We start from the raw sequence: 56,694 nt of genomic DNA, 5'->3' as shown, positions 1-56,694 counted from the left end.
GCGATGTCCGGGCGGCGGGCTAGAAATGGTCCATGGCATTCAGCTTCCATGGAATCGACGACAAGGGCGTGGGCCCCGCCGTCAACGGATTGATTCGAGCGACCGGCAGTTGGGAGGCCGGCTCGCTCGCGGGCCTCGCGCGGATCGGCGATTATCTGGCCGGCACCTGGGACCCGCCGGCCGGACAGGACGGACCCGACCGGGTCGGTTACGGCGAATGGGCCACGCTGATCGGCCGGATCGGTGCGGTCGCCCTGCGCGCGGCGGCACCGTCGACACGACCGGAGCGCCGTGAGCGCCTGCTCGCCCTTCTGGATGTCTGGTCGCGGACCGTGTTCATCGACGCCGACGCGCGGCTGCGCACCGGAATCGTGTCGGAGCCGATCGGGGAGCGGCGCGCGATACGGGACGAACACGGGGCCACGATCGTGCTGTTCTCCCTGAAGCAGGGCATCGTCCGCGTGCTCGAATTCCGTACCGGGGACGTCGAGGCGCCCGGACTGGGGGCGATGATGGACGTCGTCGAGCCGCAGCGCGCCGATTGGGGCAGTGCGCGTCAGATCCGGGAACTGGTCGATCTGGTACGCACCCGCGGCCCGATGCCGTGGGATCCCGAGGCGGTCGCCCTGCTCGTCGACGCCACCGGGATGTCCCGCGCCGCAGCCGCCTTGCTGCTGGCCGGCAATCCCGGCGCGCGCATGTCCGGCGAGCCGTTCCTGGACCCCGAGGAGCGACGCGTCCTGGGTCTCGGGGCCGCCGAAGTCAAGGCCGGGCACGCGGAGTTGCTGCCGCTGACCGACGAGGAACGGCTCGACCTGTTCGCCGACGCCCTGCCGCCGGACCCGGCGGACCTGTGGACGGCGGCCGGTCCGCGCCGCGTCGCGACCCACATCGCCGCCGCGTGGCGGGCTCGGCGCGGTCACCACGTTCCGGTCCCCGAGACCTCGCGCGCGCTGATCGCCTCGCTGGATCCGCGACGACCGGCCGCCGAAGTGTGCACGGTTTTCGCCCACCCCACCGGCGATCCGCTGATCGCCGAGGATCTGGACACCTGGCTGCGCGCCTCCGAGTGGGGCATCAAGTTGGTCGCCGGCTCCGCCGCCGGCGACCCGCCCCACCGTATGGAGCGCCTGTTGCACGATGTGGCCACGCTCGTGCCGACCGTGTATGCCGAACTCCCCGCCGGCGACCCGCTCCGGGAGGGTCTGCCGGATCTGATCGAGGGACTGCGCGCCCGCCTGACCCACCCCGGGCTGCTGCTGGACGCCGCCCACGTCCATTCAGAGGTCACCGTCGACGACCTGCGCGAGCGTTTCGGCCCGCACCCCTACCCGGGCCCGGAGCCGCTGACCGCGCCGGCGTTCGACGATGGACTGACCGTGGCGGTCGGCGCCCCGCCCCCGTCGTTCTACGGTCGACACAAGCACTCCCCCTGCCTGTACTTCCGTCCCGCCCTGCTCGACGTCGACGCCGAGCAGACGAAGCGGCTCGCCGACGAACGGGGCTACTACGGAAGGGGGATCATCGAGCACGTCCGCCGGATCCGCGGTGCCTACCTCACCCACGTGGTCGAGCGGGTGCGTTCCGGCGCGCTGCCCGTCGGCGCGTACGAGTCGAACCCCGCCGCGAGTGTGCCGGAACTGGTCGATCGGGTCGCCGAATCGCTGACCGTGCCGCCGGACGCGGCCGCCCTGTACCTGCAACTGCTCGCAATCGAGGCGCCGACCGACCGCGGCGTACGCACCTGGAACGGCTGGACCCCGACCCGCCACCGCAAGGCCGCGGCGTCGCTTGTCGACGCGGGCCTCGCGGTCGCCGACAAGCGACCCCGCGCCGGTCGAGGCATCTTCCTGCCGGGCCCGTGGGCGAGCGCGACCAAGCCGTTCCAGCCCATGGAGACGTGGAAGGCGACCTTCCTCGGCATCCGCCTCGTCCCCAACAGCCTCACGATCTACTACCGCCCGACCCTGGGCCGGACCCTCCCCGAACTGTTCGCCGCCGCCTGGGACCTCGTCGAACGGGGCGAGGGCCCCGCCAGGGCGTGCGCGGAGTCGTGATCGATCCTGTTCGCGAACCGGCCCCGGTCATGCGTCGACACCCGGTCGTTCGTCCGTACTCCAGTCATTCGACGGAATCCGTCACCGCACGCGGCGCCTAACGTCGAAACCCGGATCACCCCCAAGCACTCGGGAGCATCGATGTCGCGCCTTCCCTCGAATACGGACGTCCTGATCGTCGGCGCGGGGCCGGTGGGACTGGCCCTCGCCACGAAGTTGGCCGCCGCCGGGATCGACACCGTCCTGGTGGACCAGGCGGCGGAGGGCGCCAACACCTCGCGCGCCGCGGTCGTACACGCGCGAACACTCGAAGTCCTGCGGGACATCGACGCGAGCGGCGAACTCGTCGAACGCGGCCTGCCCGTCTCCCGGTTCAGTGTCAACGACCGCGACCGGCCGTTGCTCACCGTCGGCTTCGACGACCTCCCCACCGACTACCCCTTCACGCTGCTGATCCCGCAGAACGTCACCGAGGAGGTGTTGCTCGGGCGGCTGCACGCGGCCGGCGGGCGGGTCCTGCGGCCGTACCGCGTGGCCGGGTTGACCCAGGATCCCGACGGGGTCACCGCGACGATGGACGACGGAACGGTCGTCCGCGCCGCGTACGCGGTCGGTGCGGACGGCATGCACAGCACCGTGCGCGAGCACAGCGGGATCGCCTTCACCGGAGACAGCTACCCCGAGTCCTTCGTGCTGGCGGACGTTCGGCTGGAGTGGCCGCTCGACGACGACGAACTCCGGCTCTTCTTCGCCCCGGAGGGGGTCGCGGTGGTGGCGCCGCTGCCCGGTGGCCGCCACCGCGTCGTGGCCACCGTCGAGGACGCGCCCGCGCGGCCGACCGCGGCCGACGTGCAACACCTGCTGGACAGCCGGGGCCCTCGGGCGCGGCCGGTGAAGGTGCTGGAGGTGGTGTGGAGTTCGCGCTTTCGGGTGCACCACCGACTCGCCGACCGCTACCGGGCCGGGCGGGTGCTGCTCGCGGGGGACGCGGCGCACGTGCACAGCCCGGCCGGCGGCCAGGGCATGAACACCGGCATCCAGGACGCGCTCGTCCTCGGCGACCGGCTCGCCGGCACACTGCGGACCGGACACGACGAGCTGGACGAGTACGAGCGCGAACGCCGCCCGGTGGCCGAGCAGGTCGTCGCCTTCACCCACCGCATGACCAAGGTCGCCACCGCCTCCTCCGGCCCACTCCGAGGCGTCCGCAACACGGTGCTCCGCAGCCTGGATCGGCTCCCCGCGGTCCACCACAACCTGGCCATGAACCTGTCCGAACTCGCCACCGCGCCCACCGGCGGCGGCGCGTCGGGGGCTGACCAACCGGAGTCCCGGGGTGGGCGGTTCACGCCGACCGTCCATTCCGGGATGCCACACCGCGTGGGCGAACGGTGATTCCCGGGGCTCCGGTTCAAGGCAGGTTGCCCTGCCTGCCGGCACCCGCGCGTCCGCGATGTGCCGCCTCGTGCTCGAAGCGTTGCCTTGGGCACGAGGCCGGGCCGGCTCATGGGTGCGCAGTGCGAACGCCGAAGGGCTGTATGGCCGCGTCGTGGCGATCCGTCCGGATAAGATCCCATACGCTCGCTGCGTGGCGAGAATGGTGGACGCGCTGAAGCGGGTGCTGATCGGTCGGGCCCTGCCGAGCGAGGGACTACAGGAGACCCTCCTGTCCAAACGCGTGGCATTGCCGATCTTCGCCTCGGACCCGCTGTCGTCGGTGGCGTATGCGACGCAGGAGATCCTCCTGGTGTTGACCCTGGGCGGGGTCGCATACCTGTATCTGACGAAGTGGGTGGCGCTGGCGGTGGTGACGCTGATGGCGGTGGTGGTGCTGTCCTACCGCCAGGTCGTGCACGCCTACCCCTCCGGCGGCGGTTCCTACGAGGTGGTTTCCACCAACCTGGGCCCCTCCGCCGGCCTGGTGGTGGCGGCGTCGCTGATGGTGGACTACGTGATGACGGTCGCCGTCTCGGTCGCCTCCGGCGTGGACAACATCATCTCCGCCGTGCCGGCCGCGAACGAGTACCGCACCGGGATGGCGGTGGGATGCGTCGCGCTGCTGGCGGCGGTGAACCTGCGCGGGCTCCGCGAGTCGGGCCGCGCGTTCGCCGCCCCCACGTACCTGTTCGTCGCCGGCGTGCTGATCATGTGCGCAACCGGCCTGTTCCGGTGGGCCGTCGGGGACGCCCCGGTCGCGGAGTCCGCCGCCTACGGCATCACACCCGAACCGGGCGAGGAGCACCTCGCCGGACTGGCCCTGCTGATGCTCGGATTACGCGCCTTCTCCAGCGGCTGCACCGCCCTCACCGGTGTCGAGGCCATCTCCAACGGTGTACCGGCGTTCCGCAAGCCCAAGTCCCGCAACGCCGCCACCACCATGACCGCGATGGGCCTGATCGCGGTGGTGATGTTCTCCGGCATCACCGCGTTGGCGCTGATCTCCGACGTCCACATCACCGAGGACACCTGCCGGCTGACCGGGATGAGCGGCGACTGCCACACCACACCGCAGCGCACCGTCATCGCCCAGCTCGCCGCGGCGATTTTCGGCGGGGACCACAGCATCGGGTTCTTCTACATCCAGGCCGCCACCGCCCTGGTGTTGATCCTGGCCGCCAACACCGCCTTCAACGGCTTCCCACTGCTCGCCTCGATCCTGGCCCAGCGCCGCTACCTGCCCCGCCAACTCCACACGCGAGGCGACCGCCTCGCGTTCTCCAACGGCATCATCGCCCTCGCGCTGGTCGCGGCCGGCCTGCTCTGGGCCTACCAGGCGTCCGTCACCAGCCTGATCCACCTCTACATCCTGGGCGTCTTCACCTCGTTCACCCTGTCCCAGACCGGCATGGTGCGGCACTGGAACCGCGAACTGCGCGAGGAGACCGATCCCGCACTGCGCCGCCGCCACCACGTCGCGCGCGCGATCAACGGATTCGGCTCGGTGGTCACCGGGATCGTCCTGGTCATCGTGCTGATCACCAAGTTCACCGAGGGCGCCTATCTCGCGGTGGTCGCCGCCGTCGTGTTGTGGCTGATGATGCGCGGGATCCACCGGCACTACGACAGCGCCGCCGAGGAACTGGCCGTCGCCGACCCGGCCGAGGAAAGCCTCCTGCCCTCGCGGGTGCACGCGATCGTCCTGGTGTCCAAGGTCCACAAACCCACCATGCGCGCGCTCGCCTACGCCCGGGCGTTTCGACCGGACAGCCTGGAGGCGCTGACCGTCGTCGTGGACCGCGAGGAAGCCGACGAGCTGCGCGCGCAGTGGGACGAGTCGGGCATCGAGGTGCCCCTGACGATGCTGGATTCGCCGTATCGCGAACTCACCCGCCCGATCGTGGAGCACGTGCGCCACATGCGCCGCGCCGGCCCTCGCGAGCTGGTCAGCGTCTTCATTCCCGAATACGTCGTGGGGCACTGGTGGGAGAACCTCTTGCACAACCAGTCCGCGCTGTGGCTCAAGAACCGCCTGCTGTTCATCCCGGGCGTGATGGTCATCAGCGTGCCCTGGCAGCTCAAGTCCTCCGAGCACGCCCGGCATCCCATCGCGCGTGCCCCCGGTGCCGCGCGCCGAGGCGAACCCGGCCCCATCCCGAAGGCGGCCTCCGGCCACACCGACAAGGGCGTGGCCGGACGGCATTGAACCGGGCCGGCCATCGGCCGAACTCACCCGGTGGCGGGTGGGAACGCGGGCGGAACGTCGGGAAGGAATTCGAAGCCCGGGCCCAGGCCCAGACCCGGCAGACGCAGCACTCGCAACGGGAAGCCGCGACAGACCAGCCGTAGCCGCCCACCCCGGGCCACGGCGCGGCTCCGGGCCCGGGCGAGCACGTCGATGCCGCGGGCGTCGATGAACGTCACCGCCCGCAGGTCGACCACCACGTCCGGGACATCGACCGCGGTGAGGAAGTCGAGGCGCCGGGCGATCTCGGGAACGGTCGTGATGTCGACCTCGCCCCGCACCACCGCCAACGACGACTGCCCACGCGCGCGCATGCTGATCGAAGCGCCACCGGGGGGCACGGGTGCCAACACGACCTCTACCTCCGACCACGTCGTCGCTCCGCACGGTGACGGGCGGCGACGATCCGACCGGGCGCGATCAGCGTCGATCGCGGCTCACGGACCTATTTCGTTGCCGGCGTGGCGACCGCACAAGGCCATACAGAGTTGGTTCGGCCCTTCGTACGAACGCAGCGGCAACGTGGCCAGGGCTTGTACGATCTCGGACGAGACGCCGTGGCTCAGGGCATGCCTGACCAGATCGCGCGGGTGCGCCGGGAAGCTCACCCCTTGTAGCGCACATTGCAGGGCAACAGGTTCGGGAACGATCACCTGGGTTTCGTCGACGCGAGTCATGACACCTCCTCGACGTCCTGGACGTGTGACGTCCACTCGCTTCGCGACACACCACCATCACGAGGCACGCGGCACCACACGCGGATCACGCTGGTCCCGGGCTCGTCCCGTCGCGACGAAGCGCGCCGCCGGGGGAGTCCCTCGCCTGGACGTCTTTCCTCGCGGAGACTCCTACCCCACACTCAGGATACGCCGGGACCGGCAGATTGACGGGACGCGATCTCATCTCATCGCACGAGCGGACACGCCGCCCGCGCGCCGTCGCCGCAGGTGATGTCCGTGACCACTCCGCTCAGGGCGCTGTCCGTGTCCACAGGTGGCGAGGCGCGATCCATGTGCCGTCCCCCAGGGCCGTAGGGGCTCTCATGCCGCCGGGCGCAGGTTCTCCACGGCTGCGACAGCGTCGGAGAGCAGGTCGGACGGGCAGCCCCAGTAGTCGTAGATTCCGCCGCGGCTGCGATTGCTGCCACAGACCACGAACACGCCGGTGCCCAGCGAACGCTTGAGGTGCGTGGCCAGCCACCCGACGAAGCCACTGTTGTCCACGCCCGACGGGAAATGGAAAGAGAAGACACCGAAACGCTCGACATCCACATCTTCATCCGTAGCCGGGACAAGCGCGCTCCACGACTCGGCGTCTCGCACCACGGCCAGAGTCGGGAGGGCCAGCGCCGGCGGGTCGGACAACGGGGTCTCCCGGAAGCACCAGACACCCTCGTGCACGACCAGGTCCGTAGCCGCGAGGACACGTCGAAGACGCTCGTCGGTCCGGTCCGGCGTCTCCCTGCTCACATCCACCATGGATGCACCTTAGTGCCGCGCCCGGCACTAGATTCCGGGGCGATGGCGACCGTCCGTGCCCCGACGACACCGGCGACGTTCGCCGGAAGTGGCTTCTTCCGGCCGCTGACGCCGCGTGCCTCGCGGATCAGAGGCGAAGGGCCGCGTCGAGCTGGTGGCGGAGCGCGTCCAGCCGACTGCGGCCAGGGACGAAAACCGGCATCTGCCGTACAACCTCGCGAACTGCCGTCGGGGCGTGCTCGATCGCCCATCGGATCTCTTCGTCACCGACGCCGGTGTCGTTGCCCGCCGCGAGCTCACGAGCGAGCGCCACGTACATGGCCGGCCCAAGGGCGTGTTTCGCCTGGTGAGGGGTGGCCAATGGGTGGATGTAAGGGGTCGCCGCCGCGTAGCCCGCGGCGCGAGCGGCGGCGGTGGCAGCCGGATCGCCGACGTCGCGTGCGGCTGCGAGAGCCGCGAAGGCGAGGGAGCGCAGTTGCGCCGTCCGCTTCCCCCCGCGCGTGAACGCCCGTATGCCCTCGATTGCCTCGCGAGGGCGGGTGTCAGGGGGGGCCTTCGCCTCGAACAGCGGCAGCACCCGCTCTGCGCAATCGGCAGCCCACAGTCCGAGAAATCGGCGGTCCTCTTCGCTTATGGTCACGTCGTTCACCCGCCTATTCTGCCGGGTCTGCTGCTTCCTGTCGCTGCCGCCGAAGCGGTCACTCGCGCGGCCGAGGAACACATGCGATGCCGGTTGTCCGGCCGAACCGCGGCGTGGGACAACGGAAATCGATCGCCGTGTGGCGCGCAGGTGTACCCAAGGCGCGGCCCTCGATCGACTCTCCGCACCGCGCCCATGGGAAGCTCACGCACGCCGGGACAAGTCAAAACACCAGGACCAGAAGGGACCACCTCATGCCGATCCAGGGCGTGCTCTTCGACGTGGACGACACCCTGTTCGACTACTCGACCTCGGAAGAGGTCGGCGTGTTCGCCCACCTGCGGGCGGAAGGGCTGCTCGATCGGTTTCCCGACTCGGCCACGGCGCTCGCACTCTGGCGGGAGATCATGGAGACCCAGTACGCCCGCTTCCTCAATGGCGAACTCACCTTCATCGGGCAGCAGCGCGAGCGTACTCGGCAATTCCTCTCCCACATCGGGCAGGACGCGCACGCCGACCTGTCGGACCACGAAGCCTCCGCCTGGTTCGCCGGATACGAGGCTCACCGCAAGGGCGCCTGGGCGGCATTCTCCGACGCCGAACCCGTCCTCAGGAAACTCGCGCCCGACTACCGCCTCGGGGTCGTCTCCAACTCGTCCACCGACCACCAGCGCCGTAAGCTCGACGCCATCGGTCTCCTGCCCTACTTCGGTGACACCCTCGTCTGCTCCGACGAGCACGGCGCGGCCAAGCCCGCGCCGAGCATCTTCCTCGCCGGCTGCACATCGCTCGGCCTCCAACCGTACGAAGTGGCCTACGTCGGAGACAAGTACGCACTCGACGCGGTGGGGGCCCACGAAGCGGGGCTGCACGCGTACTGGCTCGACCGGGCGAACACCAGCTCCGGCAAGGCCATCAGCAACGGTATCCACGCCATCCACTCCCTCGACGAACTCCCGGTCGCCCTCACCGGCTGAGCCCCACCGTCGACTTGCGTCCGGGGGCAGATCGCCGACTCGCCCCCGGATGTCGATCCCCGACCCCTCGGCGAGACCTCCCGCGAACCCGGGATCGCCGCTACGTCCGCGGCGCGCCCGTGCTGGTGCGGATCACCAGTTCCGGGTGCAGGAGGTGGCGGGCCGCCTTGGTGCGTTCGCCGCGGAGGCGTTGGAGGAGGGTTTCCGTGGCCAGGCGACCCATTTCTTCCCTCGGCTGGTTGATCGTGGTCAGGCCGATGTGCCGCAGCCCGGCCAGGTGGGTGTTGTCGTAGCCGATGACGGAGACGTCCTGGGGGACCCGTACGCCGGCCTCCGACAGTTCGCCGATGATGCCCACCGCGTTGAAGTCGTTGGCCGCGACGATGGCCGTGGGGAGTTCGTCGCCGCCCAGGAGGGCGCGGGCGGCCTTGGCACCTCCGGTGTCCGTGTACTCGCTCGGCACGACGCGCATGTGGCGCGTCAACGCCAGGCGTTTCATGGCCTGTTCGTAGCCGCGGCGGCGGACCAGGGACTGCGAGCCGGCGCCGCCGTCCACGTGCACGATGTGGCGGTGTCCCAGCGCGGCCAAGTGCTCGACGGCCAGGGCCGATCCGGTGGCGCCGTCGTCGTTGACCGTGTCCACGTGGCCGGCCCGGACGCTCCTGGCGACCAGCACGGTGGGCACCTGGGAGGCGGCCTCCTCGATCGCGGAGGTCTCGACGACCGGACCGAGCAGGAGGAGGCCGGCGGGCCGGAACTGGAGCAGGCGTTCCACGCTGCGCCGCTCGTGGGCCGGCCGCCGTCCGCCGGTGCCCAGGATGATGTCCATGTCGTTGTCGTTGGCGGCGGCCTCGACGCCGTCGACGACCTCGGCGAAGTAGGGGTTGTGCAGATCGGAGATCATCACGCCCAGCGTGCTGCTGCTGCCGGTGGCCAGGGTGCGGGCGTTGAGGTTGGGGCGGTAGCCCAACTCTCGGGCGGCGGCGAGGACGGCCTGCCGGCGGGTCTCGCTGACCTTGGGCGAGCCGCGCATCACCAGCGACACGAGTGAGCGGGAGACCCCGGCGCGCGCGGCGACGTCCTCGAGGGTGGGACCGGACACTGATGCTCCCCTTTTCTCCCGATGCGGCGCTGCCGGTCGACCGTTCGACCGGGTCATTCGACCGGGCCGTTCGACGATTCGACGAACCGGCGACTCCGGGGTTCCGGCGTCCTCCGATTCGGTGAATCCGACGACGCGACGAGCTCGCGACCCGCACAACCGCGACCTCGCACCACCACGGCACCCCGACGCCGCAGCGCCGTGATTCCACGCGACCGGACCCCCGCGACACCGCAACACGATGACCGGCACCGTAAAACGAAGATTACACGCTTGGAGCGCTCCAATGAATGGAGCGCTCCAAGCGGAACGACTCGATCGCCCCGAAGGATGACTGTAGGGCCCACCGATCCGCGTGTCGGCAGCGTTAAGCGAACGTTACGAGTGACCCTTGACACGCTCGGACGGTGAGTATCAGTCTTGGGGCGTTCTCGGGTTGGAGCGCTCCAAAATTTGGAGCGCTCCACACAACGCTCCTCAAGCATTCCACTTGCCCAATCCCACTCGCCCACTGGAGAAATGAGTCTCATGCGTATCGGAGTCGCAGGCGTGGGGCGGATCGGCGCGATGCACGCGCGCAACCTCACGAACCTGGAGACGGTCGACGGACTCGTCCTGTTCGACCCGCAACCGGGACGGGCGGACGCTCTCGCGAAGGAGATCGGCGCCCAAGCGGTCGGTGACCTGGACACCCTGCTCCGCGAGGTCGACGGGGTCGTGGTGGCGACCCCCACCGACACCCACCCGGAGATGCTGCGGCGGACCGTGGCCGCGGGCGTACCGACACTGTGCGAGAAGCCCATCGCCTCGGACATCGCGCGGATGATCGACCTGATCGCGGACGTGGAGGCGAGCGGGGTGCCCGTGCTCGTGGGGTTCCAGCGGCGATTCGACCCGGCCGTAGTCGAGCTGAAGCGTCGCCTGGACGCCGGCGAGATGGGCACGCCCTATCTGGTGCGGGCGATCGGCCAGGACGCCGCCCCGCCCGACTTCGGCTACCTGCCCGCGTCCGGCGGCATCTTCCGCGACCTGCTCATTCACGACCTGGACGCCGTGCCGTGGTTGATCGGCGAGCCGGTCGTCGACGTGTTCGCCAGCGGATCGGTCCTGGTCGACGAGGCGTTCGCCAAGGCGGACGACGTCGACAACGCGGTCGCGGTCCTGCGTTTCGCGGGCGGCGCGCACGCGGTGCTCACCGGCGGGCGGCACGACCCGGCGGGATACGACCACCGCATCGAGGTGCTGGGCTCGTCGCAGTCCCTTGCGGTGGGTCTCGATCCGCGCACGCCGTTGACCTCGCTCGAACCGGACGGTCCGCAGGCGGGCCCCGACGCCTACCCCGGCTTCCCGGAGCGCTTCGCCCTCGCGTACGGCAACGAGATGCGCGTGTTCGTCGAGGTGATCGCCGGTCGGATGGCCAACCCGTCCCCGATCCGCGACTCCCTTGCCAGTCTGGTGCTGGCCGAGGCATGCGAGCAGTCGCGGCGCGAGGGCCGCCCGGTCGACGTGGCGGCCGTACTCGCCGCCGCGAGCCCGAGCCCGAGCCCGACCGACCCGGCGCAGCCGTTCACCACCGAGGTGGCGTCATGACCACCCCCGGCCCCGCCGCCGCCCCGGCCACCCCCGCCGCCCCGGTCGGCCACGATCTCCGGCTCGCCGGCGCCCCCATTTCCTGGGGGGTGTGCGAGGTGCCCGGCTGGGGCCCCATGCTTCCCGTCGACACCGTGCTCGGCGAGATGGCCGGCCTCGGCCTGACGGCCACCGAACTGGGCCCGCCCGGCTACCTTCCCGACGACCCCTCGGCGCTCAAGGGCGTGCTGGAGGGGCACGGTCTGACGCTCGTCGGATCGTTCGCCGCCCTCGTGCTGCACGACGCGGATCGCACGGTGGAGTCGCTCGCCAGGGCCGAACGTACGGCCGAGCTGATCGCGGCCGCCGGCGGCGAGGTGCTCGTCCTGGCCGCCGCCACCGGGCTGGACGGCTACGACACCCGGCCGGAACTGTCCGATTCCCAGTGGCGGCTCCTGATCGACACGGCCGAGGAGGTCGCCCGGATCGCCCGCCGCTACGGTCTGCGGGCCACCCTGCACCCGCACGTCGGCACGCACGTCGAGACCTCGGCGGAGGTCGAGCGCTTCCTCCGGGACAGCGAGTTGCCGCTGTGCCTGGACACCGGCCACCTGTTGATCGGCGGGACCGACCCGCTCGACCTGGTGCGCCGTCGGCCCGAGCGGATCGGGCACGTACACCTCAAGGACGTGCACGCCGCCACCGCGGCCCTGGTCCGATCCGGCGCCCTGACCTACGCCGACGCCGTCGGACAGGGCCTGTACCGCGCGCTGGGCGAGGGCGATGTGCCCGTCGCCGAGATCGTCGCGACCCTGCGTGCCGCCGGCTACCGCCAGTGGTACGTGCTGGAACAGGACACCCGATTGACCGACGACCCGGTCGACGCGGACCTGCCCCGCCACGACACCGCACGCAGCCTGGCGCATCTGCGCGGGAACTGACGCCCGACGTCGGCACGCGGTACCCGGCACGCCGACCCGCCATGCCGCCGGCCCGGCTGGGTACGACATCCGTACCAGGCCGGACACCCGACGCCCGAAGCACACCCGAGACCCGAACCCCACCCGAGCCGTCGTACGCGCCGTACCCGCCCCACGCCCCACACGCCGTACACGCCGAAGAGCCGCGCGTCCGGGGCGCCATGCCCCCGCACCGCCGCACCGCCGCACACCCGCACACCGCTCGCTCATCGCCGCGGATCCTCACCAACCCGGACCGCGCCCTCCGGCGTGACCTGCCCGTCACGACCGTCCTGACGAGGAGTATTCGATGCCCCGACGTTCTCTCGGATTCGCTGCAGCTCTGGGCCTATCCGCGCTCGTCCTCGCCGCCTGCAGCAGCCCCTCCGGTACCGACAAGGACGCCAAGAGCACCCCCACGGGCGCCCCGCCCGCCGTGGCGAAGGGGAACAACACCGTCGCCGTGATCACCCACGGCTCGGCCGGTGACGCGTTCTGGAGCGTCGTGCAGAACGGCGCGCAGGACGCCGGCAAGAAGCTGGGCGTCGACGTCCAGTACCAGGGCAACGGCGACCCGGCCGGCCAGGCCCGGTTGATCGACAACGCCGTCACCCAGGGCGTGGGCGGCATCGTGGTCTCGATGGCCAACCCCGACGCCCTCGCCAACTCGATCAAGGCGGCCACCGCCAAGGGCATTCCGGTCATCACCATCAACTCGGGGCAGAGCAGGTCCGCCGAGTTCGGTGCGATCGCGCACGTCGGCCAGGACGAGTCGATCGCGGGCGAGGCGGCCGGCGGCAAGCTCAAGCAGGCGGGTCGGACGAAGATGCTGTGCGTCATCCACGAGGCCGGCAACGTCGGCCTGAACCAGAGATGCGACGGCGCCAAGGCCGGCTTCGGCGGCCAGACCCAGACGCTCCAGGTGGACATCAGCAACCCCACCGACGTCCAGGCCCGCATTCGCGGCGCACTCCAGGCCGACTCGTCCATCGACGCCGTGCTCGCGCTCAACCCGCAGGTCGCCGCGGTCGCGGTCGGCGCCGTGGGCGACGCGAACTCCAAGGCGCAGATCGCCACGTTCGACCTCAACCCGGACGTGGTCACCGGGATCAAGGACGGCAAGATCGTCTTCGCGGTGGACCAGCAGCAGTACCTGCAGGGCTACCTTCCGGTGACCATGATCAAGCTCTACCGCGACAACGCCAACACGGTCGGCGGCGGCAAGCCCGTACTGACCGGTCCCGGATTCGTCGACAAGAACAACGTCGGCGCGGTGGCGGAGTACGCGCAGCGGGGCACGAGATGACCATGACTCCATCGCTTCCCTCCGAGGCGTCCGGAACCGCGGGCGACATCTCGGACAGCACCTCCGGTACCGGGCCCGGCGCCGTCGGAGAACCACCGCCGAAGGCGCACGCCGCGGACGAGCGTGTCGCGCCCGCCACGCTCGCCCACCGACTGCTGGTGCGGCCCGAACTGGGCTCGCTGATCGGCGCCGTGCTGGTCATGGGCTTCTTCTCGATCGTGGCCGACGGGTTCTTCACCGCGTCCGGTGCGGCGACCTGGCTGGACGACTCGGCCACCCTGGGCATCATGGCGGTGGCCGTGGCCCTGCTGATGATCGGCGGCGAGTTCGACCTGTCGGCGGGTGTGCTGACCGCCTCCACCGCGCTGATCACGGCGATGCTCGCGACCCGCGCCGATTGGCCCGTATGGCTCGCGCTCGCGGTGTCCCTGGTGTTCGCCCTCGGGGTGGGCGCGCTCAACGGCTGGCTCGTGGTGCGCACGGGACTGCCGAGCTTCATCATCACGCTGGGCACGTTCCTGGCGCTGCAAGGTCTCAACCTCGGTGTCACGCGGCAGGTGACCAACAGCGTGCAGGTCAGCGGGATGCGCGCCACCGACGGCTACGAGTCGGCCGGGCGGTTCTTCGCCTCGACCATGGCCATCGGCGGCACGGAGATCCAGGTCTCGGTGCTGTGGTGGATCGTGCTGGCCGCGTTGGCGACATGGGTGCTCTCGCGGACCCGGTTCGGCAACTGGATCTACGCCGTGGGCGGTGCGCCGGTCAGCGCGCGCAACGTCGGTGTCCCGGTCGACCGCACGAAGATCGTGTTGTTCATGACGACCGCGGGCGCCGCCTGGCTGGTGGGCTCGATCAACATCCTGCGCTACACGTCGGTCCAGGCCAATCAGGGCATCGGCCTCGAGTTCCAGTACATCATCGCCGCGGTGATCGGCGGGTGCCTGCTCACCGGCGGCTACGGGTCGGCGATCGGCGCCGCGGTGGGCGCGCTCATCTTCGGCATGGCCCGCCAGGGCATCGTGTACGCCAAGTGGGACAGCGACTGGTTCCAGCTCTTCCTGGGCGTGATGCTGCTCGCGGCCGTCCTGGTCAACAACTCCTTCCGGCGCCGCGCGGAAAGGTCCCGTCGATGACGAATCCAGAACCCCGGCCGGCCGCGGACGGGAAGCACACGGACGCCGAGAACGCGGACGGGAAGGACGCCGTGAACGAGGCCGTCCCGAACGAGGCCACCCCGAACGAGGGCGCTGCGCCGGACACGGACGCCCCGGACACGGAGGCGGGCGGGACCGACCGGACCGTCCCCGAATCCGCCGCCCCCGAATCCGCCGCCCCCGCACCGGCCGTACGAGAGTCGGGGGCGACGAAGGCCGGCGCGACCGCGACATCGACGTCCGCCACCCCCGCCGAACGCCGCCCGGACGATCCGCACCTGCTCGAACTGCGCGGCGTGGGCAAGCGGTTCGGCAGTGTGATCGCGCTGAGCGAGGTCTCCACGTCGGTTGACCCCGGCGAGGTGACCTGCGTCCTCGGCGACAACGGCGCCGGCAAGTCGACCTTCATCAAGATCCTCGCCGGCGTGCACCACAACGACAGCGGCGAGTATCTCGTCGAGGGGGAGCCGGTCCGCTTCTCCTCGCCCCGGCAGGCCCTGGACCGCGGCATCGCGACGGTCTACCAGGACCTCGCCGTGGTCCCGCTGATGAGCGTATGGCGCAACTTCTTCCTCGGTTCCGAGCCGCGCAAGGGGCGCGGCCCGTTCTCGCGGCTCGACATCGCGCAGGCGCGCGGCACCGCCCGTCGGGCACTGCTCGACATGGGCATCGACCTGCGTGACGTCGAACAGCCGGTGGGCACGCTCTCCGGCGGCGAACGCCAATGCGTGGCGATCGCGCGGGCCGTCCACTTCGGCGCGAAGGTGCTGATCCTCGACGAGCCGACGGCCGCGCTCGGCGTCAAGCAGGCCGGCGTGGTGCTCCGCTACATCGCCCGGGCCCGCGACCGGGGGCTGGGCGTCGTGTTCATCACCCACAACCCGCACCACGCCTATCCGGTGGGGGACCGATTCCTTCTGCTCAACCGCGGCCGCAGCCAGGGGTGTTTCAAGAAGGACGAGATCACCCTCGCCGAACTGACCCGGCAGATGGCCGGTGGCGCCGAACTCGAGGCCCTGGCCCACGAACTGGGCGCGGGAGCCAAGACATGACCGTCCCCGAACGAACCCCGACCGGAGCCGCCCGACCCGCCTCCGGACCGCCGTCCGCGCCCGCCTCGCCCCCCGTCCCCGACGTGCTCACCGTCGGCCGCGTCGGCGTGGACCTCTACCCGCAACAGAGCGGCGTCCCGCTGGACCGCGTCGAGACCTTCGCCAGGTCGCTCGGCGGCACCGCCACCAACGTGGCGGTCGCCGCCGCCCGGCTCGGCCGGCGCTCGGCCGTGCTGACCAAGGTCGGCGCGGACCCCTTCGGCACGTTCGTCCGCACCGCCCTGACCGACTTCGGCGTCGACGCCGGCTGGGTGTCCACGCACGAACGCCTGCTGACACCCGTGGTCTTCTGCGCGCTCGACCCGCCCGAGGACCCGCCCCTGCTGTTCTACCGCCTGCCGGTCGCCCCCGACCTGACCCTCACCGACGAAGACGTGCCGTGGGACCTGCTCCGCGAGGTACCCGTGTTGTGGGTGACCGGCACCGGCGCCAGCACCGCGCCCTCGCGCGGCACCCATCTGCGGATGCTCGCCGCCCGGGGCCGACGCGCCCACACCGTGCTCGACCTCGACTACCGGCCGATGTTCTGGCCCGACCGGGCCACCGCCGCCCGCCACATCGGCGAACTCGTCGACGAGGCAACGGTGGTGGTGGGCAACCGGGCCGAGGTGGAGATCGCCGTCGGCACCGGCGACCCCGACGAGGCCGCCCGCCGCCTGCTCGACCGGGGCGTGCGGCTGGTGCTGGTCAAGAAGGGCGCCGAAGGCGTCCTGGTGGCCACCCCCGAAGGCAGCACCACGGTCGCCCCCCGCCGGGTCGAGGTGGTGTGCGGACTCGGCGCCGGCGATGCCTTCGGCGGCGCACTCGTCCACGGCCTCCTGTCCGGCTGGGACCCCGTCCGCATCGCCGAGTACGCCAACGCCGCCGGGGCCCTGGTGGCCGGTCGACTCGCGTGCGCCGACGCCATGCCCACCGACCGGGAAATCGACGCGCTCTTGAACCATCCGATGTTGGAGACCCGAACGTGATCAGCGACAACGACTGGAACAACCTGCTGGCGACCCGGGCGAACGCGCCCGCTGCGGTGTCCACCGCGTACGCCGAGCGCCGTCGCCGACCGCGCCTGCTCTCCGAGCACGGCACGCTCTTCCTCGTCGCCGCCGACCACCCCGGGCGGGGCTCGCTCGGCGTCGGCGCCGACGCGCTCGCCATGGCCGACCGCCGCGACCTGCTCGGCCGCCTGGTCGAAGCACTCGAACACCCGGACGTGGACGGCGTCCTGGGCACTCCGGACGTGATCGAGGAACTGCTGCTCCTGGGCGTACTCGACGACAGGATCGTCATCGGCTCGATGAACCGGGGCGGCCTGGCGGGCGCGTCCTGGGAGATCGACGACCGCTTCACCGGCTACGACGCCGAGGCGATCGAGCGATACCGGCTCGACGGCGGCAAGATGCTGCTGCGCATCGTCGACGAGGACGCCGGCACCATACCGACCCTGGAGGGTTGTGCCCGCGCGGTGAGCGAGCTCGCCGACCACGGGATCGCGGCCATGATCGAGCCGCTGCCGTATCGGCGAGACACCTCCGGGCGCCTGGTCCTGGACCGCTCCACCGCGGCCAACATCCGCGCCGTGACCGTTGCCTCGGCCCTGGGCACCACGTCCGCGTACACCTGGCTCAAGCTGCCGGCGACCGAAGAGCCGGAGAAGGTGGCCGGTGCGACGACGCTGCCGACCGTGGTCCTGGGCGGGGTACCCTCCGCCGATCCGCAGGCCGACCTGTCCTCGTGGGGACGGGCGCTGGCGCAACCGACCGTACGCGGCCTGGTGGTGGGCCGCGCGCTGCTGTACCCGCCCGACGGGGACGTGCGCGGCGCGGTCGACGCCGCCGCGCGGGTCCTGCGCGTCGCGAACGGGCGTACGGCGGAGGTGATCGCGTGAACGATCCGCGACTGTTCCACCCGTGGGGCACGGCCGCCGGCGCCGACGACCCGCTGCTGATCACCCCCGAGGCCGCGGGGTGGTGCTACAGCGGCCTGCGCGTGGTGCACCTGCCCCCGGGCGGCCGACGGGAGATCGCCACCGGCGACCACGAGGTCGCGGTGATCCCACTGGCCGGCTCCGCCACCGTGGAGACCGAGGGCCACCGGTTCGAACTGGCCGGGCGCGACTCGGTGTTCACCGCCGTGACGGACTTCGCGTACGTACCGCGCGACGCGGAACTGCGCCTGTCCAGCGCGCACGGCTGCGAGTTGGCGCTCGCCTCGGCGCGGGCGACCCGGCGTCTGGATCCCGCGTACGGGCCGGCGGCCGGCGTGCCCGTCGAGGTGCGCGGCGCCGGGCGCTCGACCCGGCAGGCGAACAACCTGATGACGCCCGACGCGTTCGAGGCGGACAAGCTCGTCGTCTGCGAGATCCTCACCCCGGACGGCAACTGGTCGTCCTACCCGCCCCACAAGCACGACGAGGCGAGCGCCCACGAGTGCGTCAACGAGGAGATCTACTTCTTCCGCGTGGCGGGCCGCGACGGGCGCACCCCCGACCGGGAGGGGTTCGGCCTGCACCGGACCTACACCGCCGACGGCTCGATCGACGAGACGGTGACCGTCCGCGACGGCGACGTCTTCCTCGTCCCGCGCGGCTACCACGGACCGTGCGTGGCCACCCCCGGCCACCACCTGTACTACCTCAACGTCATGGCCGGCCCCGCCGACGAGCGGCGCATGCTCGCCTGCGACGACCCCGCCCACCACTGGGTCCGCGACAGCTGGGCCGGCCAGGCGCCCGACCCCAGGTGCCCGCTCACCCCCCTGCCGGTCCCGAGCGGAGGAATCCGATGACCACGACCCCCACGACCGGCGGCACGGTCCGGCTCACCACCGCCCAGGCGCTCGTCCGGTGGCTGGTGGCCCAGGAGACCGAACTCGTCGACGGGCGCCGGGCGCGGCTGTTCCCCGGCGTGTTCGCCATCTTCGGCCACGGCAACGTGCTCGGCCTCGGCGACGCCCTGCACGAGGCCGGCGAGGACATGCCCGTCTGGCGCGGCCAGAACGAGCAGGGCATGGCCCTGGCCGCGGTCGCGTACGCGCGCGCCACGCACCGCCGCCAGGTCATGACGGCCACGTCCTCCATCGGCCCCGGCGCGCTGAACATGGTCACCGCCGCCGGTGTCGCGCACGCCAACCGGCTGCCGCTGCTCCTGCTGGTCGGGGACACCTTCGCGAGCCGCGCCCCCGACCCCGTGCTCCAGCAGGTCGAGCACTTCCACGATCCGAGCAGCACCGTCAACGACGCCTTCCGCGCGGTCAGCCGCTACTGGGACCGGATCACCCGCCCGGAACAACTGATCGCCACCCTTCCGCAGGTCGCCCGGGTGCTCACCGATCCGGGCGACTGCGGGCCGGTCACGCTCGCACTGCCCCAGGACGTCCAGGCCCAGGCGTACGACTTCCCGGTGACGCTGTTCGCGCCGCGCCTGCACCGGCCGGTCCGGCCGCGCCCGGATCTCGCCGAACTCGCCGACGCGGCCGCGCTGTTGCGTACCGCCGAACGGCCGCTGATCGTCGTCGGCGGTGGCGTGCGCTACTCCGACGCGACCCACGAGGTGCTGAGCCTGGCCGAGGCGCACGGTGTCCCGCTCGCCGAGACGGTCGCGGGGCGAACCCTGCTCCCGCACGATCACCCGCTGCACGCCGGCCCGCTCGGCGTCACCGGCTCCTCCTCGGCCAACGCGCTCGCCGCCGACGCCGACCTGATCCTCGCCGTCGGCACCCGCCTCCAGGACTTCACCACCGCGTCCTGGAGCGTCTTCGCCGCCGACGCACGGCTGGTGTCGATCAACGCGGCCCGGTTCGACGCGGTCAAGCGGCGCGCCGCACCGGTGACCGGAGACGCCCGCGAGGTGCTGCGCGAACTCGCGCCCCTGCTGGCCGACTGGCAGCCCGACCGGGCCTGGACCGCGCGCGCCGCACACGAGCGCCGCACATGGGACGGCGCCGTCGACCGCCTGCGCGCGCCGGCGGACCCGGCCGAGACACCGACCTACGCGCAGGTCGTCGGCGCGGTCAACCGGATCTGCGGCGCCGACGACTACGTCCTCACCGCCTCCGGCGGCCTGCCCGGCGAACTCGTCGGCGGCTGGCGGGCGTCGGGGGCCGTGGGCGCGGCGACCATGGACGTCGAGTACGGATTCTCCTGCATGGGCTACGAGATCGCGGGGGCGTGGGGCGCGGCGATGGCCCGGCCGCGAGGCGTGGTCACCACGCTCCTGGGCGACGGCTCCTACCTGATGCTCAACTCCGAGCTGTACTCGGCGGTCCTGTCCGGCCACCACTTCGTCGCGGTGGTGTGCGACAACGGCGGATACGCGGTGATCGCCCGGCTCCAGGAGGGCCAGGGCGCGGCGCCGTTCAACAACATGATCACCGACTGCCGAGGCCCGGGCGCCGCCGCGGACCATCGCGTCGACTTCGCCGCACACGCCGCCGCGCTGGGCGCCGAGGTGTTCACCGCCGACACGGTCGAGGACCTGGAGAAGGCGTACACCGCGGCGCGCGCGGCCCGACGACCGGCCGTGGTGGTCGTACGCACCCGGCCGGACCGGTGGACCGAGGCCGGTGCGTGGTGGGAGGTGGGCGTGCCGGAGGTGTCCGCGCGACCCGAGGTGTCGGCCGCGCGCCGGCGGATGGACCAGGCCAGGGCCGAGCGGGCGGGAAACGCGTAGGACCGGGCAGCGACGGAGCCCGCGACCGGTGACGGTCGCGGGCTCCGTGCGTTCGCGGGTCGTGTTCGCCGGTCGGGCGGTCAGGCCGCCAGCGGCCGCGACGGCAGCCCGGCACCGGCCCTGGCCTCGGCGAACGAGCGCAGGAGGCGGTCGTGGATGGCCCCGTTGGAGGCCACCAACTCCCCGTCGCCGGGCTTCCAGTCCTCGCCCTCGAACGTCGTCGCCCGGCCCCCGGCCTCACGCACCAGGATGGCGCCGGGAGCCCAGTCCCAGGGCCCGCACCGCTGCTCCCAGTAGGCGTCCAGCCGGCTCGCCGCCACCCAGGACAGATCGATGCCGGCGCACCCGAGCCGCCGCACGTCGCGCGTCCCGTTCACCACCGACAGGAACTCGGCCAGGTTGTTGTCCCGGTCGGTGGCCCGCGACGGCGGGAAGCCGGTGGCCACCACGCTGCGGCCCAACGTTCGGGTGTCCGACACGTGCAACCGCTTGCGGCCCTCGTACGCGCCGCGCCCGGCCTCGGCCCAGTAGGTCCGGCGCCGCGTCGCGTCGGCGACCACGCCGAGCGCGAGCTTCTCGCCGTCCCAGAAGGCGATCGCGCACGCGTAGTGCGGCAGCCCGTGCGCGAAGTTGGTGGTGCCGTCGAGCGGATCCACGAACCAGGTCGGGCGCCGCAGGTCCAACTCGGCCAGCCCACCGCCCTCTTCGCCGACCACGGCGTCCTGCGGGTAGTGGCTGCTCAGCCAGGCCCGGACCAGTTTCTCCACGCGCAGGTCGGTCGCGGTGACCAGGTCCGCGCCGGAGGACTTGAGCCGGATCCGCCGAGGTCGCCCGGCTCGGCGAATCGTCTGTGCGGCCTCTCGGGCGACGCGCAGTGCCGCGAGCGTGCGGGGAAGGGGGAAGACCACGGTGTCGCTCCTCGCCTACGGCGGTCGATGAGACCGATGCCCGATCGATCGGGGGCCGCCGGGCGACCCACGCGACCGGCCCGTGCCGTCCGCCCCACGCGGAAGCCGTACCTACATCGGGTCGCCGTCGTGCAATAGGTTGGTTGCCCCCGCATTATGTCGACCCCCGAACCCCGCCACCAGGTCCGGCAACCCGATCGTGGCGGTCCGGGGGGCTATTCGGGGTGGAGCACCGTGCGCAGGTCGTGGGCCGCTTCCCGGGGGGCGGTTCGGGTGCGGTGCGATGTCATCAGGTGGGCGGTGTGGGCCAGGAGGTTTGTGGTGCGGGGGGACGCGATCCTCGGGTGGAGCGGGGCGATTCGCGAGTGGAGGAGTTCGTCGACGTCGTGCCACGCGTGTGTGCGGGCGAGGGCGTGCAGCAGGTGGGCGTGGTCGTAGTGGGCGCTGCGGGTGCCCGGGGCTCGTGCTGCGGCGGATTGCTCGAACAGGGGGATGGCGCGGGTCCAACGCCGGTTGTCGGCGTGGATCATGGCGTGATGCCAGGTGATCTCGGCTTCGTCGAGCCACCAGGCCCAGGCGGGGTCGCGGGCGTGGTGGCCCTCGCGGTGTCTGCCGAGGGTCTCGGCGATGAGGTCGAGGGCCTTCGTGTGTTCGCCGAACTGGTTGACCGCTCTGGCCCGGCGCATCAGGAACAGGGTGCGCACGCCCGGGGGTAGGTCGTCCTCCAGGACGGCGTCGCAGATGCCCAGTGCCACTCCCGGTTGGCGGAGGTGGATGGCCTGCATGGCGAGTTGGGACAGGGCGAAGTGTTCGCCGGATCGATCACCGGCCAGGCGCGCGGTGACCAGGGCCCGGGTGGTCAGTTCCGCCGCGAGGTCGTGTCGGTCGGCGTCGAACGCCATCCAGCCCGCGATCTGTTGGGCCTCGGCGACCGCGGCCAGTGTGTCGCGGGAGGTGGGCCCGATCAGGGTCGCGCGTCGCGCCGATCGGGCGGAGCGGACGGCCTGTTCGAGGTGGTCGCGCGCGCCGAAGCGGGTGTCGAGGGCCACGATGTGCGCGCTGTGCGCGCGTAGGCGCTCCGCCTGATCCCCGTCGTGGCGGTGCTCCGGCCGTGGCCCGCGCGGCGGATCGGTGAGATCGAGGTCCAGGATGTCCTGCAGAAGGAGTCGATGGCGCTCGCGGGGCCGGACCTTGTCGCCCTCCCAGTCGCGGATCATGCGGGGGAGACTCTCCGTCATCGCTCCGGAGCGATCACCGAGGCGGCGCCGCATCCGCGTCGCGAGCTCGGCGACGGCCCAGGCTCGGTGACATCTCGCGGCCCGAATTCGTGTGCCCATGGAGGAATCAGGGCCGTCCGAGCGATGGTTCACGGAAATCTCTCCGTCGTTCTCCGGTCTACTCACGACGACACACAACCACGATCGGGAAGCGCGTGAGGGGCGTCCCCTTCGCGACGAGAACGGCTCTCGGCGGACGTCGTGATCCTGGCTCGATCCCCATCTCGCCGCGACGTGTCTCGGCCGCGTCGATGTTCACCCGCATGGCGCAATGTGAAAATCCGGATGCGCGGGGTGTCGGCCCGCAGGCGCGGCGTCGAGGGGTCGAGCGGCGGGTTCTTCGAGGTGCGGTCCGGGCCGGCTGTGGCTTGCATGGACGGTGACCTGTCCCATCCGACGAGAAGGGAGCCGGCCATGCGTGTGACGAGAGCGGTCGACGGCCCGGACGCGGCCGTGTGGCATGTGGTGGCACAGGCGGACAGCGCGGTCTGTGGGACGGCGTTGCCGCGACCTCGAGAGGCGGACGGGGCCCGGCGGCGGGAGGCGTTCTGCACGCGGTGCGTGTACCTGGTCGCACGGACATCGCCGAGACGCGCGAGGTCCGAGCGGACGGGGTCGGAGCGTACGGGGGAGCCCTCGACGTCGGGGGCGGTGCATGGACGGCCGCCCCGCACCGTCTCACCCTGATCCGGTCACGGCACTGGGCACCTCTTGATCACAACCGAATACGCGCCCTGGACGCGCGCACCGCCGGTTCGCCCGGCGGTGCGCGCGTCCCGGCGCGGTCCGCGGCGCGGTGGCCGCCGAGGCGCCGTCCGGTCCGCTACGTCGAGGCGCCGCCGCTCACCTGGTGTCGTCCTTGTGCGGGACGATCACCAGGGGGCCGGGCGCGTGGTGGATCAGGCCCTGGCTGACCGATCCCAGGAGCATGCCGCGGAACCCGCCCACGCCGCGGGTGCCCACCACCAGGCAGAGCGCGTCCTGGGCGGCGTCCGCGAGCGCGCGGACACGGTGGCCGAGGACGGTGACGCGGTCGACGGGCACGTCGGGATACTTCTCGCTCCATCCGGCGAGGGTCTCGCTCAGCCGGATCTGGGCTTCCTCGACCTCGTCCTCGCTGCCGAAGGCGGCGACCATGTTCGCCGTCGGCGGGCGCACCTGGATGGCCTGGAGGGTGGCGCCGCGCAGGGAGGCGGTCTCGAAGGCGTAGCCGACGGCGTGCTCGCAACCGGGCGAACCGTCGATCCCGACGACCACCGTCTGTGGCACGCCGGCGGCGGGTTCGGGGCCTCGGACGACCGCCACCGGACACGGTGCGTGCGCGCTCAGCGGGACGGCGATGCTGCCCGTGGTCAACAGTTCCGTGAGGGCGGACAACCGGCGTGATCCGAGCACGAGGATGGCCGCGTCGCGGGCCTCCAGGCGCAGCACGTCCACCGGCCGGCCCTCGATCGTGGCCGTGCTCACTTCCAGGCCCGGTCTGCGGGTGGTGGCCACGGTCCGTGCCTTGTCCAGCAGGGCCTCGTCGGCCTCGTGGCGCCGCTCGGCCCAGCTGCGGCGGGGCACCGGGACGCCGGCGTCGGGATAGGTCTCGGTCGTCCAGTCGAAGGCGTGCGTGGCGTGCAGCGGGCCATGCCGACTCGCCCGAGTCCCATCCGGCGCTTCCGCCGGCCCGGCGGGCCACTCCGACGCGTGGACCAGGCGCAGCGGCAGCGCGTGCCGTGCGGCCTCGTCCGCGGCCCATGTGACGGCGATCATGCCCGCCGCCGAATTCTCCACTCCGGCCACCACGGGCCGACGTCCGGTTGTCATGACAGCTTCCGATCACCGTGGGGGAACCCGCCTCGATCGCGGTGCTGACTTCCACTGTCTCTCCGCGAGCGCCTCGATGGCGCGCCGACCCGCTCCGGGGCGCCCCTCGAAGCGGCCCGACGTCGGACCGGAGACGGTGTCCGCGCCCGGTGCGGCGGCGGCCACCGGTGCCGAGGACATCCGCCGGGGGCGGGATCGGGTGATCGCGGCGCGGCGTACCGACCACGGTCACCGACCGCGCATCCTCGACGACACGGTGCGGCCGCCGGGACGGTGGGGCCTCTCCCCGCCCGGGAAGGGCCCGACCGTCCGGCGGCGGTGGTGATCGTCGAGAGCCGCGGCGGTGGCGATCGTCAAGAGCCTCGACCCCGCCCGGGCCCGGCCCGGTGCTGCGGCCGCCGGGACCTACTCGGTGCGCAGCGCCGTTGCCGTGCGGGCCCTGGCCGCCCATCCCGCGGGCACGAGCGCGCCCAGGATCGCGATCACCACGCCCGCGAGCCCCAGCAGGACCAGCTGCGGCGCGTCGTACACCTCGAGGACGCTCGGCGGCAGATTCGTGCCCGCCGCATGGCCCATCACCGGCAACACATAGGCGTGCAGCGCGAACCCGGCCGGCACCCCGACCAGGCCGCCGAGCAGGCCGATCCCGGCCACCGAGGAGAGCACGAGGCTCACGGTCTGGCGCGGCGTCATGCCGAGCGCCTTGCAGACGCCGATGTCGTGCACGCGTTCCCGGGTGTCCAGGACGACCGAGTTGAGCACGCCGAGGGCCGCCACGGAGACCAGCATGAGGGTGAGCAGCGCCGCCATCGCGTTCAGGATGACGATCATGCCCTCCGACTCCGAGGGGGAGTTGGCCATGGCGTCGCCGCCCAGGGGCTGTAGCACCGCGGCGAGGCTCTCGGCGTACTCGGCGGAGGAGACGCCCGGCTTCAGCTCCACCAGGAAGACGTCGGGCCGGGCCGCGGCGAACGTGCCGAGGTCCGCGTGGATTCGCATGCCGTCGTCCGACCCGTCGAAGGCCTCGCCGACGATCCGCAATGTCTGCGTGTCCCCCTGGTAGGTCACCCGCACGGTGTCACCGATCCGGGTGCCGGTCCGTTCCAGGAAGCGGGTGGGCACCACGGCCTGCCCCGCGCCGCCGATCCAGTGCCCGGAGATCATCTCGTAGCTGCCGGGACGCGAGTCGCCCTGGTAGAGGTGGGCCCGGGAGACGCCGGAGACCCCGGTCACGGTGACCTCCGCCTCGGTCATGCCGTAGTACGAGGCGGTGCCCGCCTGTGCCTCGATGGCGGCGCGCATCGGCGCCGGGTCGACGGTCGGGGCGGCGGCATTGGGCCCCCTGCGCAGCGGTACACCGGGTCCGCCGTCCGGTGCGCCGGAGGCGATGACGGTGACCGCCGCACGGTCTTCCGGGTCCTGGGCGTCGCCGACCGCGTTCAAGGACGCGGTCAGGCCCACGGCGAAGGTCGCCGCCACGGTGCCGAAGGCCACCGCGAGCAGCATCGCGAGCGTACGTACCGGGTGCGCGAAGGGGCCCGCGAGACCGTAGGTCACCGCCCGGGGCAGCGGCAGCCGCCCCGCCGCCCGATGCGCCCACTGGCCGCGCCCCGTGCGCGGCGCCCGGCCGACCGCGATCGCCTCGACGGTACGCAGCCTCCCGGCCCGCAGCGCGGGCACCAGCGCCGCGACCGCGACGATGAGCAGCGCGGCTACCGGCACCACGACATCCACCCACCAGGCCACCGACAGCGACGTGTCGCCGTACGCCTCCTCGGTGTCCGCCAGCAGCGGCAGCGCCATCAGGTTTCCCAGCACGACCCCGAGGGCGATGCCGACCGCGGCCGGGATCATCGCCTGGGCCACGTAGGCGCGCACGACCTCGCGCGGGGTGAAGCCGATGGCCTTGAGGATGCCGATCCTGCGCAGGCCGGTGCCGACCGCACCACTGACCACACTGCCGACGATGATCACCGACATCGCGATGCCGAGCGCGCCGAAGGCCATCAGGAAGGGGATCGTCGGCGCGGCGCCCTGATCGGCGGCGCGCTTGGTGTCGAGATAGGACTGGCTGCCCAGCAGCGCCCCGGGCGGCACTGCGGCGGCGAGTTCGGTCCGGGCGGCGGCGATCTCGCCGTTTGTTCCCGCGGCGGTGAAGCGATAGAGCATCTGGCTGGTGAGCGGGTTGTCCGCCGAGGCCAGCGCCTCGACCTGCTCGGGGGTCGCCCAGGTGTCGGCGGTCTTGCTCGCCGACAGGGCGATGCCGACGATGGTCAGGGTCGGGCTGTCCGCGGCGTCCGAGGTCTTCAGGATGGCGCCGAGCTCGACGGCGGGGCCGCCGAACGAGGCGGACAACACGATCTCGCCCGGCTTCGCCGCCCACCGGCCGGACTTGAGATCCAGGTCGTCCACGTCGGCGCGCGGGCCGCTTCGCCCGACCAGGGTCAGCGCCGGAAGGTGCACGCCATCGCGGTCCACCGGGTGGATCATCGTGGACGGGTACGGCCCCGCGGTCGCGGTGACACCCGCCACCTGCCCGGTGGCCTCCAGTTGCGCCGTGCTCGCCTTGGCCGGATCGAACTGCGCGCTCAGATGCGCACCGTGCTGCTGCGCGAACGCGTGGTCGAAGGGCGCGTCGGCGGCGACCATGAGCGAGCCGGCGACCACCGCCGAGGCCACCGCCATCATCGTGGCCAGGGCGATCACCAGGGTCTGTACCCGCCGCCGGCCCACCCCGGAGCGGACGACCCTGCCGAGCGCGCCGGAGCCGAAGGAGATCATCGGACGGCCTCCGCGCGCGTGTCGAGGGCGAGGTGGCCGTCGACCAGGTGGATCGTGCGGCTCGCGCACGCCTTCGCCAGTTCGAGGTCGTGGGTCACCAGCACGATGGTCTGCCCCTGGCGGTGCAGATCCACCAGCAACTCCCGTACGTCGTGGCCCGAGGCGGTGTCGAGCGCGCCGGTCGGCTCGTCGGCGAGCAGCAGCGCGGGTCGGTTGACCAGCGCCCTGGCCACCGCGACCCGCTGGCGCTCGCCGCCGGACAGCCGGCCCGGGTAGGCGCGGGCGTGCTTTTGGATGCCCAGCACCTCCATGAGTTCACCGGCGCGGGCCGCCGCCTTGCGCCGCGTGGTGCCGGTCAGTTGGGCGGGGAGCTGGATGTTGTCGGCGACGGTGAGGTCGTCGAGCAGATTGAAGAACTGGAAGACCATGCCGATCTGTTCGCGGCGGAAGCGGGCCAGCGCGTGCTCGCTCAGCCCGTCGATCCGCCGCCCGGCCACGGTCACGGCGCCCTGGGTCGGCTTGTCCAGGCCCGCGACCAGGTTCAGCAGCGTGGACTTGCCGCTGCCGGAGGGCCCCGTCACCGCGAGCGCCTCGCCCCGGGCGACGCCGAGGTCGAGCGGTCCGAGCGCGGGCGCGCCGGCGCTGTCGTAGCGCTTGGCCACGCCCTCCAGTTCGATCACGTCAGTCATGGGAATTGTCCGTCCTTGGGGTCGAGAGGCTCGTGCCGTTGCCGGCCTCAGCGAACGTAGGCGCCGGGTTCGGTGCGGCGCGTCGGTCGCGGCACCGACATCCGGCCGTTCCTCCGGATGACCCGGCCGCGGGGTCATCCCTGCGAAGTACTCCGGAAAGGCGGGGCGTTGGTCGCGCAGGCTGATGCGTCCCGGAGCGGGCGGGCCGCACAATGAGCCGGTGAACAAGGAGGACCGGCGCGGATGGCGTCGGCAACTGGGCGTCGCGCTGCGTGCGGAGGAGGGGGCCGCGCCGCTCTCGCGCGGGGCGGTGCGCGCCGATGTGGTGCTGGCGGTCCTGCTGGCGGTCATCGCGCTGATAGTGGCGGTGCGCTATCCCGACAGCGGACCGGTCAGGATCGACACGAAGAGCCCCCCGTTCGAAGCCCCGCCGCCGCCGCCTCGGCTGCCCCCGCCCCCGGGGGTGCCGGACCAGGGGCCGTCCTCGGTGCCCTGGCCGCTGGTGGCGTTGTCGGTGCTGCCGCTGGTGGCCCGGCGCCGGTATCCGCTGGTCGCCTTCGCCACGGTGCTGGGCGCGGCGGTGGTCATCGGCGAGGACGACACGTCCTGGATCAACGTGCTGGCCTGTGTCATCGGCGCCTACAGCGCCGTCGTCTACAGCCGATACCGGGCGCGGGCGATAGCCGTGCTGATTCTCGCAGCCGTACTGGCCGGCGTCGCGTTCCGGGACTCGGCCCCGGTACTGCCGGGCTGGTCGAGCCCGGGAGTCGTGCTGCTGGTCGCGGGAGTGGCGGCCGGCCTGGTCCTGTTCTGGCGGCGGCAGTTGACGGCGAGTCGGGACCGGTACGCGGAACTGCAACGGGCCCAGCAGGAGGCCACGCGTCGGGCCGTGGAGGAGGAACGATCCCGGATCGCCGCCGAGTTGCACGACGTCGTGACGCACAATGTGAGCGTGATGGTGATCCAGGCGGGGGCGGCGCGCAAGGTGATGGACGCGGCGCCGGAGCGGTCGAAGGAAGCGCTGCTGGCGGTCGAGGCCGGGGGGAGGGCCGCGATGGCCGAACTGCGCCATGTGATGGGGCTGCTCGCCGCCCCCGACAACGAACGCCTCGACGGCCTCGAACCCCAACCCGGGCTCGATCGGCTCGGCGCCCTGGTCGAGCGGGTACGCGCCGCCGGGACGCCGGTGAGCCTCGCGGTGTCGCTGCCGCCCGACCCGCTGCCGCCCGGGGTCGACCTCGCGACGTACCGCGTCGTCCAGGAGGCGCTGACCAACACGATCAAGCACGCGCCCGGTGCCACCTCGTGCGTCACGATCGGCTACACCGGGGACTGCCTGGAGATCGAGATCATCGACACCGGCAGCGTGCGCGAGGGCCCACCGATGGACGGCAACGGTCGCGGGCTGATCGGGCTGCGCGAGCGGCTGGCGCTGTACGGCGGCGAACTGACGGCCGGGCCGACCCTCACCGGCGGCTACCGGATCAAGGCCCGAGTCCCGTGGCGGTCGGCGTGAACCGGCCACCGCTGCGCGTGGTCATCGCCGACGACCAGGCCCTGGTGCGGACCGGATTCGGGATGATCCTGGCCGCCGACGGCATCGAGGTGACGGCCGAGGCGGCCGACGGAGTGGAGGCGGTCGCCGCGGTTCGGCGTACCCGGCCCGACGTCGTCCTGATGGACATCCGGATGCCACAGATGGACGGCATCGAAGCCACCCGACGGATCCTCGCCGACCAGAACTCGACCGGCACCCGCGTGATCATCCTGACCACCTACGATCTCGACCACTACGTCTACGCCGCGCTCACCGCCGGTGCGAGCGGCTTCCTGCTCAAGGACGTCACCCCCGAGCATCTGGTGGCCTCCGTATGCCTGGTGCAGTCCGGCGACGCGCTGCTCGCGCCCACGATCACCCGCCGCCTGATCGAGCGCTTCGCCCACCGCGACGAGCCGCAGACCGCCACCGCGCCCCGCGACCTGTCCGACCTGACCCCGCGCGAACTCGAAGTGCTGCGCCTGCTCGCGACCGGCCTCAGCAACGCCGAACTCGCCGACCGCCTGTTCCTGAGCCCGACCACGGTCAAGACCCACATCGGCCGAATCCTGTCCAAACTCGACCTCCGCGACCGCGTCCAAGCCGTCGTCCTGGCCTACGAGACCGGCCTGATCGCCCCGGGAGGCGGCGCGTAGAGCCGTGACCGGCAAACGTTTCCGGTCATCGCACTTGGACGTACCCACAGGCACCGAACCCGCGGAGGGAGCGGCTCGGTGATCCTGTGCCTGCCCGCGCCGGGTCGGCCGAGGTGCAGGCGCGTCATGTGCGCGCCTCGCCCCGGAGGACGAGACCGAATCGGGACTCGGGTACCGGTCGTGGGCCCGGGGGCGGTACCCGGGTCCTCGTGCCCGCGGATGATGAGTCGCACCGGGGTGGCTTCCTAGTCTCTGGGCATGCGACCACAGGATTCACCGTGCTGCGGAGTGCCCCTTGTGTACAGGGCCGTTGCGGCATGAGGACCTGTTCCGGCCGCCGCGCGCCGGTACCGCCACCGTGCTCGGGCTGCTCCATCTCCCCATGCCCGTAACCGTGTTGCACGAGCGCGCCAACGCTCGGGGCACAGCGGTTCGTGCTGCCGCGCACGCGATGTTCCGAGTGACCGATGCACCCGGCAGGGTGCGCAAGGAAGGTTCTCCATGACCGATCGTTCTTCGGCCCGTGTCCGTGTCCGTGTCTCGTCGTCGTCCGGGTTTCGGCGTGGGATCACGACGGTGGCCGTGGTCGCCACGGCCCTGGCCGTAAGCGGCGGCACGCTGCCCGCGTCGGCGGCGCAGACGCCTGCTTCTCGTGATGTCGTGCGGCAGGGGCTGGAACGTCTGGTGCACGACGACCAGTTCCCCGCCGCCCTGGCCGCCACCGTCGACCGGGACGGGCGTTCCCGCAACTACGCTGTCGGCGTCGCGGACTTGCGGACCGGAAAGAAGGCACCGGTCGACGGGCAGGTCCGGGCGGGCAGCAACACCAAGGTGTTCACCGCCACGGTCGTCCTGCAACTGGTCGGCGAAGGCAAGGTCGCCCTCGACGCCCCCATCGAGCGATACCTGCCGAACCTGGTGCGGGGAGTGGGCATAGACGGCCGAAACATCACCATACGCCAGTTGCTCCAGCACACCAGCGGACTGCCCAACTACACCGACTACATCATCAACGACGTGCTCGGCGAGGGCCGCCACACCTACTACCAGCCCCGCACCCTGCTCGACGTGGCGCTCGCCCACGAGGCGCTCTTCGCTCCCGGGACCCGTTGGTCGTACAGCAACACGAACTACATCCTGGCCGGCTTGCTCATCGAGAAGGTCACCGGCCGGCCGGTCGCCGAGCAGATCACCGACCGCGTCATCGACCGCATCGGACTGCGCCACACCTACTTCCCCGGTGTGGGCGACGAGGGCATCCGGGAAGCCCACCCCCAGGGCTACCAGGTGCCGAAGCCCGGGGGACCATTCGAGGACATCACACGGCTCGACCCCTCCTGGGGATGGACCGCCGGGCAGCTGATCTCCACCCCGAGCGACCTGAACCGCTTCTTCTCCGCCCTGGTCGGCGGCAAGCTCCTGGGGCCGGCGGAACTCGCCCAGATGCGCACCACCGTCCCGATCCCCGACGAGTTCGGCATGGGGTCCGGCGCTCGGTACGGGCTGGGGGTGTCCAGCCTGCCGCTGAGCTGCGGCGGCCTGACCTGGGGGCATGGCGGTGACACCCCCGGCTACGCCACGCGCAACGGCGTCACCGATGACGGCCGCGCCGTCGCGATCGCCGTCACCGCCAACAGGGCGCCCACCGCGGCGGGTTCCGCGCATACCGACGCTCTCGTCGACACCGCTCTGTGCAAGTGATGGTCGGCGCTCCGCGCTGACCGGGCGAGCGGCGAAAGCGCTCCGCGAGCACCCGGGTTTCACGTCCCTCTGATCCGTGCGGGATCGGCGGACCGGCGACGCACGCGTGTTGGTAGCGTGCCGGTCATGACCGAGAGTTCGGGTACCGGCGTCGAGGCGTTGCTCCGCGAGGAGATCATCGCGCTCGCCGCCGGTACGTTCGTGGTGGTGTTCTCGGGGGTCGGACTGGGACGTGGGCAGGCCCGGAACCGGGTGGACAAGGAGTTCTACCGCCGGTTCGGGAAGCCCGCCAGAGGCGACGCCTACCATGCCTACCAAGCGGTCATCATGCAGATCGTCCTGATTTGGGAGCAGGCGCGGGTCGCGGCGCGGGCCAACTCGGGCCCTCTCGTTCTGCTTCCCGACGGCGTGCGCCTCCTCGACGCCACCGACCCGGCGAGCGAACTGCGCGCTCTGCTCCGACCCACCCGGCCCGAAGGCGCCGACCGAACCGCGAGTGACGTCGACACCAAGTGATCAGGAGGAATCGTGTCCGAGGGGTGGGGGCCGCTGAGCGACGATGTCCGCCGCACCCTGGAATTGCTGTTGGCCGGGGACACCGACGCGGATCGGGGTTATCGGCCGCAGATTCCCCACACGCGGATGAAGTCGGGTTGTACGTGCGGGTGTCCGTCCGTGGATCTACGCGTGGACCGGGACACCGTGGCGGCGGGGCCGGTGGCGGGGAGTCCGATCGTCGCGGACGGAATCATCCGGCACGACGGCGGTGAATTCATCGGGGAAGCGTTGGTCTTCGCCTTCGGGGGATACCTCACCACGCTGGAGGTCTGCGTCTGGGACGACGTGGGCGTCCTGGAGCCGCCGCTCTGGGAGCGGTTGAGCGTCTGAGTCGCGTCCGGGCATGCGCTCCGGAGCGGGACGCCCTCGAAAGCCGGGCGGCCTGGGGCGATGGGCGTACTCCCCGGAGTCGGGTGTCGTGCGCGGCAAAACGTTGGTCATCTTCAGCGAGGCTGCTCGGGCTTCGGGGTGGTGGGCGGGGTGTGCGCGGGTCCGTGGCCCAGGAATGCCGCGGTGGTGGCCGTGAAGCGGTCGGAGTCGTCGAGCCAGGGATAGTGCCCCGCCCCCGGTTGCACGACGAGTGTGGCGTGGGGGAACAGCTCGGCGAACTCGGCCACCGACCGAGGGGGGCTGTTGAGGTCGAACTCTCCGGCGAGGAGCAGGACCGGGGCCGCACAGTCGGCGAGCGCCGTGCGGGTGGTCTGCGGGTCGAAGGCGCCCTCGGTCGCGAAGAGGGCGACGGCCTCCTGGTTGCTCGGCCGGCTCTCCGCGTGGTGCTTTTGGGCCGCGGCGTCCCATCGGCCGCAGAAGAAGGGGGCGATGGCCTCCCAATCGCTGCCCGTGCCCTCGTTGATCGCCGTCAGGGCGGCGAACGCTGCCGGGAACCACGGCTCGTTCCTGCGGAGTTGCGCGAGTTCGCGTCGGGTCTCGCCGGTGATCGCGATGCCGACGGCTCGGGTGCCGGGGGTGATCAGGGCGAGCTTGCCGATGTTGTTCGGGTATCGGGCCGCGTATTGCGTCGCGAGGTTCGCGCCGGCGGAGTGGGCGAGCAGATCCATCCGGGGGAGGCCGAGGTGTTCGCGCAGGGCCTCGACGTCGCCGACCAGGCGGTCGCAGCGGTAGGAGGAGGTGTCCTCGGGAATCGCGGACCGGCCGGTACCGCGAAGGTCCGGGACGATCAGTCGGCGACGCGCGGACAGGCCGCCGAGGTCGCCGAGGTAGCGGGAGTCCGTGGGACCTCCCGGGATGCAGACGAGCGGGTCGCCGGCTCCGTGTGTGCGGTAGGCGAGTCGGGTTCCGTCGGGTGCGGTGAAGGTGGGCATGGCCTGGATCCTGCCGGCCATAACCAGGTTGTACAACCTTGTTATTAAGAGCGCTCGGGTATATAACCGAGTTGTGGCAGGCGAGGAGAACACGCACCGAAACCCCGAGGCGCTGACCGAGGAACAGGCCGAGCGGATGCTCGCCGGCATGAACGAGGTCATCCGCGCGGGCGAGGAGATGCGGAAGCTGCGCGCCGAGATGATCAAGCTGTTCGCCGGCTTCGGCTGGACCCAGGAACGCATCGCCAGGCTCACCGACATGAGTCAGCCCGCCGTGTCCAAGCAGGTGGCGAAGTACAGGAGCGGCGATCCGCTGCCCTCGATGGAGCTCTCCCTCGACCAGCACGACGCCCCGTGGCTCGAAGGACGCCTGTGGGGCCTCGCCGAGGAGATCTCCGAGACCTTCCACGAGACCGCCCGCTGTACGCGCTACGTCGACGCCGTCGCCCGGGGCAGGAAACGATTCACACCCCAGAACGTCGACGAGCTGCGGCGCCTCCTCGAAGAGGACCTGAGGGCACATCGGGCACGCATGCCCGGGAGCTACCAGGACGCGTACGACGAGATCAGCCGCGGTCTCGACGTCCCCGCCAGGACGGCCACCGCCCCGACACCCACCACGGCGACCTCCACCGCGGCGACCACCACCGCGTCGGCCTCCGTGCGTCGCGCCCTCGCCCACCGGATCCAGCGCGATCGGCTCAGGGACGACGCCTGAGCCCTTGATTCGGTAACCCCTCGAAGCGGGCCGCGCTGCTCACCGACGACACCGGCATCTCCCGCGCTGTCGCCGCCCTCCTGCTCGCGGCCAACCCCGGGATAAGCACGTTCCCGAAGCCGTTCCGGCCGTGCCGCCGCCCGGTCTTCACTGTGACGGTCGAAGTCGAGCGGGGGTGACGGGAGAAGGCTGGAACCCCTTGGTGATGAGCCGGCCGGCGAGCGCAAGTTCCCAGGCGAATACCGGGATTGCCGCGACCGACCCCACCACGGAGACCTGTTCGTAGAGTCCGAACATCACGGCGATCGCCGAAGCGCAGATCAGCGGGCCGCCGACGAGCCCCAGCACGGCGATGAACCGCGGCACGAGTCCGGAGCGGTACATCACGTACGCCAGCAGTGCCGAGTTCGCGCCCAGGATGAAGTTGGGGCCGCACAGGAATGTCCAATCGTGCATCGCCACCAGGGACTTGCCGACCGTGACGGCGGAGGCGGTGTCGGTGTCCGCCGCTCCCGCCAAGTCCTGCCGCAGCGTCACGACCGACAGGATGCCGACGATGCCGACGACGATGACGGCGGCTTCGAGAAGACGGGCGCAGACATAACCGACGGCGGCCCCTTCGTTCCGCCGCCTGATGATCGGAAACAGCGTGACCGCGCTGCCGATGATCGCGAGCACGAGGACGAGTTCACACAGCGCCCCCAGGAACACGCGGCTGTCGGCACCACTGCCGACGATGTACCGCGGATCGTCCAAGACGGGGCGATAGAGAAGAACTCCTGCGATCGCGGCTATCTCGGTAACGAGGAAGAACCCGCCCGCAACTGCCGCAATTCTTCTGGTCGAGTCCACCTGGACTGCTCTCCTTCTCTCGCCCGGACGGGTCGACGACGTCGTCGCCCACCTGCCCGGGTCGGCACGGAGCGAGCGGATCGCTCGACACCGCAGGCAAAGGTGTACGCCGTACACCTGTCGATCACGTTAGGCGTACGCCGTACACTCGTCAAGAGCGGATGCCGGTCGGCGATGGGTCGCGAGGGAGATTGTCGAGATGGCTCAGCAGGTGGAGAGCGCGCGCCGGGTCCCCCTGAGCAGGGATCGGGTGCTACGCGCCGCCGTCGCGCTCGCCGACGAGATCGGGATCGAGTCGCTGAGCATGCGCAAGCTCGCGCAGCAGTTGGGCGTCGTGCCGATGGCGCTCTACAAGCACGTGGCCAACAAGGAACAACTCCTGGACGGCATGGTGGATGTCGTCGTCGGCGAGGTCGATCCCCCGGTCCGCGGATCCGACTGGAAGAGCGCGGTCCGGCAGCGGATCCTCTCGGCCCGACGAACGCTCCGACGTCACCGCTGGGCGTCCCAGGTGATCGAGTCGCGAACCACCCCGACACCGGTCGTGCTCGAGTACATGGACTCGATGATCGGGATGTTCCGGGACGGCGGCTTCTCCGTCGACCTCACCCATCACGTGATGCATGCCCTGGGCAGCCGAATGATGGGCTTCACCCAGGAGTTGTTCGACGACTCGGCAAGCTCCGACGCGGAAACGCCGCCGGCCGTTTCCCACGAGATGGCGGACAAGTACCCCTACATCACGGAAATGGCGATGGCGAGGGCACACGACGCGGAGTCCGCCGTCGGCCCGGGTTGCGACGACCAGTTCGAGTTCGAGTTCGCGCTGGATCTCCTCCTGGACGGATTCGAGAGACTTCACCGACAGGGATGGACCTCCACCGAGCACTGACCGCGAAGCTGCCGGGTCGGCTACCGGGTTTCCCCCTGGGCGCGAGGCTGCGACCGCGTCGTGGTGCTCGCCCGGTGTTCGTCCGGGTGGTCAGTCGGTTGCTCCACACGCGTCCCGCAGCCGGTGCAGCGTGATGCGCATGCCGTCGCGGTTGTGTGCGGCGCGCCGGGCGGGCGGGGTTCCGGTGAAGACCAGTCCGAGCGCCTCGGCGATCCGGCGACGCCATCCGCTCCGACGCAGATCGCTCCAGTACTCGGTGACCAGCGTCCCGTCCTCCGCGGGCGACAGGCGGTACCCCCAGCGCGCGATCGGCAGGCCGAAGGAGGTCACGTCGAAGGCGAACTCCCGGCCGGGGTCGGCGATGACGATCCGGCAGGTGGTGAACCAGATCCACGCCCCCTTCCGGTTGAAGCCGACGAAGCGGCGACCGTCGGGCCGGACCCGGACCAGAATGACCTCCGGACTCCAGTCCTTCATCCGTCGGACGTCCGCGATGACCGCGTAGACGGAGGCCGGGGGGAGAGGAACGGTCAGGGATTCCTCGATGTCCCAGATTCGATCGTTCATCGGCCCACCGGAACCGGTATCGGGAGTGCGTGCGGCTCGGATGCCCCCGCGACACCGGCGACCGGCGCGGCCGGGGCGATTGGCGCGGCAGGGGCGGCAGGGGCGACGCCGGCGGCACCGGCGACTGTGGCGGCATCGAGGACCGTGCGAGCGAGGGCGCCCGTGTCGGCCAAGCCGGTGATGTGGCCACGGCCGGGCCACAGCGAGAGACGGCCGTCGCGGCAGGCGCGCAGGAACGCGCGTTCGTTGCTGCGGAAGGGGTCACGGGCGCCGTTCACGAGCCATACCGGGCCCGGGTAGGCGGCGAGCGAGGCCGGAGGATCCATGCCGACGACGGCCTCCATGGCGCTCGGTACGACCTCGCACGCCAGGCCGCCCGACAGCACCGCCTCGGCCACGGGTTCGGGCAGCGCGCGGCGAAATGCCCATGCACTGAGGCGATTTCCCGCCTCGGGGTACCTGGCCGCCAGGCCGGCCGGCCCACGGGCGGCGCCGGCGAGCACCCCACGGGGCAGCGCGGTGCAGCCGATGGCCACCAGTCCGGCGACCCGGTCCGGGTGGCGACCGGCGGTGGCGATGCCGACGTAGCCGCCCAGGGACAGCCCGACGACCAGCGCCCGCCCGCCGAGTCCGTCGATGGCCTCGGCGACCGTGTCCACGGCGGCGGGCATGGTGAACGGCTCGCCGCGCCGCCGACCGTGGCCGGGCAGATCGGGTGCGACCACGCGGTGGCGGTCGCCGACGACTTCCATCACGGGACGCCACATCGTGCCGCTGACGCGGATGCCGTGCACGAAGACGATGGGCAGTCCGGGGTCTCTGGGCTTCATGCTCGCCACGCTAACACCAAATGCAACGCAACGTAGCGTTGTACTGAATGTTAGTCTCCACCCATGAGCAACGAGCAGCGCGGAGCGCGACGCAACGACGGTCCGCGCAAATCCCAGGAGATCTTCGACGCCACCCTGGATCTGCTCGCGGACAACGGCTACGAGGGATTGACCATCGAGGGAGTCGCCGAGCGCTCCGGGGTCAACAAGACCACGATCTACCGCTGGTGGCCGTCCAAGGGAGCCCTGTTGGGAGCCGCGCTCACCGGCGCTCGCCGCCTCGACTTCGCCCTGCCCGACACCGGCAGCCTCCAGGGCGATCTGGAAGCCCTGCTGGCGGGGATGCTGACCCTGCTCACCACCCCACCCACGGCCGACATCGCGACCGCCGCCCTGGGCGCGGTCACCCACAGCCCCGAACTGGCCGACCACGCCCGAGACTTCTTCGCCGACCGGCTGGCCCGCGAGCAACCGGTCTTCGACCGCGCCGTCGCCCGCGGCGAACTCGCGCCCGACGCCGACCCGATGCTCTTGGTGGACTTGCTGGCGGGCGCCGCCTGGTTCCGGATCGTCTTCCGCCAACTCCCCGTGGAGGAGGACTTCGTGGCACGCACCGTGAACGTCGTCCTCAACGGAGCCTCGTGAGCGCCGCGCTCAAGGGAAGTCCGCCCGCGCTGGTGGCAGACGGCCTCGCGGCCGGGGCTCCTGCCCCGCCGCCCCTTCGCGCCGCGGTCGCGGACCGAAGGGGCGGCGGGGCAGTGGTGACACGGCGGCGTTCACTCTCGGGCCGTTGCCGCCATCACGGTGCCCGGGCGGGTGCGCAGGGCCGCGGCTGTGGCGAGGAGGCCGGAGGCCAGGGTCAGTGCGGACGCGGCGGCGACCACCGTGACGAGGGTCCACGGGGAGCCGCCCGGCAGCAGCGAGTCGAGCACGCTCAGGCCGACCGGGACCAGTGTGAGCGCCGCGACCAGGACGCCCAACACGGTTCCGGCCCCCGCGACGAGCAGGGCCTCGGCGGCCGTCATCCGGAGCACCTGCCGCCGGGTGGCGCCGACGAGGCGCAGCAGCGCGAACTCCCGGCGGCGTTCGGCGGTGGCCAGAATCTGGGTGTTCACCAGCGAGATGGTCGCGTAGCCGACCACCACGCCGAGCAGTAGGTAGGCCATCGTCGTCTGGGTCTCGTCCTGCTCCGCCCGTGCTTCCTCGAGTGCCTCGCGGCCGGCCGTACGCAGCCCGGGATGCTCCTGGGCCAACGCGGCGATGGAGGCGGCGAGTTCGGCGCGATCGGCGCCGGGCGCGGAGCTCACCAGTATCCGCGGGACCAGCCCGGCGTCGGTGTGTGCGAGGAGGAGGGAGGCGGGTACGAGCGCGGTCTCGTAACCGGGACGAGCGTCGAGCGTGGCGACCAGGGTCAGGACGACGTGGGTTCCGTCGCCGAGACGCAAGGGGACAGGGTCGCCGATCGCGCGTCCGTCGGTGTAGCGCTCGGGCAGCGCGACGGTGTCGCCGCGCAGGGCGGCGAGGTCGCCGGATACGGCTCGGAAGGCCGTCGTACGGTCCAGCCCCTCGGGTGTGACGCCGTGCAGGGGGACTTCGGTCGGCTGCCCCGCCTTTGCTTGCCCCGCCTTCGCCTCCCCGCCACCGGCGCCTTCGTTGCCGTTGCCGCCGCTGCCGCCGGTGACGGCGGGCGCGGTGACCGGTCCGGATCCGGTGGCCTGGATGTACCCGACGCTGGTGATCTGCGCGGTGGCCGCCGCGACGCCGGGGCGCTTCGCGACCCGGTCCACGAGTTCGACGGGGAAGCCTCCGGCGTCCGAGGTCACGACCAGGTCGGCGCGGACGTTGGCATCGAAGTCCCGCCGTGCGCCTTCGGATTCCGTGGAGTGCATGTAGATCAGGCTCAGCGCCAGACCCGTGGCGAGCATGATCGGCATGACCGCGGCCGCCACGCGGGCGGCGCGCGCCCGGGTGTTGTGCGCGGCGAGTTCGCCCGCGAGGCCCGACACCGCGCCCAGGGGTCGGCGCAGCGCGGCCGTGATGGCACGGGACAGCGGCGGGCCGAGGAGTCCGAAGCCGGCCGCCCACACCATCACCGCGGGGGTCGCCACGCCCGCGGCGTCGGGGCCGTCCGATCCCGCGGTACCCCGGGCCAGCAGGAGGCCGCCCGCGAGGCAGACGAGGCCGAGTACGAGCCGGACCCGGCTGAAGGGCCGGCGCTGGAGGGAGGCCTCGGCGAGGGCCTCGGTCGGTCGGGTGCGCGCGGCAGTGCTCGCCGCGACGAAGGCCGCGGCCAGTGCCGCGATCAGGGCGGTGCCGGCGCCGACGATCAGGGGTACGGATCCGGCGCGGAACGCGATCGTGTCGGGCACGACTCCGGCGTCGGCGAACGCGCCGAGCAGCCATCGGCCCAGGTGCGGGCCCGGGTACCAGGCGAGTGCGGTGGCCGCGACGGCGAGCACGGTGGTCTCGCCGAGGATCATCCGGCGGACTCGGCCCGGGGTGGCGCCGATGGCCCGCAACAGGGCCATTTCCCGCTGTCGTTGCCGAATGGACAGGCCGAGCGTGCCGGCCACGACGAACACGGTGACCATCGCCGACAGCCCGCCGAAGGCCGCCGCGAGGGGGATCAGGTCGCCCGCGTCGGCGATGACGCCGGGGTCCTCGGCGCGGCCGCGCTCGTCGCCGGTCAGCACGACGATCGGCCGGTGGCGGACCAACGTGCGGATGTCCTTGGCGACTCGGCCGGTGTCGGCGCCGGGCGTCAGGAGTACGCCGATGGAGTCGAGCCGTCCGGCGCGGCCGGTGAGCCGGTCGGTGACCCGGGCGGCCTCGGCGTCGGACAGGAGGATGGTGGTGTCGTCGCCGGGGCCGGTGGCCACGCCGGAGACCGCGTATCGGCCGAGTCCTCCGTGTACGAGGAGTTCGATCCGATCCCCCGGGCGCAGGCCGGTGCGCTCGGCCAGCCGCGCGCCGATGACGATCTGCTCCCGCGTGGAGGGTGGTTCGCCCGCGCTGAGGTGGATCGGCGCGAGCCGTGCGGACGACCAGCCGTGCCCGGTCACGTGCACGGCGGGCGCCGCGCCGCCCGCGGCCTCGGCGGTGCGGGCCCGGTCGCGGGCCAGCGCGCCGGAAAAGGACACGTCCGCGACCGCTCCCGCGACCCCGGGCACCGCGGCGATGTCGGCGGCCAGCGCGGTGTCCAGGCGGATGCGCTCGGGGAACACCAACTCCTTTTCGCTGTCGGGGTAGCGCTGGTCGCCGGTGACGACGATGGGTGCGGCGGCCAGGCGTTGCGGCGGGGCGGCGGCGTGGATGCCGGTCTCCAGCAGGGTTCCGCAGCCCATCACGATGGTGGCGCCGAGGAACAGGGCGATGAAGGACGCGATGAAGCCGCCCTTGTGGAAACGCAGGTTGGTGAGCGCGACCTTGATCATCGGCTTGCCTCGGCTCGTGCGTTCGCGGTGGCCGCGAGGCCGGCGGCGGGCCCGGCCTGCGCGTTGCCGAGCGTGGTCATGCGGGCGGCGATCTCGGCCGCTCGGGGGCGCTCCAGCGTGTCCACGAATCGGCCGTCGCGCAGGAACAGGACGCGGTCGGCGTGCGCGGCGGCCTCCGGGTCGTGGGTGACCATCACGATGGTCTGGCCGGAGTGCGCCACGGCCTCGCGCAGCAGGGTCAGGACGTCGTGCGCGGTGCGGGTGTCGAGTGCTCCGGTCGGCTCGTCGCCGAAGATCACCGCAGGTTTGGCGATCAGCGCGCGGGCGATGGCGACGCGCTGTTGCTGGCCGCCGGACAGTTCGCCGGGGCGGCTGTGTCGCCGCTCGGCCAGGCCGACGCGTTCGAGGACCGCCGTGACCTCGTCCTTGTCGGCCCGGCGTCCGGCCAGTCGCAGCGGCAGCGTGACGTTGTCGGTCACGGTCAGCGCGGGAAGCAGGTTGAAGGCCTGGAAGACGAAGCCGATCCGCTCGCGCCGGAGTCTGGTGAGTCGACGTTCGCCGAGCGCGCCGAGGTCCCGGCCGTCCAGGTGTACCGATCCCGAGGTCGGCCGGTCCAGGCCCGCCGCGCACTGCAGGAAGGTGCTCTTGCCCGAACCGGAGGGCCCCATCACCGCGGTGAAACTGCCCCGCCGCAGTCCGACGGTGACGTCGTCGAGTGCGACCACTTCGTGCTTGGCCGTGCCGTGGGTCTTGCGTACGTGCTCGAGCCGTACGACGTCCGCTTCGAGGACCTGCGAGTCCTGTTTCCCGATCATGATCGGAATGCTTCCGGGCCGTGCTGAGGCCGTGCTGAGGCCGTGCTGAGGTCGCGCTGAGGTGGCGCTGAGCCCTCTCGTCTATGCTCCCGGACGCAAGGCCGTGCCTTCGGGGAGGTCGTGCGGGGAAGGGCGTCGCACACCGGAAGGCAGCACTTGAACGCGTCGACGACACAGCAGGACGAACCGGGGACGGAACCGGGGGCGGAACGGGGGACGGGGTCGGAGCCGTTCGACGGCCGGTCGAGCGCGGATGGCGGCCTCGGCGACATCGCTGGGTTCCCGGCGCCGCGGATGGCCCGGGTGATCCTGAATGCCGCGTTGCTGTGCTACTTCGGCGTCACCGTCCTCAACATCCTGAACGCGGGCGGCTCGTCGGGCCGGGTCGCCGCCGCGCTGCTGTGTATGGCCGGGATCTACGCGCTCCAGCTCGTGCACTCCTCAGCGGGTGCGGGCGCGGCCTCGGCGCGCCGCAAGTGCCTGACGCTCGGCGCCCAGGCGGCGCTCACGTACCTGCCACTCGCCGTGTTCTCCATGTACTGGGGGGCGATGGCGGGGTTCCTCGCCGGTTCGATCCTGCTGCTCCTGCCGCCACGCTGGGCCTGGCCGCTGTACGCGCTGATCGGCGCGAGCATGCTGCCCCCGGCGATCCTGAACGACACGACGCTCGTGTTCAAGGTGTACGTGGTGCAGACGACCCTGCTCACCGGCGTCGTGACGTTCGGCCTCACTCGGCTCGCGGACGTCGTCCGCGCCCTGCACGAGTCCCGCGAGGAGCTCGGGCGCATGGCGGTCACGCGCGAACGGCTGCGGTTCGCCCGTGACTTGCACGACCTGCTGGGGTACAGCCTGTCGGCCATCACGCTCAAGAGCGAGCTGATCCGGCGGCTGATCGCCAAGCAGCCGGACCGGGCCGTCGCCGAGACCCAGGACGTGCTGGCCATCTCGCGGCAGGCGCTCGCGGACGTCCGCGCGGTCGCGAGCGCATACCGCGACATGTCCCTGGAGGAGGAGATCCGCTCGGCCCGGACCACGCTGGGCGCGGCCGGCATGGAGGTGCGCGCCGAGTTCACGGCCGGCGCGGTCGGTTCCCGGGTGGACACCGTGCTCGCGACGGTGTTGCGCGAGGCGGTCACCAACGTGCTGCGGCACAGCCGGGCGTCGCGGTGCTCGATCGCGGCGGTCCGGGACGGGCGGCTCGTACGCCTGACCGTGACCAACGACGGCGTGGCCGCGGAGTATCGGGACGAATCCCCGCACGGGGGCGGCGGGTTGGGCAGCCTCGCGGCCCGACTGAGCGCGGTCGGCGGCACGTTGGCCTGGCAACGCGGAGCCGGCGACACGTTTCGGCTCGTCGCGGAGGCACCACCGGGCGATGCGGACGCGGACACGCACGCCGACGTCGTGCCGGAGGCCGGGGATCGGACGACCCACGGGATTGACCAACCCGCGGCCGATCCGGACGGCGACGCGCCGACAAACCGTCGCTCGGTCGCCTGAGGGGTGGGCGCGATGCGCCTCGACGGCGTTGTTACGCTCGCGGCAGACAAGGGCGAAGCAGCACGAACGGGGGCTCGCCGACAGTGATCCGCATCCTGCTGGCCGAAGACATGCACATGGTGCGCGGCGCGTTGGTCGCCCTGCTGGAACTCGAGGACGACTTCGAGGTGGTCAGCCAACTCGCCCGCGGCGACGAGATCCTCGCGGCCGCGGCCGAGACCCGGCCCGACGTCGCTCTGATCGACATCGACCTGCCCGGACTGGACGGCCTCAGCGCCGCCGCGCGGCTGCACGCGGAGATGCCGGGCTGCAAGACGCTGATCCTCACCAGCCTCGGCCGCCCGGGCACCCTGCGCCGCGCGCTGACCGCGCAGGTGTCCGGTTTCCTGCTCAAGGACGACTCGCCCGACGAACTGGCCGACGCCGTCCGCCGGGTGCACGCCGGGCACCGGGTCATCGACGCCAAGTTGGCGCTGGCCGCGTGGAGCGGCGTGGAGAATCCGCTGACCGAGCGTGAGACCGCGGTGCTGCGGCTGGCCTCGGAAGGCCACGAGGCCACCGAGATCGCGGCCTTGCTGCACCTGACCACGGGGACGGTCCGCAACTACCTGACGAGCGTGGTCGCCAAGCTGAACGCGCGCGGCCGAGTCGACGCGATCCGCATCGCGCGGGAGTACGACTGGCTGGTCTAGTCATCGTCACGGCGGTCACGGCGGTCGCGGTGGCTCAGCCGTTCGCCCGGGTGGCCATCCCGGCCGCCGCCAGGTAGTCGATGATGTCCGCCGTGACCCGCGGCGGCAGCCGCAGGGCCGGCGAAGCGGCGTCCGGCGTGGCCGGCCAGGCCAACAGCGCCACCACCAGGGCGGCTTCGGGCCGATGCAGCACGACCCGGTACGGGGACTGCGCGTTCTCGACGACGAGGCCGGAGTCCAGCACGGTCAGCGTGACGTGGCCGGGCACCCGTACGGCCTGCCGCGCCGGCAGCCGGACCAGGGAGAACGACGCCTGGGGCGCGGTCGGGACCACCGACAACAGCGGACCGCGCAGGTCGTCCACCCCGAGCGTGCGCACCACCAGGTGCGACAGCCCGCGCAGCGCGGCGCGGACGACGGGCTGGACCTCACCGGCCGGCGGCGAATCCGGGCCCGGCCGGGTGTCGGCGGCGTTGGCCAGGAGCACGGGGCCCAGGTCCATGCGGCGCAGCGCCTCGTACACCGCCGGGTGGGGTCGGTCGAGGCGATCGACCCCCCAGCGGCTGGTGAGCACGAGTTGCTCCTGGTTCGAGCCGCGGTGCAGGAGCACGTCCTCGGACAGCGACCACAGATGGAAGGTGGGGGCGTCGGCGGCGATGCGCCACATGTCGTACCTCTCGTTGCCGAACGTGCGAGCCGGGGGCAGGCCGCGCCGGGCGGCGCCCCGGGTCAGAGCGCCGCGACGGCCGGCATCGGCGCGTCCAGGAGCGCGTCCGCGGCCAGCACCGAACGGTGCAGGTCCTGAAGCCGCCGGGAGGGCTCGATGCCCAACTCCCGCACGAACGTCGCGCGCAACCGCCGGAACACCTCCAGCGCGTGCGACGGGCGGCCGCTGCGGTGCAGGGCCAGGATCAGCTGGCCGTGCACGTTCTCCTGCAACGGGTACAGGCGGGTCAGCGCGGTGAGTTCGCTCACCAGCCCATGGTGGCGACCCAGCCGCAGGTCGGCGTCGATCCGCGCCTCGAGCGCCGCGAGCCGCAACTCCTCGAGCCGCATCGCCTCGGCCCCCAGCGCGCCGCCGCAGCGCACGTCCTCCAACGCGCGTCCGCGCCACAGCGCCAGGCCCGCGGACAGCAGGCACGCCGCCCGGGCGTCGTCGCCGCTCGCGTGCGCGTGACTCGCGTCGCGCACCGCCGCCTCGAACACCCGTGCGTCCAGTCGGGCTTCCGGCTCCCCGAGGCGATACCCGTTGTGGCCCCGGCTCAGGAGCGCCTTGGGATCGCACTCCCGCGGCGACTGTGCCGCCGCGGCGGCGATCCGCTGCCGGATCTCCTTCACGTACGTCTGCACCGTGGCCGCCGGCCGACTCGGCGGCCGCCCCGCCCACAGCTCCTCCTCGATGGCGGCCATCCCCACCTCACGCCCGAGGTTGACCACCAACAGTGCCAGCAGCCTCCGCTGTTGCGCTGCCCGCGGGACCACCGAAACCCCGCCGACCGTGACCGTCAGCGGGCCCAGCAGCCCGATCTCCAAACACTCCATCACAACCTCCTCCCAGACCCCGCCGACCCTGTCACGCCCCCGCGCCCCCCGACAGAGAGACGATCACGAGTAGCAACATGAACCCGCCACCACCGAGACATGAGAAATTCACATCCGGTCAGGGTCAGGGGGTACGCCTGGTGGCCCTGTTCGCGAAGGCGTCGGGCCGGCGGCTGGAAGGTCCAGGTGCCGTGCCAGGCACCGGGGACGGGTGGTGGGTCGGGGGCTTGTCCGGCTGCGAGTTTGTCGTTATGTGCGGCCGGTGATGAGCTTGTCCGGCAGTTCGATGAGTGGGCGCAGGTCGGTGAGGGTGTAGTTGCCGACGAACAGTGCCACCCAGTCCGGATCGGGATAGCTGTGGACGTTGGCGGCCCAGCCCAACCCAGCCCGCCCGGCACCGCGGCCGCGGTCGACGAGGTCAATGCCGGCTTGTGGCCGGGCTCTCGTCGCACCGGGGCGTTCGGCCGTACAGCGCCACGACGTGGCGGGCCAGGGCGAGCGCGGCGAGAAACGCCACGAGCGCGCACACGCCCCGCCAACCGGCCTGCCCGTAGACGCGTACCCCGACCCAGGAACCTCCGCTGCCGCCCAGGTAGGCGCAGGTCATGTAGGCGGTGTTGAGCCGGCTGCGGGCGTCGGCACGCAGGGCGAACACCCGGGCCTGGTTGGCGACCATGCCGCACTGCATCGCGATGTCGAGCAGCAGCGTGCCGAGGACCAGGGCGGCCAGACCGAGCGCGCCGCCCCGGGCGCCCACGGCGAGGACCGCGGCCGAGCCGAGGACCCCGAGCATGCAGACCAGGTTCACCGGGTCGGGTCCTATGCGGTCCACCAGGCGTCCGGCGAACGGGGTGCAGACCATGGTCGCCGCGCCGACCAGGGCGAGCATCCCCACCGCCTGGGCGCCCAGACCGTAGGCCGGGCCGGTGAGCAGGAACGTCAGGCAGGTCCAGACGGCCGAGAACCCGGCGAAGACCGTCGCCTGGTAGAGGCAGGAGCGGCGCAGTTCCGGCTCGCCGCGGAGCAGGCGCAGGGGCTCGGCCAGGAGTGCCCGGTACGGCTGACGCGAGGACGGGGTGCCGACCGGCAGGGCGTGGGCCAGGACGGTCGCCAGAAGCAGGACCACGACCGCGGCCACCAGGTAGGGGGCGCGCCACCCCAGCCATTCGCCGAGCGTTCCGCTGAAGGTGCGGGCCAGCAGCATGCCGCCGATCGAGCCGCTCAGCAGGGTGCCCATCACCGCTCCGCGGCGGTCGGCGGCCACCAGCCCGGCCGCCAGCGGGGCGACGAGTTGGGCGGCCACGGTGGTGACGCCGACGAAGGCGCCGGCGGCGACGAGGGCCGGCAGGGCCGGCGCGCAGCCCGCGGCCAGCAGGCCGACGCCGGCGAGGGCGAGCAAGGTGACGAGGAACGGGCGGTGGGGGAGCCGGTCGCCGAGCGGTACCAGCAGGAAGATCCCGGCCGTGTAGCCGATCTGGGTCGCGGTGACCACCAGGGAGGCGGAGTCGGGCGATTCGTGCAGTCCGGCGGCGATCAGCGGGCTGATCGCCTGCGGGAAATAGATGTTGCCCACGCCGACGGCGCAGGTCAGAGCAAGGAGCAGCACCAACCGGCGGCTCATCTCAACCCACCGGCCCATGTGGCGGCGTGACCTGGACGGCGGCGGTCGTGGTCGTGGTCCTGGTCGCGGTCGTCTCGTCGGCGGCGACCGCTGCCGCTCCGTTGCCGTTGCCGTTGCCGTTGCTCGGGCCGGCTTCCACGGCGGCGGCGCGGTCCGCCTCGTCCGGCCCGATCGCTCCTCCGACCGGCGAGCCGTCTCGGGCGAGTTCCGTGGCCATGGCGCTGCCGCTGCCGCTGCCGGTGCCGCCGCCGGTGGCCATGGCGATACCGGTGCCCCGTACCGCTCCGGTCGCGATCGCCACGCGCCGTGCGTGAGTTGCGTGTGTCATGTGTGGGAGTCCACGGCACCCGTGCCCGGCTGCCAATCGATGTAGCGTATGGCTTGATGATCAGCTTCGGGCTCGGGGTCGAGGACCTCGCGGACACGCGGTTCGCCCTCTCACCCCTGCACGAGACCGTGTTGAGCCTGCGGGTGCTGCGCGAGCCGGGCCTATCCGCGCTGCACCTCCCGTGGCGCAGGTCCGTGCTCGGCAGACTCGATGCACTCGACACCGACCTGCTGATGTCGTTGGTCGCGGTGAGGCGCACCCTTCCCGACTTTCTGACCCCGCGGCCCGCGAGCTTCGCCCCGGCCTTCGAAGAGGAACTGGCCGCCGTCCGCCGGACCTCCCCCGCACTGGTCCGCCGCGATCTGCCGGCCACGCACGCCCCGGACCCGCTTCCCGAGGCGCTGCTCGACGCCACCGCCGCCGACGACGCGCCCGTCATCGGACTCCGCGATGCCATCTGCGAACTCCTGCGGCAGTACTGGGAGGTGGCCATCAAGCCGATGTGGCCGCAGATGCGACTGCTGCTGGAGGCCGACATGACCTACCGCGCGCGGCAACTGGCCATGGGAGGCGCCCGCCTGCTGTTCGCCGACATGCACCCGAATCTGCGCTGGCAAAACGGCGTGCTGCACATCGACAAGATGATCGGCGAGCACCACGTCTCGGCGTCCGGTCGGGGCCTGCTACTCGTACCGTCCGTATTCGCCCACAAGCCCGCGCCCCCGGTCAGCCCGGAGGAACCGCCGATGCTGGCGTACCCCAGCCGCGGGGTGGCGACGCTCTGGGTTCGCGCGCCCACCGCCGACGCGCCCGCTCTCGTGTCCCTGCTGGGCGCGCCCAAGGTGAGACTGCTCAGCCTCCTCGACGAGCCGCTGCCCACGGTCGAGCTCGCCCGCCGCCTACGGGTCACTTCGAGCGCCGTGTCCCAGCATCTGAGCGTGCTGTACGCCACGGGCCTCGTCACCCGGGCACGCGACGGACGCAAGGTCCTGTACCGCCGCAGTCCGCTCGGCGACCAACTGACCGGCCGGCGTCGGCCGACATGACCTCCCCGGGGAAGCCGGCACGGCGCCGGTACGCCGACACTCCGGAAGCTCCGGACGGTCCGGACGCTCCGGACGGAAGGTGTTCGCGCCGTTCTCCACGCGCGATCATCGCCCCGCGAATCGGGCATGCCCGGCCGGGACCCGGGTAGCGGGCCAACGAGGGCGTCCGGTCCGCGCGTCCACGGCGGGAGCGTCCGGAGACCAGGGCGGCGGCCCGGACCTCGGCGGCAGGCGCATGCGAAGGAGTCGGCGATGGTGGGTTCGGGAGCGGGGTCGGCGGCGCACACGGTCCCCCGTGCGCGCCTTCGTCCATCGGTGGACGTCGGCGACGCCGCGCCGGGTGGCGCGACGTGATCACGCTCGGTGTCGAGGAGGAATATCTGCTCGTGGATCCCGTCGACGGCCTCCCGGTGCCGGCGGCCGAGGCGGTTCGGGCGGCCGCGGATCTGCAAACGGCCGTGACCGACGGAGAGGTCCAACCCGAGCTGTTGCGGGTCCAGGTCGAGGTGGCGACCCCCGTATGCGAGACCCTCGACGAAGTCGGCGGGCACCTGCTGCGGCTACGGCACGCGGTGTCCGCGGCGGCCGAGCAGGCCGGTTGTCGCATCGCCGCCTCTGGTACGGCCCCGTTCGTGTCCCGAACCCCGGTGGAGGTCACCGACAACGTCCGGTACCGGTCGCTGCACTCGGACGCCCCGCGCCTGGTCGACGAGCAACTGATCAACGGCATGCACGTTCACGTGGGGGTCCCGGATCGCGAAGCCGGGGTGGTCGTGCTCAATCGGCTGCGCCCCTGGCTGCCGCTCCTGGTGGCCATGTCGGCGAACTCTCCGCTGTGGGACGGCCGCGACACCGGTTTCGCGAGCTGGCGCACCATCACCTTCAGCCGCTGGTCGATCAGTGGCGTCCCGCCGGCGTTCGCCGATGTCGCCGACTACGACCGCCGCGTGAACGACCTGCTGGCCGCGGGCGTCCTGCGTGACCATGCCCGCGTCTACTGGCACGCCCGCCTGTCCGACCGATACCCGACCGTCGAGGTACGTGCCATGGACGTCCAGCTGCGGGCCGACGACGCGGTGATGCTCGCCGCCATCGTCCGGGCACTGGTGGCAACCGTCCTGCGGGACGAGGCGACGGGCGCTCCCGCGTACGAGCCCGCTCCCGAATTCGTGGCGGCGGCCCATTGGCACGCCGCGCGGCACGGCCTGGACGACGTGCTGATCGACCCGTACGCCCCGAGACGGCTCAAGGCCGGGGACCTCGTCGGCCGACTGATCGAATACCTCACCCCGGCGTTGGAGGACGCGGGGGACGTCCGACAGGTGAACGGGCTGGTGCACCGACTGCTCCGGGAGGGTACGGGAGCGGACCGGCAACGCGACGCGCTGCGCCGTGGCGGCAGAGACGCGCTCCTGGACCTGCTCACGGCGCGGGGCGCCGCGCCGGATCGACGGTGACGTCCCGGGCGGAACCGGTGGTTCGACGCTCGCGCGTCGGCGACATCGGCCCCCGGGACCGGCGCGCGATCCGCCCCGGGTCGCCGGCGCTCGAACAGAGGATCACAGCGAATTGGTGCAGGGAGGACGGTGCGGGCTGGGGATCGAGAGCCGCGTGAAGGAGCCGTGCGTAGGCCGGTCGGTTCCGGAGCGAGGCGGGTGCCCGGCGCGGCGGTACCGGCGGCCGGGGAGTTCGACGACGCGTGCCCCCACCTGCCGAAACCCGTCGGCCACGGCGGCGGCGCGGGCGTCGTCGAGAGCGAAGACCCACAGGCCCGGCACCAGGACCGTCTGGAAGAAGCCGTCCGCCGCCCGCGCGAGCAGGGATTCCAGGAGGGGCTTGTTCATCCGGGAGGAGACGCCGTTGTCCAGGTGGACCACGGGGATGGGCAGGCCGAGGGAGACGGCGTACTCCTCGAGGGCTCCGCGATGCGATGCCATTGCCTGCCGGTCGAAGGGATAGCAGCGCAGGTACACGGCGGTCGCCGGGTGCCGGCGATGCGCGGTGGATCTCATTCCGTGTCACTCCCTGTGGGCTACGGCTCGCCGCAAGTCATGGCATCGGTTGAGGCCGGCCCGCTGCGCTGACGTGACGCCCCGAATCCCGTGTACGGCGCGCGTTCGCGCAACTCCGCTCGAGTTCGAGCCCCCGGATCGCCCTGCCAGTGAACACCCGAATCCTTGAAAGGTCTACACCAATCTTGTTACTTGGGTGCGTCGCCACGTTTACCGGATACCGGACACCGGACACCGGCGGAACGGTCGCTCCGGTCCCGGCCGACTCCGTACGGCGCCGACCGGGCCCGGTGGCCCCGACTCGGATTCGAGTCAGGCGGCATCCCCGCGCGTCGCGGTGACCGCCACCGTGGCGTAGCGCATCGTGAAGCGGCCCCCCACGGAGTCGACGGCGGCGCCGATGCCCGCCAGCACCTCTTCGAGTTCGGCCGGCGGGAGCCGGGTGTGGCCGCCGGTGGTGGGCAACTGGTCCAACCACTCGTCCCGGGTGTAGGCGCGTTCCCAGTCGAATCGCCACTGCTCCGGGGCGCCGAACGCGCCCACCTCCCGTATGCCGTCGGCCGCCCTGGTGCACAGCGCCGAATACCCGTCCACGGCCGGTGTCGTCCATTGGCGGGCCGCAAGCGAGTCGGGCATCACTCGGCGATAGACCTCGGCGAAGGACTCCGCCAGTTCGGGCGAGGGTTGGCCCGCGTTCCAGAACACGGCCAGCAGGCCACCGGGTCGCAGCGTCCGTGCCGCTTTGGCCGCTCCGGCGACCGGGTCCACCCAATGCCAGGTCTGCCCGGCGACGACCGCGTCGAACTCGCGGCCGGCCGGGTCCCAGGCCTCGAACGCGGCCACCTCGACCGCGAGTCCGCGCTGTCGCGCCAGGTCGGCCATCCGCGCGTCGACGTCGACGCCCAACACCCGGCAGCCGGCCGCCGCGAACTGCCGGGCCACGATGCCGGTTCCACAGCCGACGTCCAGTACGTCGGTGCCGGGGCAGGCGGCCGCGATCCGCTCCACCATGGCTTGGGGGTAGGAGGGCCGAGCCCGGTCGTAGCGTTCGGCGTCCGAGCCGAACGACTCGGCCACCTGTCGGTGGCGATGAGGCTCGGATCGGGAAAGAGGTGCTCGCTCCGGCGGTATAGTGGGCATGTGCCCACTATGAATGGGCGCTTGCCCACTCGTCAATCCGAACGACCGGGCGGCCGGCCCGACGGCAGGCCGGACGCAGAAGGAGAGGACGTACAGTGCCCACGGGAACAGCCATCCGCGACCCGCGAGAGCAACTGTTCGAGGCCGCCGAGCGGATCCTGCTCCGAGATGGGCCCAGCGCGCTGACCAGCCGAGCGGTCACCACCGAGGCAGGCTGCGCCAAGGGCGTCCTGCACCGGCACTTCGCCGACTTCGACGCCTTCCTCGCCGAACTCGTACTGGACCGCGTCGCCCGGATCGACACCCAGGCCGCCGCCCTGCGCGACCGCGCCGGGACCGGCGCCGTCGCCGACCACCTCACCGGCGCCCTGACCGACCTGTTCGGGTCGGTCGCCGTGGCGATGGTCGGCCTCGTCACCTCCCGGGACGACCTGCGCGCCCGGCTCCGCCGGACCACCCCGACCGGGATTCCGGTCCTGACCGAGGCCACGGCCATGATCGCCGGCTACCTCACCACCGAGCGCGAACTGGGCCGCATCGCGGCGGATGCCGACGTCGACACGCTCGCCCCCACGCTGATCGGGACCGGACACATGCTCTTCGCCGACCGGAAAGGCACCCCGCCGCAGGCCGACGCCGTCCGCAAGGTCGTGACCGCGGTCATCGCCGGCGCCGTGCGGGAGGTGCCGGTGCCGCGATGAACCGCCGGCAGCGGGCCCGCACCCGAGGACCGGTCTCCATGGATGCCCCTCCACTGCCTGATCAGGGCTGGAGGACAGGCCGATCCACTGTGCCCACCGCATCATCGGGGACGCCGCGTGAGGTCGTCCGGCGCATGCCGACTGTGACGAGCAGCGAAGCCGCCGTCAGCGCTACACCGAACCAGACGGCGCTTGTGACACCCACATGATCCGCGAACAGCCCACCGAAGAGCGCTCCGAGCGCCAGGGATGTGTTGTATCCCAAGGTGTTGATCGACATCGCGGCTTCAAAGGTGTCGGGCGCGGCGGCGAGTGTCATGTTGATCTGGCACAGGTTCACGGCGCCGAAGGAGACTCCCCAGAGGGCCAGGGAGACGATCGAACCGACCCGCGAGTCACCGATGGTCAGCAGCAACAGCAGGGACGCCACGAGTCCCGCGAGGGCGCCGATGAAGGTACCCCGCAGATTCTTGGTCGCGGTGTATCCGGCGATGAAGTTCCCGGCCGCGCCGCCGACACCGTAAATGATCAGCAGTCCGGTGATAAAGGCGGTCGTGGCGGACGAGTTCTCCTCCATGAAGGGTCGTACGAACGTATACGCCCCGAAATGACCGAGCACGTAGAGGGCGACGGTGAACATCACCAAACGGAGCTGCACGTTTTTGACCGGGAGCGCGAAGACTTCCCGGACCGAAACCGCGTTCTCCGATGGCAGTGACGGAATTACGGCTGCGACCGCGAGGAGCACCAGCGCACTGAGTCCGCTCCAGATGAGAAACGTCGTTCGCCAGCTCGTGAGGCTTTCCAGGAATGTGCCCAACGGAATGCCCACCACCGTGGCAATCGAGATTCCGGACAATGCGATCGCGGCCGCTCTGTTCGCGTGGCGTTCCGGAACAAGGCGCATCGCCATGCTCACGCCGATGGCCCAGAACACCCCATTGGCAAATCCCATGACGAGCCGCGCGGTCAACACCAGAGGATAGTTCGGCGAGACGGCGGTGATCAGATTTCCCAGCGCCAATATCGCCAATAGCGCGGACAGCAGCGCGCGTCGGTTGACGCGCCTGGTCCAGGCCACGATAAACGGTACGCCGAGCCCGGCTGAGATGCCGTACAAAGTAACCATCAGCCCGGCAATTCCCACGGATATGTTCAGGCTCGAGCCTATCGGAGTAAGGAGTCCGACGGGCATCAGCTCGGTAGTGACGAAGATGAACAAACTGGCTGTGATGACAGCAACGCCCAGCCATGATCTCGAGGCCGAATGCGGGCGTACATCGAGTGCGACCATTTCTTCTCTCTGAATTGTTTTAGTTGTTTTGGACGATGGCGACGACACGGGAGTCTCGGGCGCCGCTAGGGCCTGTCTTCAATCCCGCGTCGGCTTGGATTCCGATCGTGGGAGTCGAGCCCTCGCGGGTCGACCGGTCGGGGTTGCGCGAGCAGCACGGCACCGATGATCACCACGATTCCGATCAGTTGCAGAATCGACAGTGTCTGATTCAGGAACAGATATCCGAGGAGGGTTGCGACGATCGGACTGCCCAGGGCGAGGAAGGAGACCGCCGATGCCGGGAGCTTCTCTATCCCGCGGAACCAGATGGCATAGCTGATGACCGCGCCGAGGGAGATGAGATAGCAAAACCCGATGATGTGCGTTCCGCTGACGGTGGTCGGCAGTCCTTCGAGGGACAGTGTGAACGGCAACGAAACGAGTCCGCCTGCCGTTAGCTGCCAGCCGGTGAAGGGAAGCAGCCCCACTCCGTTCGGGCGTCCCCACAGTTTGGTCAGTGTGATGCCGGCGCCCATGCAGGCTGACGCGGCCAGCGCCGCCGCCACACCGAAATAATCCAGGTCCACTGTCCCCTTGAACACAAGCAACACGACACCGCCCGCGCCGAGGACGCAGGCGGCCACGTGCGTGTACCGAATTCCGTCCCCGAGGAGCAGCGCCGCCAAGACCAGCACGAGCATCGGCTGTACCGCCGTGATCACCATTCCCGCTATGCCACCCGGTAGGCGATACGCCGCGACGAACAGCAGGAAATTGAACGCTCCGATGTTGAGAGTTCCGAGCAACAGGGCGCGCCACAGCCATATACCGGTCGGCAGCGTGCGGGCGAAGGCCAGCACAATCAGGCCCGCGGGAAGCGCCCGCACGGTGGTGGCCAGTAGTGGTCGGTCCGGTGGCAACCATTCGGTCGTCACCAGATAGATGCTTCCCCAGATCGCCGGTGCCAGCGCCGTCACACCCGGGGTGAGGAATCGCCGGCCGCTTTTCATGCCGCGCCGCGTCCCCGTACCGTAGTGCCGGTCGTCGAAGGTTGAAGACGTCGACGACGTGCGGTAGTTTCCATGGAAACTACATTACTTTCCATGGAAAGGATCGTCAAGCGATGCCTCAGGACGTCGACCCCTCCGCCCTCCCCGCCGACGCCGACGCGGTCGATCTCATCGTCGACCAGTGGCGCCGGGAGCGGCCCGACCTCGACGCCGGCCCGGTGCACATGGTGGGACGCATCACCCGTCTGCACTGGGCGCTGGAGGAGCGGCTGTGCCGCGTCTTCGAGCGCCACGACCTGGGCAGGGGCGAGTTCGACGTGCTCGCCACGCTGCGCCGCTCCGGCCCTCCCTTCGAGCTGACCGCCGGTGAACTGCGCGGGTCGACGATGGTCACCTCGGGGGCGGTGACCAAGCGGGTCGACCGGTTGGAAATCGCCGGGTTGGTCAGTCGCCGAGCGGCCGAGGACGACGCGCGGGGCCGGCTGATCCGGCTCACCGACCAGGGTCGAGAGCTCATCGACGAAGTGGTTGAACAGCACTTCCGGAACGAGGCGCGGCTACTCGCCGGACTGACCGCCGACGAGCAGAGCGCCCTGACCGATCTGCTGCGCAAGCTGGGCCGGACATTGCCGAGCGAGTAGCGATTGGTGGTGCCGTCCGATCGGCTGGTCCGACGGATTCGTCGAGTTCCCCAACTTTGCACGGTGCGTCGGGCTTCACGCTCTTCTCGCCCGGCGGCGGAACGCAGGACGTCGCCTCTCTCGGCCGCTGGGCCGGCGAAATCGTCCCGGCCGTACGCGAAGCGATCGCGAAGCAGAACGGCTAGATCCGCCGCGCAGGACCCAGCCGTCCGCCTCCCGCCCATCGGCAGACTCAAGACTCAATGGGCCCGAACTTGCATGCGTGGGTCGATGGGTGTGAGGACTCCGAGTCGGTCCTCGATCGCCTGGGCCGCGGTCAGGCACAGGTCTTCGCGGAACGCGCGCCCGACGATCTGCACTCCGGAGGGGAGTCCGTCGACCACTCCGGTCGGCACGGCCACGCCGGGCACGCCCACGAAGCTGGTCACGGTGCACAGGCGCATGCCCGATCCGACCCGGTCCCGCCCCGCCCTGTCGCGCGACTCCAGCCCCGGCTCGACCGGTGGCTCGGTGAACGAGGGGCCGAGCAACAGCGGGTACTCGTCGAGGAATTCGGCCCATGAGCGGCGGATGTTCATCCAGGTGCCCATCAGTTTCATGAACTCGTCCGCGCTCGCGGGCGGGGTCCGCTCCATCGCCATCTCGATATAGCGGTCCCCGCCCTTGCCCAACAGTTTGCGTACCGCGGGCCAGGTCGGGGCGAACTCGGTCACGGTGATTCGGCCGTACGCCTCCAGGGCCTCCTCCAGGCGTGGTACGTCCTGTACCTCGCGTACGTCGTATCCGGCGTCGCGGAGCGCGTCGGCCGCGGTCGTGACGGCGCCGCGAACCGTGGGGTGGACACCGTGCCCGCCGGGATCCGCCACGACCGCGACCTTCACGGGCGTGGGGAGCGGTGCGCCGAACAGGGGCACCGCTACGGCCCGTGGGTCTCGCGGATCGGTCCCGGCCAGCACCCGGTAGGCCAGCAGAAGGTCGCCCACGCACCGGGCCAGCGGGCCGTCGGTGACCAGCATCTGGGACGCCGGGCCGGGGTCGTCGGGGCCGAGAATGCGGTGGTCCGCGGGGAATCGGCCCGTGGACGGCTTCAGCCCGGCCACGCCGCAGAACTGGGCCGGGACGCGCACCGATCCACC

Annotated in this window: 53 protein-coding genes (1 of these 53 cut by a window edge); 27 read left to right on the top strand and 26 right to left on the bottom strand. The window is 71.5% G+C overall.

Annotated elements, in window-relative coordinates; genetic code table 11:
• Window positions 1-32 precede the first annotated feature (32 nt).
• The 3 genes from OG928_RS36085 to OG928_RS36075 all read left to right on the top strand — a co-directional run bounded on the left by OG928_RS36085 (window position 33) and on the right by OG928_RS36075 (window position 5,700).
• Window positions 33-2,057, top strand: a complete 2,025-nt coding sequence (locus tag OG928_RS36085) for a hypothetical protein (protein ID WP_331766217.1) — start codon at window positions 33-35, stop codon at window positions 2,055-2,057.
• Window positions 2,058-2,198: 141 nt separating this feature from the next.
• Window positions 2,199-3,452: an FAD-dependent oxidoreductase gene (locus OG928_RS36080; protein WP_331766216.1), complete on the top strand. Its 1,254-nt coding sequence runs from the start codon at window positions 2,199-2,201 to the stop codon at window positions 3,450-3,452.
• A 202-nt stretch (window positions 3,453-3,654) separates the two neighbouring features.
• A complete protein-coding gene (locus tag OG928_RS36075) occupies window positions 3,655-5,700 on the top strand; it encodes an APC family permease (RefSeq protein ID WP_331768233.1) in 2,046 nt (681 codons plus the stop codon).
• 23 nt (window positions 5,701-5,723) lie between these two features.
• On the opposite strand, the gene OG928_RS36070 is transcribed toward OG928_RS36075, so the two are convergent.
• The 4 genes from OG928_RS36070 to OG928_RS36055 form a co-directional block, all read right to left on the bottom strand.
• On the bottom strand, window positions 5,724-6,053 hold the full coding sequence (locus OG928_RS36070) for an STAS domain-containing protein (protein WP_406291536.1): 330 nt from the start codon (window positions 6,051-6,053) through the stop codon (window positions 5,724-5,726).
• 123 nt (window positions 6,054-6,176) lie between these two features.
• Window positions 6,177-6,416: a DUF2795 domain-containing protein gene (locus OG928_RS36065; RefSeq protein ID WP_331766214.1), complete on the bottom strand. Its 240-nt coding sequence runs from the start codon at window positions 6,414-6,416 to the stop codon at window positions 6,177-6,179.
• A gap of 363 nt (window positions 6,417-6,779) precedes the next feature.
• Window positions 6,780-7,217 (bottom strand): DUF6196 family protein, encoded by a 438-nt coding sequence (locus OG928_RS36060; RefSeq protein WP_331766213.1) that lies wholly within the window; start codon window positions 7,215-7,217, stop codon window positions 6,780-6,782.
• Window positions 7,218-7,344: 127 nt separating this feature from the next.
• Window positions 7,345-7,866, bottom strand: coding sequence for a putative immunity protein (locus OG928_RS36055; RefSeq protein ID WP_331766212.1), 522 nt, complete (start codon window positions 7,864-7,866; stop codon window positions 7,345-7,347).
• A 245-nt stretch (window positions 7,867-8,111) separates the two neighbouring features.
• On the opposite strand from OG928_RS36055, the gene OG928_RS36050 reads away from it, so the two are divergent.
• Window positions 8,112-8,834, top strand: a complete 723-nt coding sequence (locus OG928_RS36050; RefSeq protein ID WP_331766211.1) for an HAD family hydrolase — start codon at window positions 8,112-8,114, stop codon at window positions 8,832-8,834.
• A gap of 100 nt (window positions 8,835-8,934) precedes the next feature.
• Here the strand turns inward: OG928_RS36050 and OG928_RS36045 are convergent, their stop codons facing one another.
• Entirely contained in the window at window positions 8,935-9,936 is a 1,002-nt protein-coding gene (locus tag OG928_RS36045) for a LacI family DNA-binding transcriptional regulator (protein ID WP_331766210.1), read from the bottom strand.
• Between the two features lie 420 nt (window positions 9,937-10,356).
• Here OG928_RS36045 and OG928_RS36040 point away from each other — a divergent pair, with 420 nt between their 5' ends.
• The 9 genes from OG928_RS36040 to iolD all read left to right on the top strand — a co-directional run bounded on the left by OG928_RS36040 (window position 10,357) and on the right by iolD (window position 20,700).
• Window positions 10,357-11,526, top strand: coding sequence for a Gfo/Idh/MocA family oxidoreductase (locus OG928_RS36040; RefSeq protein ID WP_331766209.1), 1,170 nt, complete (start codon window positions 10,357-10,359; stop codon window positions 11,524-11,526).
• Window positions 11,523-12,446 (top strand): TIM barrel protein, encoded by a 924-nt coding sequence (locus OG928_RS36035; RefSeq protein WP_331766208.1) that lies wholly within the window; start codon window positions 11,523-11,525, stop codon window positions 12,444-12,446. The genes OG928_RS36040 and OG928_RS36035 overlap by 4 nt, the downstream gene beginning before the upstream one ends.
• A 328-nt stretch (window positions 12,447-12,774) precedes the next feature.
• Complete coding sequence (locus tag OG928_RS36030) at window positions 12,775-13,770, top strand: sugar ABC transporter substrate-binding protein (RefSeq protein WP_331766207.1); 996 nt, start codon at window positions 12,775-12,777, stop codon at window positions 13,768-13,770.
• 2 nt (window positions 13,771-13,772) lie between these two features.
• Window positions 13,773-14,903 (top strand): ABC transporter permease, encoded by a 1,131-nt coding sequence (locus tag OG928_RS36025; RefSeq protein ID WP_331766206.1) that lies wholly within the window; start codon window positions 13,773-13,775, stop codon window positions 14,901-14,903.
• A 299-nt stretch (window positions 14,904-15,202) separates the two neighbouring features.
• On the top strand, window positions 15,203-15,976 hold the full coding sequence (locus OG928_RS36020; RefSeq protein WP_331768232.1) for an ATP-binding cassette domain-containing protein: 774 nt from the start codon (window positions 15,203-15,205) through the stop codon (window positions 15,974-15,976).
• On the top strand, window positions 15,973-17,004 hold the full coding sequence (iolC, locus tag OG928_RS36015; RefSeq protein ID WP_331766205.1) for a 5-dehydro-2-deoxygluconokinase: 1,032 nt from the start codon (window positions 15,973-15,975) through the stop codon (window positions 17,002-17,004). Before OG928_RS36020 ends, iolC begins: the two co-directional genes overlap by 4 nt.
• Window positions 17,001-17,918, top strand: a complete 918-nt coding sequence (locus OG928_RS36010; RefSeq protein ID WP_331766204.1) for an aldolase — start codon at window positions 17,001-17,003, stop codon at window positions 17,916-17,918. Before iolC ends, OG928_RS36010 begins: the two co-directional genes overlap by 4 nt.
• Entirely contained in the window at window positions 17,915-18,817 is a 903-nt protein-coding gene (gene iolB / locus OG928_RS36005) for a 5-deoxy-glucuronate isomerase (protein ID WP_331766203.1), read from the top strand. Before OG928_RS36010 ends, iolB begins: the two co-directional genes overlap by 4 nt.
• Window positions 18,814-20,700, top strand: a complete 1,887-nt coding sequence (gene iolD, locus OG928_RS36000) for a 3D-(3,5/4)-trihydroxycyclohexane-1,2-dione acylhydrolase (decyclizing) (protein WP_331766202.1) — start codon at window positions 18,814-18,816, stop codon at window positions 20,698-20,700. The genes iolB and iolD overlap by 4 nt, the downstream gene beginning before the upstream one ends.
• Window positions 20,701-20,780: 80 nt before the next feature.
• On the opposite strand, the gene OG928_RS35995 is transcribed toward iolD, so the two are convergent.
• The 5 genes from OG928_RS35995 to OG928_RS35975 form a co-directional block, all read right to left on the bottom strand.
• Window positions 20,781-21,608: an inositol monophosphatase family protein gene (locus tag OG928_RS35995; protein WP_331766201.1), complete on the bottom strand. Its 828-nt coding sequence runs from the start codon at window positions 21,606-21,608 to the stop codon at window positions 20,781-20,783.
• A 215-nt stretch (window positions 21,609-21,823) separates the two neighbouring features.
• The gene (locus OG928_RS35990) at window positions 21,824-22,825 is read right to left on the bottom strand and encodes a hypothetical protein (RefSeq protein WP_406291535.1); all 1,002 of its coding nucleotides are present in this window, start codon (window positions 22,823-22,825) and stop codon (window positions 21,824-21,826) included.
• A 903-nt stretch (window positions 22,826-23,728) separates the two neighbouring features.
• Window positions 23,729-24,697 (bottom strand): universal stress protein, encoded by a 969-nt coding sequence (locus OG928_RS35985; RefSeq protein ID WP_331766199.1) that lies wholly within the window; start codon window positions 24,695-24,697, stop codon window positions 23,729-23,731.
• 405 nt (window positions 24,698-25,102) lie between these two features.
• On the bottom strand, window positions 25,103-27,478 hold the full coding sequence (locus OG928_RS35980; RefSeq protein WP_331766198.1) for an FtsX-like permease family protein: 2,376 nt from the start codon (window positions 27,476-27,478) through the stop codon (window positions 25,103-25,105).
• Window positions 27,475-28,167: an ABC transporter ATP-binding protein gene (locus OG928_RS35975; protein ID WP_331766197.1), complete on the bottom strand. Its 693-nt coding sequence runs from the start codon at window positions 28,165-28,167 to the stop codon at window positions 27,475-27,477. The genes OG928_RS35980 and OG928_RS35975 overlap by 4 nt, the downstream gene beginning before the upstream one ends.
• A gap of 184 nt (window positions 28,168-28,351) precedes the next feature.
• On the opposite strand from OG928_RS35975, the gene OG928_RS35970 reads away from it, so the two are divergent.
• The 5 genes from OG928_RS35970 (at window position 28,352) to OG928_RS35950 (ending at window position 32,949) form a co-directional block, all read left to right on the top strand.
• Window positions 28,352-29,683: a sensor histidine kinase gene (locus OG928_RS35970; RefSeq protein WP_406291534.1), complete on the top strand. Its 1,332-nt coding sequence runs from the start codon at window positions 28,352-28,354 to the stop codon at window positions 29,681-29,683.
• Window positions 29,668-30,360: a response regulator transcription factor gene (locus OG928_RS35965; protein ID WP_331766195.1), complete on the top strand. Its 693-nt coding sequence runs from the start codon at window positions 29,668-29,670 to the stop codon at window positions 30,358-30,360. The genes OG928_RS35970 and OG928_RS35965 overlap by 16 nt, the downstream gene beginning before the upstream one ends.
• Before the next feature lie 501 nt (window positions 30,361-30,861).
• Window positions 30,862-32,061, top strand: coding sequence for a serine hydrolase domain-containing protein (locus tag OG928_RS35960; protein WP_331766194.1), 1,200 nt, complete (start codon window positions 30,862-30,864; stop codon window positions 32,059-32,061).
• A 126-nt stretch (window positions 32,062-32,187) separates the two neighbouring features.
• The gene (locus OG928_RS35955; protein WP_331766193.1) at window positions 32,188-32,577 is read left to right on the top strand and encodes a hypothetical protein; all 390 of its coding nucleotides are present in this window, start codon (window positions 32,188-32,190) and stop codon (window positions 32,575-32,577) included.
• A gap of 12 nt (window positions 32,578-32,589) precedes the next feature.
• On the top strand, window positions 32,590-32,949 hold the full coding sequence (locus OG928_RS35950; RefSeq protein WP_331766192.1) for a hypothetical protein: 360 nt from the start codon (window positions 32,590-32,592) through the stop codon (window positions 32,947-32,949).
• A 113-nt stretch (window positions 32,950-33,062) separates the two neighbouring features.
• On the opposite strand, the gene OG928_RS35945 is transcribed toward OG928_RS35950, so the two are convergent.
• On the bottom strand, window positions 33,063-33,941 hold the full coding sequence (locus OG928_RS35945; protein WP_331766191.1) for an alpha/beta hydrolase: 879 nt from the start codon (window positions 33,939-33,941) through the stop codon (window positions 33,063-33,065).
• Here OG928_RS35945 and OG928_RS35940 point away from each other — a divergent pair.
• Window positions 33,940-34,659: a sigma-70 family RNA polymerase sigma factor gene (locus OG928_RS35940; protein ID WP_406291533.1), complete on the top strand. Its 720-nt coding sequence runs from the start codon at window positions 33,940-33,942 to the stop codon at window positions 34,657-34,659. The two genes, OG928_RS35945 and OG928_RS35940, sit on opposite strands and share 2 nt — an antisense overlap.
• Before the next feature lie 147 nt (window positions 34,660-34,806).
• Here OG928_RS35940 and OG928_RS35935 read toward each other — a convergent pair whose 3' ends face one another.
• On the bottom strand, window positions 34,807-35,511 hold the full coding sequence (locus tag OG928_RS35935) for a DUF4386 domain-containing protein (RefSeq protein WP_331766189.1): 705 nt from the start codon (window positions 35,509-35,511) through the stop codon (window positions 34,807-34,809).
• Window positions 35,512-35,710: 199 nt separating this feature from the next.
• Between OG928_RS35935 and OG928_RS35930 the strand changes: the two genes are divergently transcribed.
• Complete coding sequence (locus OG928_RS35930; RefSeq protein WP_331766188.1) at window positions 35,711-36,403, top strand: TetR/AcrR family transcriptional regulator C-terminal domain-containing protein; 693 nt, start codon at window positions 35,711-35,713, stop codon at window positions 36,401-36,403.
• A gap of 90 nt (window positions 36,404-36,493) precedes the next feature.
• Here OG928_RS35930 and OG928_RS35925 read toward each other — a convergent pair whose 3' ends face one another.
• Together OG928_RS35925 and OG928_RS35920 are read right to left on the bottom strand one after the other, a co-directional pair.
• Window positions 36,494-36,970 (bottom strand): SRPBCC family protein, encoded by a 477-nt coding sequence (locus OG928_RS35925; protein ID WP_331766187.1) that lies wholly within the window; start codon window positions 36,968-36,970, stop codon window positions 36,494-36,496.
• Window positions 36,967-37,800 carry an alpha/beta hydrolase gene (locus OG928_RS35920; protein WP_331766186.1) on the bottom strand — a complete coding sequence of 278 codons (834 nt, stop codon included), beginning with the start codon at window positions 37,798-37,800 and terminating at the stop codon, window positions 36,967-36,969. Before OG928_RS35920 ends, OG928_RS35925 begins: the two co-directional genes overlap by 4 nt.
• A gap of 63 nt (window positions 37,801-37,863) precedes the next feature.
• Between OG928_RS35920 and OG928_RS35915 the strand changes: the two genes are divergently transcribed.
• Complete coding sequence (locus OG928_RS35915; RefSeq protein WP_331766185.1) at window positions 37,864-38,445, top strand: TetR/AcrR family transcriptional regulator; 582 nt, start codon at window positions 37,864-37,866, stop codon at window positions 38,443-38,445.
• A gap of 131 nt (window positions 38,446-38,576) precedes the next feature.
• Here OG928_RS35915 and OG928_RS35910 read toward each other — a convergent pair whose 3' ends face one another.
• Together OG928_RS35910 and OG928_RS35905 are read right to left on the bottom strand one after the other, a co-directional pair.
• On the bottom strand, window positions 38,577-41,234 hold the full coding sequence (locus tag OG928_RS35910) for an FtsX-like permease family protein (protein ID WP_331766184.1): 2,658 nt from the start codon (window positions 41,232-41,234) through the stop codon (window positions 38,577-38,579).
• Window positions 41,231-42,049: an ABC transporter ATP-binding protein gene (locus OG928_RS35905; protein ID WP_331766183.1), complete on the bottom strand. Its 819-nt coding sequence runs from the start codon at window positions 42,047-42,049 to the stop codon at window positions 41,231-41,233. The genes OG928_RS35910 and OG928_RS35905 overlap by 4 nt, the downstream gene beginning before the upstream one ends.
• Window positions 42,050-42,352: 303 nt before the next feature.
• Here OG928_RS35905 and OG928_RS35900 point away from each other — a divergent pair, with 303 nt between their 5' ends.
• Both OG928_RS35900 and OG928_RS35895 read left to right on the top strand, forming a co-directional pair.
• Entirely contained in the window at window positions 42,353-43,549 is a 1,197-nt protein-coding gene (locus OG928_RS35900) for a histidine kinase (RefSeq protein WP_331766182.1), read from the top strand.
• Window positions 43,550-43,632: 83 nt separating this feature from the next.
• Window positions 43,633-44,241: a response regulator transcription factor gene (locus tag OG928_RS35895; RefSeq protein ID WP_331766181.1), complete on the top strand. Its 609-nt coding sequence runs from the start codon at window positions 43,633-43,635 to the stop codon at window positions 44,239-44,241.
• Window positions 44,242-44,275: 34 nt separating this feature from the next.
• Here OG928_RS35895 and OG928_RS35890 read toward each other — a convergent pair whose 3' ends face one another.
• The 5 genes from OG928_RS35890 to OG928_RS35870 all read right to left on the bottom strand — a co-directional run bounded on the left by OG928_RS35890 (window position 44,276) and on the right by OG928_RS35870 (window position 47,732).
• Window positions 44,276-44,908 (bottom strand): NADH oxidase, encoded by a 633-nt coding sequence (locus OG928_RS35890; protein WP_331766180.1) that lies wholly within the window; start codon window positions 44,906-44,908, stop codon window positions 44,276-44,278.
• 62 nt (window positions 44,909-44,970) lie between these two features.
• Window positions 44,971-45,783 (bottom strand): AfsR/SARP family transcriptional regulator, encoded by an 813-nt coding sequence (locus OG928_RS35885; protein WP_331766179.1) that lies wholly within the window; start codon window positions 45,781-45,783, stop codon window positions 44,971-44,973.
• A 249-nt stretch (window positions 45,784-46,032) separates the two neighbouring features.
• A complete protein-coding gene (locus tag OG928_RS35880; protein WP_331766178.1) occupies window positions 46,033-46,164 on the bottom strand; it encodes a hypothetical protein in 132 nt (43 codons plus the stop codon).
• A 37-nt stretch (window positions 46,165-46,201) separates the two neighbouring features.
• A complete protein-coding gene (locus OG928_RS35875) occupies window positions 46,202-47,404 on the bottom strand; it encodes an MFS transporter (protein WP_331766177.1) in 1,203 nt (400 codons plus the stop codon).
• Between the two features lies 1 nt (window position 47,405).
• Complete coding sequence (locus OG928_RS35870) at window positions 47,406-47,732, bottom strand: hypothetical protein (RefSeq protein WP_331766176.1); 327 nt, start codon at window positions 47,730-47,732, stop codon at window positions 47,406-47,408.
• Between the two features lie 56 nt (window positions 47,733-47,788).
• Between OG928_RS35870 and OG928_RS35865 the strand changes: the two genes are divergently transcribed.
• Both OG928_RS35865 and OG928_RS35860 read left to right on the top strand, forming a co-directional pair.
• Window positions 47,789-48,778 (top strand): ArsR family transcriptional regulator, encoded by a 990-nt coding sequence (locus OG928_RS35865; RefSeq protein ID WP_331766175.1) that lies wholly within the window; start codon window positions 47,789-47,791, stop codon window positions 48,776-48,778.
• A 350-nt stretch (window positions 48,779-49,128) separates the two neighbouring features.
• Entirely contained in the window at window positions 49,129-50,235 is a 1,107-nt protein-coding gene (locus tag OG928_RS35860; RefSeq protein ID WP_331766174.1) for a glutamate--cysteine ligase, read from the top strand.
• Between the two features lie 102 nt (window positions 50,236-50,337).
• Here the strand turns inward: OG928_RS35860 and OG928_RS35855 are convergent, their stop codons facing one another.
• On the bottom strand, window positions 50,338-50,790 hold the full coding sequence (locus OG928_RS35855; protein ID WP_331766173.1) for a recombinase family protein: 453 nt from the start codon (window positions 50,788-50,790) through the stop codon (window positions 50,338-50,340).
• 312 nt (window positions 50,791-51,102) lie between these two features.
• Window positions 51,103-51,930 carry a class I SAM-dependent methyltransferase gene (locus OG928_RS35850; protein ID WP_331766172.1) on the bottom strand — a complete coding sequence of 276 codons (828 nt, stop codon included), beginning with the start codon at window positions 51,928-51,930 and terminating at the stop codon, window positions 51,103-51,105.
• 95 nt (window positions 51,931-52,025) lie between these two features.
• Here OG928_RS35850 and OG928_RS35845 point away from each other — a divergent pair, with 95 nt between their 5' ends.
• Complete coding sequence (locus OG928_RS35845) at window positions 52,026-52,631, top strand: TetR/AcrR family transcriptional regulator (RefSeq protein ID WP_331766171.1); 606 nt, start codon at window positions 52,026-52,028, stop codon at window positions 52,629-52,631.
• A gap of 61 nt (window positions 52,632-52,692) precedes the next feature.
• Here OG928_RS35845 and OG928_RS35840 read toward each other — a convergent pair whose 3' ends face one another.
• Both OG928_RS35840 and OG928_RS35835 read right to left on the bottom strand, forming a co-directional pair.
• Window positions 52,693-53,925, bottom strand: a complete 1,233-nt coding sequence (locus OG928_RS35840) for an MFS transporter (protein ID WP_331766170.1) — start codon at window positions 53,923-53,925, stop codon at window positions 52,693-52,695.
• A 65-nt stretch (window positions 53,926-53,990) separates the two neighbouring features.
• Entirely contained in the window at window positions 53,991-54,917 is a 927-nt protein-coding gene (locus OG928_RS35835) for an EamA family transporter (RefSeq protein WP_331766169.1), read from the bottom strand.
• A 113-nt stretch (window positions 54,918-55,030) separates the two neighbouring features.
• On the opposite strand from OG928_RS35835, the gene OG928_RS35830 reads away from it, so the two are divergent.
• Window positions 55,031-55,558 (top strand): MarR family transcriptional regulator, encoded by a 528-nt coding sequence (locus OG928_RS35830; protein ID WP_331766168.1) that lies wholly within the window; start codon window positions 55,031-55,033, stop codon window positions 55,556-55,558.
• A 239-nt stretch (window positions 55,559-55,797) separates the two neighbouring features.
• Here OG928_RS35830 and OG928_RS35825 read toward each other — a convergent pair whose 3' ends face one another.
• On the bottom strand, window positions 55,798-56,694 hold the 3' portion of the coding sequence (locus OG928_RS35825) for an amidase (protein WP_331766167.1). It continues 534 nt past the right edge of the window; the window shows 897 of its 1,431 coding nt (coding positions 535-1,431); its start codon lies off the right edge, out of view — the gene reads right to left on this strand; it ends in the stop codon at window positions 55,798-55,800.

It is taken from the genome of Embleya sp. NBC_00896 (assembly GCF_045207785.1).
Classification (GTDB): domain Bacteria; phylum Actinomycetota; class Actinomycetes; order Streptomycetales; family Streptomycetaceae; genus Embleya.
This window is presented reverse-complemented; position numbering and strand designations above follow the sequence as displayed.

Coding starts and splice junctions, on each gene's coding strand:
- OG928_RS35855 (WP_331766173.1), bottom strand. CDS start 50,790: ATGAGATCCACCGCGCATCGCCGGCACCCGGCGACCGCCGTGTACCTG.
- OG928_RS35835 (WP_331766169.1), bottom strand. CDS start 54,917: ATGAAAAGCGGCCGGCGATTCCTCACCCCGGGTGTGACGGCGCTGGCA.
- OG928_RS35840 (WP_331766170.1), bottom strand. CDS start 53,925: ATGGTCGCACTCGATGTACGCCCGCATTCGGCCTCGAGATCATGGCTG.
- OG928_RS35960 (WP_331766194.1), top strand. CDS start 30,862: ATGACCGATCGTTCTTCGGCCCGTGTCCGTGTCCGTGTCTCGTCGTCG.
- OG928_RS35850 (WP_331766172.1), bottom strand. CDS start 51,930: ATGCCCACTATACCGCCGGAGCGAGCACCTCTTTCCCGATCCGAGCCT.
- iolD (WP_331766202.1), top strand. CDS start 18,814: ATGACCACGACCCCCACGACCGGCGGCACGGTCCGGCTCACCACCGCC.
- OG928_RS36035 (WP_331766208.1), top strand. CDS start 11,523: ATGACCACCCCCGGCCCCGCCGCCGCCCCGGCCACCCCCGCCGCCCCG.
- OG928_RS35940 (WP_406291533.1), top strand. CDS start 33,940: ATGGCCTGGATCCTGCCGGCCATAACCAGGTTGTACAACCTTGTTATT.
- OG928_RS35885 (WP_331766179.1), bottom strand. CDS start 45,783: ATGGAGTGTTTGGAGATCGGGCTGCTGGGCCCGCTGACGGTCACGGTC.
- OG928_RS35985 (WP_331766199.1), bottom strand. CDS start 24,697: ATGACAACCGGACGTCGGCCCGTGGTGGCCGGAGTGGAGAATTCGGCG.
- OG928_RS35925 (WP_331766187.1), bottom strand. CDS start 36,970: ATGAACGATCGAATCTGGGACATCGAGGAATCCCTGACCGTTCCTCTC.
- OG928_RS36085 (WP_331766217.1), top strand. CDS start 33: ATGGCATTCAGCTTCCATGGAATCGACGACAAGGGCGTGGGCCCCGCC.
- OG928_RS35870 (WP_331766176.1), bottom strand. CDS start 47,732: ATGACACACGCAACTCACGCACGGCGCGTGGCGATCGCGACCGGAGCG.
- OG928_RS35865 (WP_331766175.1), top strand. CDS start 47,789: ATGATCAGCTTCGGGCTCGGGGTCGAGGACCTCGCGGACACGCGGTTC.
- OG928_RS35875 (WP_331766177.1), bottom strand. CDS start 47,404: ATGAGCCGCCGGTTGGTGCTGCTCCTTGCTCTGACCTGCGCCGTCGGC.
- OG928_RS35920 (WP_331766186.1), bottom strand. CDS start 37,800: ATGAAGCCCAGAGACCCCGGACTGCCCATCGTCTTCGTGCACGGCATC.
- OG928_RS35905 (WP_331766183.1), bottom strand. CDS start 42,049: ATGATCGGGAAACAGGACTCGCAGGTCCTCGAAGCGGACGTCGTACGG.
- OG928_RS35990 (WP_406291535.1), bottom strand. CDS start 22,825: ATGATCCGCGACTGGGAGGGCGACAAGGTCCGGCCCCGCGAGCGCCAT.
- OG928_RS35980 (WP_331766198.1), bottom strand. CDS start 27,478: ATGATCTCCTTCGGCTCCGGCGCGCTCGGCAGGGTCGTCCGCTCCGGG.
- iolC (WP_331766205.1), top strand. CDS start 15,973: ATGACCGTCCCCGAACGAACCCCGACCGGAGCCGCCCGACCCGCCTCC.
- OG928_RS36080 (WP_331766216.1), top strand. CDS start 2,199: ATGTCGCGCCTTCCCTCGAATACGGACGTCCTGATCGTCGGCGCGGGG.
- OG928_RS35830 (WP_331766168.1), top strand. CDS start 55,031: ATGCCTCAGGACGTCGACCCCTCCGCCCTCCCCGCCGACGCCGACGCG.
- OG928_RS35910 (WP_331766184.1), bottom strand. CDS start 41,234: ATGATCAAGGTCGCGCTCACCAACCTGCGTTTCCACAAGGGCGGCTTC.
- OG928_RS36070 (WP_406291536.1), bottom strand. CDS start 6,053: ATGCGCGCGCGTGGGCAGTCGTCGTTGGCGGTGGTGCGGGGCGAGGTC.
- OG928_RS36065 (WP_331766214.1), bottom strand. CDS start 6,416: ATGACTCGCGTCGACGAAACCCAGGTGATCGTTCCCGAACCTGTTGCC.
- OG928_RS36060 (WP_331766213.1), bottom strand. CDS start 7,217: ATGGTGGATGTGAGCAGGGAGACGCCGGACCGGACCGACGAGCGTCTT.
- OG928_RS35915 (WP_331766185.1), top strand. CDS start 37,864: ATGAGCAACGAGCAGCGCGGAGCGCGACGCAACGACGGTCCGCGCAAA.
- OG928_RS36050 (WP_331766211.1), top strand. CDS start 8,112: ATGCCGATCCAGGGCGTGCTCTTCGACGTGGACGACACCCTGTTCGAC.
- OG928_RS35975 (WP_331766197.1), bottom strand. CDS start 28,167: ATGACTGACGTGATCGAACTGGAGGGCGTGGCCAAGCGCTACGACAGC.
- OG928_RS35945 (WP_331766191.1), bottom strand. CDS start 33,941: ATGCCCACCTTCACCGCACCCGACGGAACCCGACTCGCCTACCGCACA.
- OG928_RS36030 (WP_331766207.1), top strand. CDS start 12,775: ATGCCCCGACGTTCTCTCGGATTCGCTGCAGCTCTGGGCCTATCCGCG.
- OG928_RS35930 (WP_331766188.1), top strand. CDS start 35,711: ATGGCTCAGCAGGTGGAGAGCGCGCGCCGGGTCCCCCTGAGCAGGGAT.
- OG928_RS35970 (WP_406291534.1), top strand. CDS start 28,352: ATGCGTCCCGGAGCGGGCGGGCCGCACAATGAGCCGGTGAACAAGGAG.
- OG928_RS36025 (WP_331766206.1), top strand. CDS start 13,773: ATGACTCCATCGCTTCCCTCCGAGGCGTCCGGAACCGCGGGCGACATC.
- OG928_RS35890 (WP_331766180.1), bottom strand. CDS start 44,908: ATGTGGCGCATCGCCGCCGACGCCCCCACCTTCCATCTGTGGTCGCTG.
- OG928_RS36075 (WP_331768233.1), top strand. CDS start 3,655: ATGGTGGACGCGCTGAAGCGGGTGCTGATCGGTCGGGCCCTGCCGAGC.
- OG928_RS35955 (WP_331766193.1), top strand. CDS start 32,188: ATGACCGAGAGTTCGGGTACCGGCGTCGAGGCGTTGCTCCGCGAGGAG.